The organism is Leptolyngbya subtilissima AS-A7, from assembly GCF_039962255.1.
Lineage (GTDB): Bacteria > Cyanobacteriota > Cyanobacteriia > Phormidesmidales > Phormidesmidaceae > Nodosilinea.
This window is the reverse complement of record NZ_JAMPKY010000010.1, coordinates 115,343-173,013: the sequence shown is the minus strand read 5'-3', so window position 1 is coordinate 173,013 and position 57,671 is coordinate 115,343. Positions and strand designations below refer to the sequence as shown.

Genomic DNA, 57,671 nt, shown 5'->3' with positions numbered 1-57,671 from the left:
CGCGATCGCTCCTTCAGTAGCGATCTAAAATTTCAACTCCGTCCACGAGCACTCACAGTACAAACACCCCAGAATGTACTGTACGCAGTCCACCTCAAGACTCTGTGCTTAAGGCTTTGTGAAGACTCCGAAGATATACCTAAAAAGCTATGAACTTCGTAGCCTAGCGCCACGTTTTGGAGTGACCTATGCCACCATCAGAACTATCCCAGGGAGAAAACGTGTGCCGGTTGCAACCTGCCGTCACGCAGCGATCGAAACAACATCTATCTGAAATTCGTCACTAAAACTCTGTTATTTAGCCATTGCCACCGTTATCCCGTGTTTTCTTCGACCCCAGCGGCGGGAACTCTCGGAACTCCATCGATGGTAATTGCGTGGCATTAGTCCACATCAGCTCTAGCAACAACACAAACACTTGTACCGTTCAATTTCCCAGGCCGATACGACAGGGCGAAGGGATGGTGCAGCTGTTTTCCCGTCATGCTTTGAGCTCTAAGTGGCCTGCCCAATAGGCTAGCTCGTTAGCCTCAATGGGTTGGCCATCAATGCTTACCGGCAGGCGCTGTTCGAGGGAACTATTCCCCCGGCGGCAACTGCTTTTTGATGCAAAGACTACCGTAAACCACTACTGGAAACTGTAGGTTAATATGACTGTCGCTAAAAATCGTACTAAGCAATCCGCCTCCTATCAAAACGTTGCGGCCCAGACAGCCCCTCAAAATCACTCTATAAATAAGCTAGATATTTCTGTAGAGAGCCCACCCTATTGTCGCGTGACCAATAACATCAAACCCCTGTTAGAAAAGGTTTATCCCTCGGACACAGCCGAGCGGTTGACCACCGAAATCTTTGCTCTGATTAAAGACACCCTGTGCCCCTCAGGCCGCGAAGATCTTAAAAAGTGGAACCACAACAATGTTCTGCTAATTACCTACGGCGATACTATCTGTGATGGCGATCGCCCCCCCCTATCGGTGCTGGCCGAGTTTCTCGAAACCCATCTCTACGACACCATCACTGGTGTCCACATTTTGCCCTTCTTCCCCTACAGCTCCGACGATGGCTTTGCCATCATCGACTATCTCCAAGTCAACCCCGAGCTGGGCAGTTGGGACGACATCAAGCGAATTGCTACCAATTTCAACCTGATGGCCGACCTGGTGATCAATCACATCTCCAGCCGGCACGAATGGTTTGAGCAGTTTAAGAAGAACGAACTGCCCGGCCGCAACTATTTCATCACCGCTGACCCCAGCGAAGACCTGTCTCAAGTAGTGCGACCCCGCAGTTCGCCACTGCTGACCCCGGTAGAGACCCCCACAGGGGAAAAGCACGTTTGGACTACCTTCAGTGCTGACCAGGTCGATGTCAACTTTGAGAACCCCGACGTGCTGATCGAGTACGTCAAAATTATCCTGGCCTACGTCGAGGCCGGGGCGCGCTACATTCGCCTCGATGCGGTGGGCTTTTTGTGGAAAAAGCACAGTACCAACTGCATGCACCTGTCCGAAACCCACGCCATCGTGCGCCTGTTCCGCGAGATCTTGCAGCTGGTTGACCCCGGTATTTCGCTGATCACCGAGACCAACGTGCCCAACCGCGAGAACCTCAGCTACTTCGGCAACCGCAACGAAGCCCACATGATCTATAACTTCAGCCTGCCGCCGCTGCTGCTGAATGCGCTCATGCAGGGCCGCGCCGACCACCTCAAAACCTGGATGATGAGCATGCCACCTGCCCCCATCGGCTGCGCCTACTTCAACTTCACCGCCTCCCACGACGGCATTGGCATGCGCCCCGCCGAAGGGCTGCTAACCGGCGACGAGTATGAGCAGCTAATTGCAGCCATGCGTAATTTTGGCGGCAAAATCAGCATGCGCAGTCGCCCCGACGGCACCGAGTCGCCCTACGAAATTAACATTTCACTATTTGATGCCCTCAAGGGCACCGTTAAAGGCGAGGACCAGTGGCAGGTAGAGCGGTTCCTCTGCTCCCAGACCATCATGATGGCGCTGGAGGGCATTCCCGCTTTCTACATCCATAGCCTGCTGGCCACCCACAACTACACCGAAGGCGTTGAAGAAACCGGCCACAACCGCACCATCAACCGCTACAAGTGGGATCTCAAGACGCTGGAAACTGCTCTGGCTGACCCCACCACCTCCCACGCCAAGGTGCTGGCAGAACTTAAGCGGCTGATCAAGATTCGTCGCCAGCAAACCTCGTTTCACCCCAACGCCACCCAGTACACGCTACACCCGATGAACCCGGCTCTGTTTGCCTTCTGGCGACAAAGCCTGACCCGCGACCAGAGCATCTTCTCAGTGCACAATTTGAGCGACCAGCCTCAAGACCTACAGCTGAGTGATCTCAACCTAGTCAGCACCGACGACTGGTACGACTTAATCAGCGGCCACCGGTTTACCGATGATCGCGCCATCTACAAACTGGCCCCCTATCAGTCGGTTTGGATTACCAACAAGCCCAACTCCGCCCACGACGACACCATGCCAACGCTGTTATAGGTTTAAAGATAAAGCGGCCTCAGTTAGCTGAGGCCGCTTTATCTTTGAGTTGAATTAATTACTCTAGGAAGTTGCGATCGTCGTCGAGGCAGGCATCCCAGCTGGCGGAGAGGGCATCAGCGACCATGGCCTCAAAGGCAGCAGTGTTAACCGATCGCGTAATGTGCTCGTGCATGGGGTTAGACAACGGGATCAGGCGCAGTCGTCGGTTGTCTTGCACCAAGTCAAAATGGTTCCCGTCAGCATCGGTTTTGCCAAGTTCTAAGCAATCAAAGCTGTAAACGTTGATATAGAGTGTATGATTAGCCACTAGCGTGGCCTGTTGCCCATCGGCAAACACTTCCATGACCAGTCCTTGGCCCTCAGAGAGGGTAATGCCGTCTTGAAAATGGCGGTACTGCACTTGTCCCAGATCTTGCAGTAGCCTGAGCATGTCGTTTTTGTTGACAACGACCCCGCTATCGATTAAACAAGGAGCGGGGATACTTAAATTGCTAGCACGCTCGTGATTCATGGGTTTTTAACCACGCTACGTTGGCGGGTGGAGCAAAGCCCGTGGCGATCGCTCCTGTGGGTCTATATCCACGATACTCGATATCGCTGGGAATGATCTGCCCAGCGATCGCTTAGCTCTGTGGAAAACCCTGAGACAATTCTGCCAAAGGCCCAATGGCTAGGCATTCCGCCAAAATGCTGAAGTCTCCGTAATTTTGCCGAAATGTTTCTCTACAGCGCAGAGGTGGATCCGTGACCCCATTGCCCCCCGCGCGACCCGGTGAGACCACCCCTCGTCCCGGCTGGTTTGCCCGTTTGGGAGGATCCATTTTGTTCTACACAAAGCTGCCGTTGCCTCCAGGTTGGCAGCCGCGCTTTGAGGGCATTGCCCCACTGGCTCCGGTGGTGGGCCTGGGCCTAGGCCTTAGTTTGGTCGCAGTCGATTTTGCCCTGGCTCAACTGGGTATGCCGACCCTAACCCGCAGTGCCCTGGTGATTGGTCTGGGGGTATGGCTAACTGGCGGCCTGCACCTCGACGGCGCCATGGATACTGCCGATGGCCTGGCGGTAATGGACCCTCAGCGGCGTCTGGCGGTGATGGCCGACAGCCACAGCGGAGCCTTTGGGGTGATGGCAGCGATCGCGATTCTCGGTCTCAAAACCCTAGCGCTGGCGGAGCTAGCCACCGGGCACGGCTGGGTACTGGTGGCAGCAATGGTGTGGGGTCGCTGGGGCCAGGTAGTGGCGATCGCTCGTTACCCCTACCTGCGTGCTGAGGGTAAAGGAGCGCTGCATCGGGAGCATTTGCGATCGCCCCAAGACTGGCTGTTAGGCCTATCGCTTGCTCTAGGAATACATGGTCTTTGGCTCTGGAGACAGCCCGAGCAAATTTTGCTCATCGGTATCAGCCTGGTGGGGGGATTGGTTGCCCCCCTTCTCATAGGAGCCTGGCTGGATTATCGCCTAGGAGGGCACACTGGCGACACCTACGGAGCCACAGTGGAATGGACCGAAACCCTGCTGCTGTGCCTAGCTACCCTGGCATAGGCCTGCCATACCCGCTTAGAGAGGCTGCAATTAAAACGGCTGAAGTCAACTGCACAATCAGCAAATTGCAGGCGAAGCTTCCGCTGGTTTAGATATTTGGATCGCGTTACAAAAACCGAATGTTTGAAGATACGGCTCTAGCTAAAGTGCATCGCAAGCTAGAAACCCGGTTTCTAGCCAAAGGCATCTAATCAAACGCGTAAATACTGGTTCGGAGCGCCCTTGGTCATCGAATTGCCCCTAGGGTATTCTTCCAGCTCAGCTCTTTACCCAGCACCATCAGCGCTCTTTGGTCGGCCCCGGTGAACAGACCACTGTCAACTAGCTCAGCTAGCACCTGCTGAGCCAGTTGAGCGGCAAACACGCCTCCCGACCTGAGCAAATGGCTGTAGTAGCTAAACTGCGTCTGCCCGTCTTCGTTGCAGTGGAAGCAGTGCACCTGCTCTGGCGTCAGGCCATAGACCGGCGTATTAGCGGGCACCACCACCCGAGGAATGCCGTGTTTTCCATAGCGCTGATTGCCCTCGCCCTCTAAGGTACCTACCAGCACCACCCCCAGCAGGGTGCGAGTCTCTTGCACTAAATCGGGGGTAAACAAAGGATCAGGCTCACTAGAAAGCCGTGGCCCGCTGTTAAAAAATAGCGGGTTAAACAGCTGCGAGTTGTATACCAGCCCCACTGCCCAGTGGCGGCTGTCGTTGTCAAAGCTGACAAACTGACCAAAGCCGCAGTCCTCAGGCGTTGGTGGCGAACAGACATCCTGGGCGTCGTCAACCTGCACCACATAGTCGCAGTGGGAGTTAGATTTCACCACTTTGCCGAGACGGCAGGGAGGCAGGGCCGTAGAGAACAGATCCATAAGGCGCTCTAGGGTGGAACATGGGTACTTATTGTAGACCGTTCCGCCATAGGTGAGCACTTTAGCTGCGGCTGTGCTTAGCAACTGCCACAATTCCGGCAGTTAAGCCAAGGCAAAACCTTCTGAACTCGTCTATAAACCAAACCCTTCATCAAAATCGCTGCGGGTCATGGGCTGACTGACCTCCAAGCCCTCACCCCCCAGCACCGTCAGGGGCTTGCCATCCACCGAAATCCACACTGGGGCGGCAGGGTCAAAGGCGGTGGCCGTATAGATCACCTGGCCGAGGCGACCCATCATTGCTGCGCTGCCGCCGCCGGTCTCAAAGTTGCTCGACAGATCGACATGGATCCCGTCTGCCTCCACTGAAGCCTCGATCAGCTGAGTCTGTTCGGGAATTGTGGTGAATGCCTGCTGGCTCGGATCGCCCGACTTGGAGAGCAGGTCGCTAAATGCGGCAGTGACCTTCTCTGAGGGGGAGGCATCGGCCGCGACGGTAATGGGCTGAGGCACCAGCGCAAAGCCTGTGCCCTCATCCTTGAGCCAGTAGACCTCGCCAGTAACTTCTGCCGGAGCGGGCTGGCTAACCGGTTCTTTTGGGATGGTTTCTTCGACCTTGGGCGGCGCGGCCGGGGTGGTGACCTCCGGCACAGTCATGATGGGTTCGGGGTCAATGCTGAGGTTAGGAAACTCCGCCACCGGGGGGGTGGGGTTGATAGCCCGCCAGGTAAACCATGCCACAGACCCGCCCGAGGCCACTACTAAAGTAGTTAATCCGGCCAAAATGCCGAGGGGAATACGCCTTAGCTTACTTCTGAGATCCATGGTGGGGGTCCAAATGGGGTCACAACCTTAGCCTAGGGTAGTCCAACTTGCCCTAGGGTGGGGTGGGTACAGCTTCTTGAGCTGGCTGCCGAGTCAAGAGCGGGGAGGTTGGCTCTATTTTGGCAAAGATAGCAACATCTAGCTCATTGTCTCGGACGTTCAGGTCGATCACGCGGGCTACCACGCCCAACGCCTCTAATCGCCGCAGGGTAAGGCGCTCCTGAGCGCCCTGCACAAACGATTCGAGCAGCTGGGGTGGGGTGTCTTCACCGTCAACAGTAATGGTGGGGTCAACCAGGGCAAACCGATGGCCGTTAAGGATGGTCAGTCCGAGCTCGACCTCGATCGCAATATTCTCTTGGGTCACCTGGTCTTGCAGGTCGACCACAACGCGAAAGCGATCGCCCTCCAAAAACTCCAGCGACGGATTGGCGAGGCCGTAGCGATTTCGCTCGCGCTGGCCTGCTGCCCCGGGCAGGGTAAATTCTAGGGTGTCGAGCCAGCCCTGTGCCAAGGGCGACTGCAAAAACGCGTTTAGATCGTCGTCGTTGAGACGCAGGCGCAAGGCGGTCTGGGCCGGTTCGTCGAGCACCAGCGCCCCCTGCTGCAAACGAGCAAGATCGACATCTACAGCGTCGGTTTCTATATCTATAGAGTCGATCCGCAGGCCGGGTATCTGCCGAGTTTCGACTCCTCGCGCGGCAATCCAAGTGTGCTCAATGCGGCCAGTGGCCAGCTGATAGTTGGGCACATTGTCGATGCGCACCTGCAATGTCTCGGCCTCGGCAAGCTGGTTGCGCAGGGCGGCCTCGGCCAGGGTGTCGACCACCACGCCGCCGCTACCCGCCACCCCTAGCAGGGCTGAGAGAATAATGGTGATCAGTTCCATGGTTCCTCCTGGGGAGTGGGTGGGGGCTGGCTCTAGCGGCTGGCCAGCAGTTCGTCGACAATCCAGCCCTTGATCAGGGCAACGACCTCGGCTAGGGCCACCTCCTGCACAATGCCTGTGGCCCGATCGACCACCTCCACTTTGCCATCCCCCAGGGCTCGCCCGGTGACAATGCGGTAGGGAATGCCAATTAGATCGGCGTCTTTGAACTTGACCCCAGCCCGCTCGTCGCGATCGTCGAGCAGGGCCTCGACCCCCACTGACAGCAGCTCTTTGTAGATCGCCTTGGCGGCTTCGACCTGCAAATCATCGCCCATGTTGGGAATCACCACGATCGCCTGGTAGGGCGCGATCGCCACCGGCCAGATAATGCCGTTTTTATCGTAGGACTGCTCCACCGCCGCCTGGGCCAGGCGCGACACACCAACCCCGTAGCAGCCCATCACCAGGGGCAGCTCAGCCCCGTTTTCGTCGGTGAAGGTGGCCCCCAGCGCCTGGGAATATTTAGTGCCCAGCTGAAAGATATGGCCAATCTCAATACCCCGGGCGGTTTGCAGGGTTTGACTGGGGTCGTGCAGGGCGCGATCGCCCGCCACCGCTTTGCGCACATCTACCACTTTTTGGGGCAGCGTGAATTCCTTGCCCCAGTTGCCGCCCACCACGTGGTAGCCCGCCTCGTTTGACCCGGTGACGAAGTTTTTTAAGTCGGTGGCGGTGCGATCGACCAGGCGCAGAAACTTGGGCTCCACCTCTTTGCCGCCGTTAATATAGTCATTGCCCAAGTCGGGAGCCATGTAGCCCAGGGGCAGAGGTTTGGTGGCCCACTGGCGCTGGGCGTCTTCGTCGGGCACCCCTAGGGAAATCACGGCGGTACCGCCGTAGTCAACAGCCAGCTTAGTCAGCTCGTTGGTGAGCTTCACGTCGTTAACATCCTGGTCGCCGCGCAGACTGACCAGCACCAGCACTACCCGACCGTTGTCAAACACTGCCTGATACAGCACGTTCTTGACGATCTGGGTGGGCGAGCACTTGAGAAACTTTGCCAGCGATTCAATCGTGGGCGTGTTCGGGGTTTCCAGCTTCTCAAACTTGGTAAAGGTTGAGGGCACCGCCTCCACCGGGCGCGACACGGCCTTCTCGACGTTGGCAGCGTACTTGCCGTCTTCGGTATAGAGCACCTCGTCTTCGCCCGCCTCGGCCAGCACCATGAACTCAGTGGAGCCCGACCCGCCGATCGCCCCAGAATCCGCATCCACCGCTCGAAACTCCAGCCCGCAGCGGCGCAGAATGTTGCTGTAGGCCTGGTACATATCCTGATAGGTTTCCTTCAGACTGCTCTCGCTAGTGTGAAATGAGTAGCCGTCTTTCATAATGAACTCGCGTCCGCGCATGAGGCCGAAGCGAGGCCGAATCTCATCGCGAAACTTGGTCTGAATCTGGTAGAGGTGCAGGGGCAGCTGCCGGTAGGAGCGAACCATGTCGCGAGCGATGGCGGTAATCACCTCCTCGTGGGTGGGGCCAAGGCCAACCTCCTGCTGGCGGCGATCGATCAGCGAGAACATAATGCCCTCAGCCTTGGTGTAGGTATCCCACCGGCCCGACTCGCGCCACAGCTCAGCCGGTTGCAGCTGCGGCAGTAGGCACTCCTGCGCCCCTGTAATATTCATCTCGTCGCGCACAATATCTGAGATCTTGTTGAGCACTCGCCACAGCAGGGGCAGGTAGGCGTAAACCCCGCTGGCAACACGACGCATGTACCCCGCCCGCAGCAGCAGTTTGTGGCTAGGAATCTCGGCCTCTGCCGGATCTTCTCGTAGGGTGACAAACAGCATTTGGGATAGACGCATGGGGGTCTCCAACGGTGACTGGGGAGGGCTCATAGGCCATAGTAAACGAGGACGGGCAGCCCTTCCATCACCTGACCGGTGCAGCCGGAACTGTTTACTGCTCGATTACCTGCTGGTGCCCATCGGGAATGGTAGAGAAATCCGCTACAGTGTCTAAGCAGCCGTTCTAGAATTGGCGCTGGGCGTTGGCCTCTGGCCGGTCTTCGACCATTGCCCTTAGCTCAACCAGAATTGCTGCATTGCAAGGGAAGCGGCATCTGCCCATCGTTCCTGGAAATAGCCTCGCCGAGAGACTGACGCTGCAATATCCTGCATCCTCAAGGTCTGGGTTAGGCGTACCGTCTCAACTATTGCTCATCTATGAAAAAAGTTTTCGTCCTCGACACCAACGTATTGCTTCACGATCCGATGGCAATGTTCAGGTTTGAGGACAACGATGTGGTGTTACCCATCACCATTATCGAAGAACTCGATCGCTTCAAAAAAGGCACCGCCGACACCGGCCGCAACGCCCGCTACGTGTCGCGCACTCTAGATGAACTGCGCCAGCAGGGCTCATTGGTGCAAGGCATTCCTTTAGAAAAGGGCGGCACCCTCAAAGTGGCTCTGTGCCACCGCGATACCCTACGACAGCTGCCCGCCGAGCTAGAGGGCGACCAGGGCGACAACGCTATTCTCGCCGTGGCGATGGAGTATAAGCACCACCACGATATGCCCGTGGTGCTGGTCAGCAAAGATACCAACTTGCGCATTAAAGCCAATGCCGTCGGGCTGGTGGCTGAAGACTACGAAACTGACAAGATTGACTACGACGACCTCTACACCGGCACCCTGGAGGTGATGACCTCCGCCGAGGCTATGAGCCAGCTGTTTGGCAACGGCCACCTAAAGCTCGATGTGCCCCTCCACCCTAACCAGGCCGTGACCCTGGTCGATGAGTCAAACCCGAACCACACGGCACTAGCTATGGTGCAGGGCAGCAGCGGCAAGCTGGTGCCCCTCAGCAAACTACCCCACGCTGGGGTATCGCGGGTGCTGCCCCGCAACCGCGAGCAGCGGTTTGCCTTTGAGCTGCTGCTGCAAGACTCGATCTCAATGGTGACCCTAGTAGGCAAGGCGGGCACGGGGAAAACGCTGTTGGCGATCGCCGCCGGGGTGCAAAAAGTCGCCGACGAGCGCCTCTACTCGCGCCTGCTGATCGCTCGCCCCATCGTGCCCCTGGGCCGTGACATCGGCTACCTGCCCGGCGACATGCGCGAAAAGCTCAACCCCTGGATGCAGCCCCTCTATGACAACTTCGACCTCATCTTTGGCACCCAGGACATGCGGGGTCGCCCTGAACACTGGCGGCGCGGCCACGAAGAAATGATCGACCAAGGGCTATTGCAGATTGAGGCGCTGACCTACATTCGGGGGCGATCGATTCCCAAGCAGTTCTTGATTGTCGATGAAGCCCAAAACCTCACCCCCCACGAGGTCAAAACTATTCTCACCCGCGCTGGGGAAGGCACTAAAATCGTTCTGACCGGCGACCCCGATCAGATCGACAACCCCTACGTTGACGCCTCTAGCAATGGCCTAACCTACGTCGTCGAGCGTTTTAAGGATGAAGCCCTAGCTGGGCACATAACGCTCAATAAAGGGGAGCGATCGGGCCTAGCCGAGCGGGCGGCGATGCTACTGTAGAGCTTACCGATTTACCGTTGCCAAACCAAGGCCGCTCACTGGCGATCGCCTGGTTTGGGCGAGTTTAAACATTCTATTGTTCAGCTCTGAGCCATTGAACCTGAATCATTGGGCAAGTTAGCCTGGCGATCGAACTCTATCGATCAGCGACAGGCAATCTTTATGAATAAGCTTCATATTCATTCATTAAACACTACTTAAATCAACGCTAAACGGCATTAACGGTAACAGAAATGCCCTCAAATTATTGGCATTTCCTGACCATTCTCCAGAAGAAGTTAACCTTTACATTTACGCCCCATAGGGTCTTTTTAACTTGTTAGGATGCCACCAAATCTAGCAACGGGAGATTCTTTATGACTCGCTTCCTTGTAGCCGTAGTAGATGGTGCCAAAGCTAAGTTTTTGACCCTTGAGCCCGTAGCAGTGCCAGAGGTAGAATCTGGCCCCGATTTGATCGAACGTTGCCAACTGCTAAATTCGGCAGCAGAAATTCCCAATCAAGACCTGGGGGCTAACACTAAAGCCAGTCGCAACCGGGGCAGCGGCAGCCGTGGCCACAGCTACGACGATCGCCGAGACAACTATCTCGTTGAGTTTGAGCGCCGCTTTGCCCAAGCTATTGGGGCGCAGATGGAAGCGTTAATTAATACTTATAATCTCAACACTCTGGTGCTAGTGGCCGAGCCGCAGATTTTAGGCACATTGCGCAACTGTTTAGCGGGGGTGAGCGGTCGATTGCAGGTGCAAGAATTGGCCAAAGATCTGTGCAGAATGAAGCCCCGACAGTTGCAAGATTACCTGGCCCAAAAGGGTGTGTTGCCAACTCGACAGGTGGCGCTGGCAACGGGGCGATCGCGCTACAGTAACAGCTAGCGAATCTAACTCAAGTTTACTGATTTAGCAGAGCCAGGGCCTCATTGAGCGGCAAGGGACGGCTGAATAAAAAGCCCTGGCCAATGTCGCAGCCCATCGATTTTAGAGCCGCCATCTGGGCGGGGGTTTCAATGCCCTCAGCCACGGTGGGCAGACCCAGTTGGCGAGCAATATCGATAATCGAGCCGACTAAAATTTTGGCGCGATCGCTGCTGCACAACTTTTGAATAAACGACTGATCAATTTTCAAACAGTCGATCTCGCAGCGCTCTAGATAATTGAGACTAGAGTAGCCGGTGCCGAAGTCGTCGAGGGAAACCTCAAATCCGGCGGCGCGACACTTGCCGATGGAGTTAATCGCCTCAGCCTCATTCAAAAAGATCCGCTCCGTCACCTCTAGCTTAATTTGCTGGGCGTCAACACCATGACGCTGGGTACAAGCAATTAACCGCTCAAAAAAATCGGGCTGTTGAAACTGACGCACCGAAATGTTGATGCTAATAAAAAAGTCAGCACGGCTCAGACCTTGGCTCTCTAAGTGCCTCTGAAAACGGCACAGATCGGCACAGGAGTGATCCAAAATCCAGTCACCCATGGGCAAAATTAGCGAGGTTTCTTCAGCCAGGGTAATAAACCGGTGAGGAGTCACTGAGCCCCGCTGGGGGCACTGCCACCGCAGCAGCGCCTCGAAGCCCACAATAGTGCCTGTGGTTAGGTTTAAAAGGGGCTGATAGACCAGCGATAGCTCATCGTTACGGACGGCATTTTGCAGGTCAGACTCTAGCTTAATGTCGTCTAAAATTTGCTGGTGTTGCTGACTTCTTGCGTAGGCTTTCTCAGTTATGGCGGGGCTAGGCAGACCGATGTGAGGGTTTGCTAGAGCCTTGATATAGGTATTGTAGGCTCGGTTGCGGTGCAGCGACATCGAGATAAACAGCCGCACCATCGGCGACGACGACTCGATGCGCTCAGCGATCTGAGCAGCTGATACTACAATGCAGCGGCAGGGGCTAAGGGCTTTAGCCGAGGCCGATCGGGGCGAGGCGTCAATAATACCCATTTCTCCAAAAATATCCCCTGGCCCCAGCACATTGAGCTGAATTGAATCGTGGCCAGAACCCACAAAAATCTCGACATAGCCCGACTCAATAATATAGGCTTTATCGGCGGCGCTGCCCTCAGTAAAAATCGTTTCGCTCTCTGCAAATAGTCGAATGTTGCAGTTAGAGGCGATCGCCATATCGGCCGCCAGACTAATGCTATCGCCGTCTTCGGGGGCAGGTTCTATAGGAGGCAATGGACCGAGGGATATAGGGCAAGACAAAGCAGGAAAGATTTTCATGACAAGCACGATTTTTCAGGGGGTTGCTCTAGCATCTCCTATTTTTAGAAGGGGGTTCATAACCTCAGTGTGAAGTGTCGGTGAGCGTTTCTAAAAAACCTAGCCAATCACAGCTTCATCATGTATCTGTCACCCATCGCTATGATCTAAATCACAACAATTGCAGGATAAATTAACTAGCATCCGCCAGAATATGGACGGTGCCTTAGGTCTACGGAGGTTATCCTCAAGCTGAGAACACCGCAAGGGGCCTCAGCCCCACACCGATCCTTCGCTGCGTTGACGCCATGACTGCCTTTTCTACCCCCTCTGCTTGCGGTTCGGTTGGCCAGGTTACTGTAGTGGGGGCGGGTAACGTGGGCAGCACCCTGGCCCAGCGCCTGTTAGAGCGCAACCTGGCCAACGTGGTGCTGGTCGATATTGTTGAGGGGCGCCCCCAAGGGGTTGCCCTCGACCTGTCCCAAGCAGCGGGCTGCGAAGGGCACAACCGCACCATTGTCGGCACCAACGATTACCACGACACCGCCAACTCAGACATCGTGGTGATTACTGCGGGGCTGCCCCGCCGCCCCGGCATGACCCGCGACGACCTCACCCAGGTCAACGGCAAGATTGTGATCGACACGCTGCGCCAGGCCCTAGCCGTATCACCCCAGGCCAGCGTGATTGTGGTCACCAACCCGCTCGATGTCATGACCTACCTGGCTTGGAAAGCCAGCGATCTCCCCCCTCAGCGGGTGATGGGCATGGCCGGAGTACTCGACTCGGCACGATTTCAAACCTTTATTGCCTGGGAGCTGGGCGTGCCCCCGCAGGATGTGACGGCCATGGTGCTGGGAGGCCATGGCGACCTCATGGTGCCACTGCCCAGCTATACTACCGTCAACGGCATTCCGGTAGCCGAGCTGATGCCCACTCCCCGGCTGCAAGCGCTGATTGATCGCACCCGCAACGGCGGTGCCGAAATTGTGCAGTTGCTCAAGCAGGGAGGTGCTTACTACGCTCCGGCCTCCTCGGCTTGCGTCATGGTGGAGTCAATGCTGCTCAACCAGCGGCGCATCTTGCCCATAGCTGCCCACCTAACGGGCCAGTATGGCTTGGATGGTCTCTATCTGGGAGTGCCCTGCCGCCTAGGTCAGGGGGGCATTGAAGAAGTGCTAGAACTGTCGCTTACCTCGGCCGAGCAGGCAGCCCTCGAGCAGTCGGCGGCCTCGGTAAAGGAGCAGATACCGCTGGCCCTGGCACTGTTAGATCAGTAAATCCTTGAGGAAATTTTGTCTGTCGAATTCCTCAGTTCACAAGAGTGTAGCGGGCTGTGCACTTTGAGGGGTTTGGGGCTGTGCATGAGGGCCGCTAACCTTGTTTTGGCGTGAACTCTCTCTGGTGTATCTAGCGCTGTCCCGTCAGGCTAGTAGAATCACTAGCAGCAGAAAACCAAAAACAGAAGCGCCAGACTGCCAGAAAATTTTAGAAGCTGTGTTATCAACCATGGCGTTTACCTTACAGGTTAAGGATAGAAACACTGTTTGCTCTAAGTTTTCCCAAATCTAACTTTAGAATTTTGAGGCTTAGACTTTCAGGCTCTAGTCTCACTGTAGGTTGGTGGGGTTAAAACCGCCGTGATAAAGGCTCTATACCTCAGTGATGTCGAAGCCCTGCGGCGGTGATCTCGATCAGCTGTTTAGTCGAATACTATGAATTCAACTGCCTTGCCCCAGTTTTTACAGCAGGCTCCGGCCCACTACTGGTTAGAAAATGCTCGGCTGCCCCTAGCCTGCGTCGACGGGTCGGTGACCTGGAATGCGATCGCATCCCTCGCCGCCCCGCCAATATCAGAAGAATTAGTCGCCGCCCATCTAGAAATTCAGGACGGGCAGATTGCGGCGATTATCCCCGCCAGCCAGCCCCTTGACACCGACCAACCTCGCTGGGATCTGCGCCAGGGTTTGGTGTGGCCCTGTTTCGCCGACTGCCACACCCATCTAGACAAAGGCCAGACCTGGTTTCGCAATCCCAACCCCGATGGCACCTTTGCCTCGGCCCTCAAGGCACTCGAAACCGACCACAGCCACTGGAGCGCCGCAGATCTCTACCCCCGTATGAGCTTTGGCCTGCGGTGCAGCTATGCCCACGGCACCCAGGCCGTCAGAACCCATCTGGATTGTTTGAATGGGCAGGAGGAAATTAGCTTTGCGATCTTCGATCAGCTGCGGCAGGAGTGGGCGGGCAAGATCGCGCTCCAGGCTGTGTGCCTGGTGTCGATGGACTACTACGATCGCCCCGAAGCTGAAGGTCTGGCCGATACCGTTGCCCGATATGGCGGCGTTTTAGGTGGAGTAATCTATCCCCAGCCCGGTCTGGAAGCTCAGATCGATCGCGCCTTTGAGCTGGCCGAGGTCCGGGGCCTCGACCTCGATTTTCACGCCGATGAGAGTCTTGACCCCAAGGCCGAAGGCTTGCGGGTGGTAGCCGAGACCAAACTGCGGCGGGGTTTTACCGGCCGGGTCAACTGCGGCCACTGCTGTAGTTTGTCGGTGCAGGCGGGCGATCGCGCCAAAGACACCTTAGCTTTGCTCAAGCAAGCAGGCATCAGCGTTGTCAGCCTGCCGATGTGCAACCTCTACCTACAAGATCGTCAGCCGGGTCGCATGCCTCGCTATCGCGGCGTCACCCTGCTGCCCGAGCTGCGCCAGTTTGAGGTGGCGGTGGCCCTAGCCAGCGACAACTGCCGCGACGCCTTCTTTGCCTATGGCGACCACGACATGGTGGAGGTGTTTACCCAGGCGGTGCGCATTGGCCAACTCGATCGCCCGATTGGCGACTGGCCCCAGGCAATCACCCGCGTCCCGGCTCAAATTATGGGTTTAGATGCGGGGCTGATTGGGACCGGTCGCTCGGCGGATCTAGTGGTGTTTAAGGCTCGCAGCTTCAGCGAGCTGCTGTCGCGACCCCAGGGCGATCGCGTCGTTTTGCGCCAGGGTAGCCCTATCGACACCACCCTGCCCGATTACGCCGAACTCGATGCAGTGGTGGGAGTTGCCTAATTTGCTCCGCCCCAACCTGGAAAACCGAACTTTCCTTAGGCGTGGGGTTTGCTACGCTAAATCCAGAGGTAGACATGGGTCTGGCGGAAGCGGCAATGGCCCTCCCCATCCCAAAGCTGACTACAGACAATAGTCACCACTGAGCGCGGGTTTTTAGGAGGATAGGAATGGCTGCTACGGGCTTTAAAGACTACTACGCGGTGCTGGGGGTCAATCGCACGGCAAGTGCCGACGAGATCAAGCAGTCTTTTCGCAAGCTGGCCCGCAAGTACCACCCCGACGTTAACCCCAATGACAAAGCCGCCGAGGCCAAGTTTAAAGAGGTGAGCGAAGCCTACGAGGTGCTCTCCGACGCCGACAAGCGTAAAAAGTATGACCAGTACGGTCAATACTGGCAGCAAGCCAGCCGCGCCGGTGCCGGTGCCCCCTACGGCAACCCCGGCGACATGGGCGGCTTTGACTTTAGCAATTACGGCAGCTTTGACGAGTTCATCAACGAGCTGTTGGGTCGTTTTGCCACCCCAGGCGGCGGCAGTGCCCGCTCCTATCCCTACGGGACGCCCGGCGGTGGGGCAGCCGGGCCTGGGTTTGGATACGAAACCGCCCCAAACCAATCCTTCGACCAAGAGGCCAACATTCGCCTCACCTTTAGCGAAGCTTTCCACGGTGCCCAAAAGCGCCTGCGCATCGGCAACGACAATGTGGAAGTGCGCATTCCGCCCGGGGCCAAGCAGGGCAGCAAAATTCGCCTCAAGGGCAAGGGGCCGATCAACCCCTACACTAAGCAGCCTGCCGATATTTATTTGGTGGTGCAGCTAGAGGGGCACGGCTTCTTTACCCTAGAGGGCGACAGCCTCACGGCTGAGGTGCCCATTACCCCAGATGAGGCGGTGTTGGGCGGAAAGATTGATGTGCCGACCCCCGATGGCAGCGTGACCATGAACCTACCTGGGGGTACCCGCTCGGGTCAAACTCTGCGTCTACGGGGCAAGGGCTGGCCTCGCCCCAAGGGCGATCGCGGCGATCTACTGATCAAAGTCGTGATTACACCTCCAGTAAGCCTCAGCGACGCCGAGCGCCAGCTGTACGAAAAAATCCGCGACAGCCGCACGACGAACCCACGTCAGAGCCTGACCAATACGCGTTTGTGAACCTGATGCTTTAGACAGAGCGCAATCAAAAGCCCCCCAGTTCTGCGATATTCAGAACCGGGGGGCTTTTTAGACAGAGATTAACCTACAGTTCTTCAGCGCGGCTGAGGTCTCCATAGAGCAGGCTGAGCAGCGCACCGCAGCCCAGCAGCTTGACAGCTTCTAAGGCAAAGTACAGCCCGTGCATCTGGTTCATAGCACCGGGCACTTCAACGGTGGCGGCAAAGGGGTCGAGGGAAGCACCCAGGGCAGCCATGGCGGGGGCGATCGCATAGGTCAGCACCAGAGTAAGGGCTAACAGGCCTAGCCCAAGCTCTACAGCCCAACGGCTGCGCAGGCCGCTAGCGACTACAGGACGCTGGGGGCGCGACTGGCGGGCTGCCAATAGACCAGTCAAAATGACGCCAGCGCACAGCAGCTCGAGACGGTTAAACACCCAAAACATGGCGTAGCCCGCCGAGCCAAAATCGGGCTGGCTCATCATACCGCCAACAAATAGCCCGGGCATGATGACAAAGTCCATCAGCAGGCTGCTGCTGAACCAAAACATGAGGGCGAACAAAACCGCCCCGACCCAGGGAGTGGGCTTAGCGATGGGGTGAGATAGCGAATTCATGAATATATGCCTAATTAAGGATGACGGGTGAAGCGCGGGGTCAGAAACTCGGAGTTTTACGGCTGAGTTCCTTATTTATCAATGTTTTCAGCCTAGCGAACTTTATTGGCTGCCGGTGTGAATTATTCTTTCGGTAATGCTGTTATTGCACCGCCTTTACGTTGTGACACAAAGATGAAAGGCTCTACAGTCGTAGCTTTGGGGCGATCGCACGACTCTAACAACGGCTACCGGCGAGAAAAAACGTTACCACCTGTTACAGACGGTAACGTCTTAATCACCATAAATGGCCTCACAAATATTTAGCCAAGACACCCTCTAAACCCTGACCCCGAGCACTGTCCCAAGAGCACAGCCCGGTAAAGTAAGTCTGGGCAATTTTCAGCGGAGCAACAACGATGGCCATTACGCACATTGTGTTTGATATGGGTGGGGTGCTGATAGAGCTACAGTGGCTCGACCGGGTCAAAGACCTGCTGGGTCGTCCCCTCACCATTGAGGAAATTCACCGCCTCTGGGTCAGCGCCCCCTCTGTCGTCGATTTTGAGAGCGGCCGTACTGACTTCGATGCCTTTGCCGCCGCCTTTGTGCAAGATTTTGGTCTGGCGATCGCCCCCGCAGTCGTCAAGCACGAGTTTTTAGAAATCGTGCGGGCGCCACTGCCCCAGTGCAACGAAATGCTCGCGGCTCTCAAGCCCCGCTACCACCTGTCGCTGCTGTCGAACACTAACCCTGCCCACTACGAGCGATTGCGCGATCGCTACAACTTTTTTGACTACTTCGACCAGCTATTTTTGTCCTACAAGATTGGTTTGATTAAGCCCAGTACGGCCGTCTTTGAGCATGTGCTATCGGCGCTCGATGCCCCCGCCGACAGCGTAGCCTTCTTCGACGACGGGTCCCGCAATGTTGAGGCGGCCCGCACCCTCGGCATTCACGCCTACCGAGTCGACTCGCCTGCCGAAGTCATGGCCATGGTGGAAAGCTTCTCCTAGCTCCCTCCTCAGGGCAGCCGGCAGACGACCTGACCCACCAGCCCTGCCCAAGGCACCAAGCCAAATTTGCGGCTGTCGGTGCTCTCCATCGCATTCAGCCCCTGCAAAAAACAGCCGTCGGCATCGACATAGACCACCCACTTAATCAGCAGCAGTCCCGGCTGCCGAGGATGATCGGCCACCACCAGGTCGCCCGGCTGCGGTCGCTGCTGACGATAGGCGGAAGGATCGATCAATACCTCCACACCCGGCTCTAACAGGGGCAGCATCGAGGCTCCCACAACGCGAAACCGCCGTCGCTGGCGCAACAGCCAGAGCACCAGATCGGTGAACTGACTATGGCGCAACTGCGACGGCGGCTGTGGGAAATTGCTGAGGTTGTTTTCCACCAGACTCAATTCAAGGGTGAGGGGATGAGGAAGATAAGGAGATGGGGAAGATGAGGAGCCTTCGCCCTGCTCATCTTATCCACCTCACTTTCCTTATCTCCCTCATGTCCCTCTAGCTAGCGGTGTACCAAGACACATCACGGTTCTTGGTTGCCCAGAAAATGCCGTGGATTTTCTGCACGGCTTCCATCAGCTCGTTGGCGTGCTGCACGCTGACTTCGACCTTGCAGGCAGAGCAAAGTTTGGCGGCTTTCCAGAAGGTGTCATGCAGGTCGGGGAACTGCTCTAGGTGGATGGGCTTAAAGTAGTCAGTCCACAGCACCAGCAGCTCATCTTTGGTGATTTGAGCCTGCTCTTCTTTGATGGCGGTATAGCGAGCGAAGGTGTTGTGGTAGGCAACAGAAGCGGCCTTATCACCACCGGCGGGCACCTCAAGGTCCACCAGCTTTTTGGTCATCGACAGCACAGCTTCGGCGGCAATGCGAGCCGAGGAGGGATCGTAAACGCCGCAGGGGCCATCGCAGTGCGCGTGGACGGCAGCGGCGGGGAACCATGCCTGTAGCTTGGCAATTGCTTGGTTGAGCATAATCATCCTGGTAATAAATAGAAATACGGGCAAAAAACGAGAATTTTCTTGCGCCTGGCCCGAGCGGCAACCCCGCACCCGATGGGGTGAAACATCCCTATGCTAGGCAGGGGAATAAGCCAGGCCACGTTTCACATTGTTAACGCTATTGAGTCCTTCCGCAACCTCCGCCCCTGCCGTTGGCAATAGATTCGGCCAGAATCGGCAAGGCAGATCGTCGCACTCGGGCGCAACTTCAGTACATTTGTATGAATGTTTTCAAGAGGATGACCGTTCAACCATGGGTCGATTGGCAATGACATTTTCTCGGCTGCGTCCCTGGAACCAATTGTTGCTTGTGGCCCTGGCGCTAGGGCTGACTGGCTGTGGAAACCTGCTGTCGATGATCAACTGGGTTGCCCCTGTGGATGTATCAACCCTGCCTCCCTGTGTCGATGACGACTGCAACTGTGGCGACTTCGCTAGCCAACCTCGGGCTCAAGCGGTACTTGATGCTTTTGGGGGCGACCCCTACAGTCTTGACGGTGATGGCAACGGTCGAGCCTGCGAACTGCTGCCTGCTGAAACACCGGCTGCCGATCCACCCGCCCCGGCCTCTAGCAACCCCCACTTAGCGCTGGGCAATCCCAGCCAGGCGGCAACCACCAACCCCAACAACTATTTAATTCAGCGTGATCAGTATGTACTCAGCTACAGCCGCGATCGCAACGGGCTTAACTGGGCCAGTTGGGAAGTAGATGCCGCCTGGCTGGGCTCCACCGATCGCCAAGACAACTTTCGCCCCGACGGGGCGCTGCCCGCTGGGTTTTACCAGGTTACCCCCAACGACTATCGGGGCAGCGGCTACGATCGCGGCCATGTAGTGCCCTCCGGCGATCGCACCAGCAGCGTGAGCAACAATGCTGCCACCTTTTTGATGACCAACATCATTCCCCAAGCCCCTGACAACAACCGTGGCACCTGGCGGGAACTGGAAGAATACGGGCGATCGCTGGTTTACCAGTACGACCACAGCCTGCACGTGTTTGCTGGAGCCTACGGCAGCCAGGGCAACATCGGCAACCGAGCCATTGCTATACCTTCCCGCCTATGGAAAATTATTGTGGTGTACGATCGCCTCCCCAATGGGGACTTAGGCATTGGCAGTGACAGTCAAATAATTGCCGTTGATCTGCCCAACAGCAACCAGGTCAGCCCTGACTGGCGTCGCTACCAAACCTCGGTTCAGCGCATTGAAATAGCCACTGGCCATAGCTTCTTTGGAAATCTACCCGCCGAGCTTCAGGCCGTTCTCAAGGCCCGCACCAGCGATGCACCCCCGTGAGTGGGGCCCCTGATTCCAGATCAGGGATTGGCAGTATACTATAGTTAAAAGATAAAGTTAATTTTAGGTTTAGTTCAATATGATATTGAGTTTGGTTATTAAAACTGCGTCATAGTGATTCTTCGGGTGTAGCTAGTTCAGTAAGGCAGTGTGTCTTTAATACAACTGCTAGAGATAAGGTAGATATTTGCTTTATTTTTCCAGATTTACAGCATCAATTTGACAAAGTGCGTTTACTTCAGATGCAAATAGTAGAGCCACTCATTTTTAGGGCTGAAAATCAGGGCTGCGGTGCAGTCTAAGCTATTGAATTCATTCAATTTTGATTTAAATGGCTGTAAGGTTAACCCCTAAAATTTTGTGGGATTTGACAGCGTAAACTAGCTGATCTATTTCCTACCCATTGAGATTTTCTACCTTTAAGCCTAACTAATCTCTAGATTTTTTTGGTAGAAGCGGCTACACTCTTAGCCTTGTTCTCTATACGAACGCTTTGGATAGGCCTAGTTTTCTTGAGTCAAACCTCACTATCGATTGAGTGTTTAGTCTACTAAGTTAACTAGAATCAGCATTTACACTGCTTATAAGATAGATGACTCGTTAAGTTAATTATTATTCATATTTATGGCAAATAGATACGGCTTGAAGCGTTTGTCGATTTTCGTAGACGGCAATAATATGTTCTACGCCCAGCAAAAGAATGGCTGGTTTTTCGATCCGAAGCGGGTACTTGAATATTTTCTTAGCCTTGACGGTGGGGCTACCTTAGTCAACGCCTTTTGGTACACCGGGCTGAAAGACCCCCAAGATCAGCGCGGTTTTCGGGATGCGCTGATCAGCCTCGGCTACACTGTGCGAACCAAAATTCTCAAGGAGTATTACGACGATACCTCTGGGCGCTACTCCCAAAAAGCCAATCTCGATATTGAGATTGCCATCGACATGTTCAACACCGTAGATCAATACGATGAGGTCGTTCTCTTTAGCGGCGACGGCGACTTTGAGCGGGCCATTGAGTTGCTGCGCTCAAAAAACACTCACATAACTGTTGTCTCGACGGAGGGGATGATTGCCCGCGAACTGCGCAACGCCACCGATCGCTACATCGACCTCAACAGTGTTCGTAAGTATATTGAGAAAGACTAAGGCGTCAGACTAACCCCAGGGCTGTGCTGCTTTGCCTAGCCTCACTGCCCTGGGAAACGACTCGATCGCGTATCGCCGACCCTGTTATACTAGCTAACTGTAAATATCCATGCCGATGTGGCTCAGTGGTAGAGCACTCGATTCGTAATCGAGCGGTCGCGGGTTCAAATCCCGCCATCGGCTTTTAGTGAATACCGTCCCTGTGTGGATATGGGTCTAAGCATCGTCTTCTGCGCCAGCAACTTCCCTGGCTCATGAACGCGCTCGCATCCCCACTGAACCATCGTCGCCATCTCTCGGCGCTTAGCCTTGCTAGCTCACTGCTCAGACAACCCTAGATTCCATCATCTCAGCAACCGCTTGGGTCAACTAAGTCGGTAGCACAGGCTGTATCTGTATTTAAATGAATGACAAGCATCACCCACTCGATGAAGAACGGATTCTCTCACCAGTGAAGTGCTACTGACTCGCCTTGACGAATCAGTGTCTAGTTATCGATCTCCACAGTCTCATTGCAAGACAGCCTCCCCGGTATTTTTGGAGGTGCCATGAGGAATTCAATCTAGGTTATAGAGTTAAATAACTGCGAGAATAGAGGTAATTAAGGAGTGCTAAGAGGGCATCCTTAGCACAACAGTTTGAACACAGGCAGTTTGGTTAGACATCCCCATGAATTTCTTCGGTAAATGTCTTGAAGAAGAATATCCCTGCGACTTAACCCCCAGCCTTCAGGCGCAGGCAAGCTCAGGATACCCCCGTCCTCAGCTACAGCGTTCTCAGTGGACTTCCCTGGATGGCACCTGGAAGTTTACCTACGATGATGAGGGGCACTTTGCACGACCCAGTGATGTTACATCGTGGGGTCAGAATATCGAAGTTCCGTTCGCTCCCGAATCTATCCGGAGTGGTATTCACGACACGGGGTTTCATCCAAATTGCTGGTATGAGCGAGAGTTTGAGGTGTCGGCAGAAGGCGATCGCGTCCTGCTCCACTTTGGAGCTGTCGATTATCGGGCGCGGGTGTGGGTAAACGGCCAGTTCATGGTTGACCACGAGGGCGGGCACACCCCCTTCTCGATGGATATTACTTCTGTATTGCGCCCAGATGGTAAGCAGACAGTAACCGTATGGGCAGAGGACGACCCCTACGACTTGGCAAAACCACGGGGTAAGCAGGACTGGCAGCGGGAACCCCATAGCATTTGGTATCCCCGGACTAGCGGCATCTGGCAGACGGTGTGGTTGGAAAAAGTTCCTGCCACCTATATCGATCGCATTAAATGGACACCCCATTTTGAGCGCTGGGAAATCGGCTTTGAAGGGTTTGTCTCCGGCGACCTGCAAAGGGAAATGCACCTGAAGGTGCGGTTGACAGTGGGCAAGCAACTCCTAGTCAACGACATGTATGAGGTGTTGAATGGCGAAATTCACCGCCGTATTGCCCTGTCGGACCCCGGGATTGATGACTATCGCAACACATTGCTGTGGAGTCCTGAGAAGCCGACGCTGATTGATGCTCAGATTCAACTCTGGTGTCAGGGGCAGTTGGTGGATGAGGTGACCTCCTATACCGCCATGCGGACGGTGAATATCCAGCGCGATCGCTTCATGCTCAACGGGCATCCCTACTACCTGCGATTGGTGCTCGATCAGGGCTATTGGGAAGACACGCTGATGACGGCCCCTTCCAATGAAGCCCTGCGCCGGGACGTGGAACTGGTCAAGCAAATGGGCTTCAACGGTGTGCGTAAGCACCAGAAGATTGAGGATCCCCGCTTCCTTTACTGGGCCGACGTGCTGGGGCTGCTGGTGTGGGAAGAAATGCCCAGTGCCTACCGCTTTAGCCCCAAGGCGGTAGAACGGTTGACGAAGGAGTGGACGGAGGTGATCGAACGCGATGCCAGCCATCCCTGTGTTGTGGTCTGGGTACCCTTCAACGAGTCCTGGGGCGTGCCCGACTTGACCGCAACTCCGGCCCACCGTCACTGTGTCCAGGCGTTGTATCACCTGACTAAAACCCTCGATCCGACCCGTCCGGTGATCGGGAATGATGGTTGGGAAAGTACGGCCACGGACATTTTGGCGATCCACGACTACGACACTCAATCCCATAGTTTGGCAAAACGCTATGGGCCCGAGGTGAAGTTGGCGGATCTGTTCGATCGCCAGCGTCCTGGCGGTCGGGTGCTGACCCTAGACGGCTACCCTCACCAAGGACAGCCGATCATGCTGACGGAGTTTGGCGGCATTGCCTGCACTAAACCTGAAGAGCAGAGCAGCACCTGGGGCTATGCGCGCTCGGATAATGCACTGGAGTTTCAGCGACAGTATGCGGAGCTGCTGCAAACGGTGAATCAGGTGGAAATGTTCAGCGGTTTCTGCTACACCCAGCTGACAGATACCTTCCAGGAGGCAAACGGGCTGTTATATATCGATCGCACGCCAAAGTTCCCCATTTGGGCGATCGCATCTGCCACTTTAGGTAGGGGGATGGGAGAGGATGCCCCGTCTATGCTGCAAGAGCCTGTAAAAGTAGCCCAGGCCCACATAGAACATGCACTCTCAGACGCTCTTGAAGCCAGATGGGCGCAACCTCACCCTGTACAGCCGGTCACCCATTGCGGCGGGAATAACTGCGCCTAGTCCGAGCAGTGATCCTGTCCAGGCTAATCCACACCTCCGCTGGCATCCGCTGCGGGGGGAGTGGGTGGCCTATGCGAGCCATCGCCAGGGGCGGACATTCATGCCGCCCCCAGAATACAATCCACTGGCCCCGACCAAAAACCCGCAATTTCCCACCGAGTTACCCGAGGGCAACTACGACATTGCGGTTTTTGAAAACCGCTTTCCGTCGCTGATTCCGTCAGCGGCGGATTCTCCGCGTGAAATTGTGGATACGGTGCCCGCCAACGGTGCCTGCGAGGTGGTGGTGTTTACTCAAGATCCGCAGGCGGCGCTGAGTTCGCTACCGCTGGATCATATTGAGCTGCTGTTTCAAGTGTGGGGCGATCGCACCCAGGCTATTAGCCAGCACTCCCAAATTCAATACGTCCTGCCTTTTGAGAACAAAGGGGTCGAGGTGGGGGTGACGCTACACCACCCTCACGGCCAAATTTATGCCTATCCTTTTGTGCCACCGGTTCCGGCTCGGATGGGAGACTGCCAGCGGGAGCATTATCAGCAGCACCAGCGAGGGTTGCTGGAGGATCTGATTCAGGCGGAAATTGAGGACAATCAGCGGATTTTGTATCGGGATGAGTGGGCGATCGCCTTCGTTCCCGTGTGCGCTCGCTATGCCTATGAAGTGTGGATTGCTCCGATTCAACCTGTGGCCACGTTCCTGGATCTAACCTCTGAGCAGCGGGCGAGCTTAGCCAGGGCGCTAAAGACCGTGACCCTGAAGTACGACGGATTGTGGCAGCGTCCATTTCCTTACTTGATGGCCTGGTTTCAAGCTCCTGTGAATGGGGAAGCGCATCCAGAGTGGCACCTTCATGCCCAGTTTTATCCTCCCTATCGCACCTCAGACCGGCTGAAGTATTTAGCCGGAACGGAACTGGCAGCGGGGATGTTTGCCAATGATGCGCTGCCCGAAGAAAAAGCTAAGGAATTACAGGCCGTTAACGTCGAGCTTGAACAAGTTACTCACGTTTAAGTCTGTAGTTGTCATTGACCACTGAGTAGGGCAAGTTATGCCATGAATCGATCAGAAGAAATTTCTGAAAAATTAGCCGTTCTGCGGAATACGCTTCAGGAAACCGACGCCGCCGGAATCCGTCTGCGAGGAACCGATTGGTTTGCCTGGGCAACGGCTGGGGGTTCTAACACAGTGCTGCTAGCCGCTGAAGCTGGGGTGGCTGAGGTGCTAGTAACCCCCACCGATGCCTGGGTGCTGACGGATGAAATTGAGGCTCAGCGGTTGAAGGATGAGGAACTGCCAGAGGGTTCTCCTTACAAACTTCAGGTTAATCCATGGGCACAAGGTTCTGAGCGACAAGCTTTTGTAGAAGAAGCAACCCAGGGCGGCCAGGTATTGAGCGATAAACCATCGGGAGCCCCGACTGAAGCGGCCTTGCCTGCATCTCTCATTCAGCATCGATGGGTAATGTTGCCCAGCGAACTGGATCGTTACCGCCAAGTGGGGCGGCTGGCCAGCGAAGCGATGACCGAGGTTTTGACTCAAGCCCAGCCGACCTGGACGGAGCATCAATTGGCTGGAGCCGGGGCAGAAGCCATGTGGTCTAGGGGGCTACATCCGGCGTTGACCTTGGCAGCGGGCGATCGCCGCCTTCCTCTCTACCGCCATCCCCTGCCCAGCGGTGAAGCTTTGGGACGACAGGCGATGCTGGTGTTTTGCGCGCGCGGTCACGGGCTGATTGTCAGTCTGACTCGCTTTGTTTTCTTTGAAAAATTGTCGGAATCGGACCGGCAACGCCATCGCACCATTGCTGAGATTGAAGCTGTTGCGCTCGATCACTCTCAGGTGGATACGCCGCTGAATGCCATTTATCACGCGTTGGCAACAGCCTACGAACAGCACGGGTTTCCTAACGCGATTCGAGAACATCACCAGGGGGGAACCGCTGGGTATGGGGCGCGGGAGGTGGTGGCTACGGCAGAGACGGGCGATCGCCTCGCAGCCCCCATGATCTTGGCCTGGAACCCTAGTATTCCAGGGGCAAAAATTGAGGACACTTTTGTTTTGCACCCGGATAACAGTTTGGAGAACCTGAGTTTTGACCCTCAGTTTCCTCACCAGGAGATTGCCGGACGGCTGCGATCGATTCCCCTGGAGCGTTAATCATGGATTACAGGCAAATTTTCAACACCGCCCCCGACGTTGAAGCCCGTGCCCCCGGGAGGGTGAATCTATTGGGTGAACACACTGACTACAACGATGGGTTTGTGCTGCCGACCGCCATTCCCCAACACACCACCGTTGCCATCGGCTTCAGCCCCGATGATTGCCACCACTTCTATTCCGCCGAATTAGAGGAGCAGGTCGACCTCGACCCCGCTGGGGCCAATCCCGAGGGCTTTGCCAGCTACGTTAATGGCTGCATTCGCGTTTTAGAAACGGCTGGACACAAAATTCCGCCTTTAAACATATTCGTCACGTCGTCCGTTCCAATCGGTTCTGGGTTATCCAGCAGTGCAGCACTAGAAGTGGCCACCTTGCGAGGGCTGCGATCGCTCCTTCAGCTGCCGTTGGACGATGTGAAGATCGCCCAGTTTGGCCAGCAGGCTGAAATCCAGTATGCCGGGGTTAGCTGCGGCATTCTCGACCAGATGGCCTCTAGCCTGGCCGACACCGATCACATGCTGTTTCTTGATACCCGCACCCTCGATCGCCAAATTCTGCCCTTCCCCACGGGTGCAGAGATTGTGGTGATCGACAGTGGCGTGGCGCGATCGCTGGCCACCAGCGGCTATAACCAGCGCCGCACCGAGTGCGAAGCCGCCGCCGAGCAACTGGGCGTCAAAGCCCTGCGCGACATCACCGATCCCCAGCAGGCCGAGCAGTTACCTGAGCCGCTCCGCCAGCGGGCTCGGCATGTGATCACCGAAAACAATCGAGTTTTGAAGGCCCTAGAGAGCATCACCCCCGAAGCCTTTGGAGAACTGATGAACGCCTCCCATACCAGCCTGCGAGACGACTACGAAGTTTCCGTCCCCGCCCTCGATGCCCTGGTAGACATTCTTCAAACTACCCCCGATGTCTTTGGTGCCCGCCTCACCGGTGCCGGATTTGGCGGTGCTTGCGTTGCCCTAGTCGCCAAAGGCCAAGGAAACGCGATCGCCCACTCAACCCTCGAACGCTACAATCACGCCGGACACAACGGCCGTCTTCTCGTTAGTTAAAGCCCATGAGCAACAAACCATCCCAAAATCGCCTGGAAACCAGAGATCAGTTGATCGAAGGAGCCATTGAAGAGGCTATCGAAGCAGCTGACCTGTTCCTCACGTCCTTGGAAGAGCAAATCAAACAGGGGAGCTTCCTGGCTTCAGCCAAAACCGAAATCGCACCATCTGATGAGCAACCCTTGCCCCTCGAAGACGACACCTTCCTGACCGATTGGTTCTAACTACATCAACCCTTTAATCACCGACCGCGAGGACCACCATGGCAACTGTTCACGGCAATCTTCAAGGGATTAAATCTAGCCATATTAAACAGTTAGAGAAGCTTTACGATCAGCGATTGCCGGGCGATCGCTTGCTCACCCCCGAGATTGCTGAGCAACTCGCCACCCTCAGTCAGACCATTCACCATCCCATCAGCGGCTACGTCAACCGTCGCGGACAAATCATTCGGGTGGGAGTCGGCACTCCCCTGCAGACACAGCTTGCTGAAACCGATCTGCCTCGTCGCAGCGGCGATCGCCTCAGCGGCATCCGCTGCATAACGGTCCAGTTTCAGCCTCCCGACCCCAGCGCTTTCATCGCTCTGATACGCCAACGGCTAGATGCCCTGGTGGTGCTAATCGTGGCCGACCCCAAAGGCAACAAACACCGCAAAGACAAAGCCGATGCTTCCATCCAACAGATGCACCTAGCCCACATCGTTCCCGACCCAGAACAGCCGTGGACCGTAGAAGCGATCGCCCCCAACACCCTGTTCGAAGAAGACTTTGACGAGCGCATTCACGAATGGGAACGCGATATCCAGGCTGCGGGATTTGATCTATCCGACGCGCCAACCGGGCAAGCCGATCGCGATCGCGTTTTGCTGGTGGGTGTGATGGCCGAGGGCATGACCGAGCAACAGTTTGAAGACAGCATTGGCGAACTTGTGCGTTTGGTGGAAAGCGCCCAGGGAGAAGTGGTCGGCATGGTGCAGCAAAAGCGATCGCGCCCCGACTCGCAAACGGTGATTGGCCAGGGCAAAGTGGAAGAGGTGACCTTAGAAGCCCAGCGTTCTAGAGCCAATTTGGTGGTCTTTAATCGAGATATCTCGGCCACCCAGGCGCGCAACCTGGAAGAACAGATTGGGTTGCTCGTCGTCGATCGCACCGAGGTGATTTTAGACATCTTCGCTCAGCGGGCGCGATCGCAGGCGGGCAAGCTCCAGGTAGAACTGGCCCAGTTGGAATACATGCTGCCCCGGCTGCGGGGGCGCGGACAGGCTATGTCGCGCCTAGGGGCGGGTATCGGCACTCGTGGCCCCGGGGAAACAAAATTGGAAACCGAACGGCGCACCATTCAACGGCGCATCAACCAGCTCCAGCAAGAAGTTGACCAGCTGCAAGCCCACCGTGCCCGCCTGCGCCACCAGCGAGAAAATCAGGATATGCCTGCGATCGCCCTCGTCGGCTACACCAACGCCGGCAAATCTACCCTGCTCAACACCCTCACCCAAGCCGACATCTACACCGCCGACCAGCTCTTTGCCACCCTCGACCCCACTACCCGCCGTCTGACTGTTATGGATCCCGACACGGGCGATCGCCGCGATCTGCTCCTTACCGACACCGTGGGCTTCATCCACCACCTGCCCCCCGCACTGATGGATGCCTTCCGCGCCACATTAGAAGAAGTCACCGAAGCCGACGCCCTCCTGCACGTCGTCGATTTGTCTCACCCCGCTTGGGAACGCCACATTCAATCCGTCCAAGAAGTGCTCGACGAATTGCCCTCATCCCCCGGCGATGTGCTGCTCGTCTTCAACAAAGTCGATCGCACCGACAGCGAAACCCTGACCCTGGCCCAACAAACCTACCCCAACGCCCTCTTCATCTCTGCCACCGAGCGCCTGGGCCTAGAAACCCTTCGACAGCGCCTTGTCCAGTTCATCGATGCCCACGGCATGACGCCGCCTGAAATTATCCCATCCAAATAAATGTCCTTTTGAGGTCACTCGGCCCGTTGGGCCTGTGGCCATAAAAATCTTCGATAGGTATTTAGCTAGAACACCCTAAACCCAACTCCTTAACTAACCAGAGGAAAAGCTTATGCGCATTCATCACCTCAACTGTGGCTGCATGTGTCCCCTTGGCGGCTCTCTCTTTGATGGCTTCAGTCGTGGCCTCAACGCCCATCTCGTCTGCCACTGTCTACTGATAGAAACCAATCGCGAACTGGTGCTCATTGACACTGGCTTTGGGCTGCAAGATGTCGAGGCTCCCTACTCGCGACTCAGCCCCTTTTTCATCCATTTCAACAACATTCAGTTCGATCGCAAATACACCGCTATTGAGCAAATTCAGCGCCTCGGATTTTCCCCCAGCGATGTCCGCCACATTGTCTTGACCCACCTCGATTTTGACCATGCCGGTGGCCTAGAAGATTTTCCCGAGGCGACCGTTCACATCATGCAAAGCGAGATAGAAACAGCCCGCGATCGTCAGGGGTTTATCGCTAGTCGGCGCTATCGCCCCAACCAGTGGGATCAGGTCAAGCACTGGCAATACTACACAGCGGCAGGCGAACCCTGGTTTGGCTTTGAAGCCGTTCGCGATCTGGCCGGGCTGCCCCCAGAAATTTTGCTCATTCCCCTGGTGGGGCACACCCACGGCCACGCGGGGATCGCCGTTCAAACCGCTGAGGGCTGGTTGTTGCACGCCGGCGACGCCTATTTTTATCGGGACGAGATGAACCCATCGCAGCGCCACTGCACCCCAGGGCTACGCGCCTATCAATGGATGATGGAAGCCGATCGCACAGCCCGGTTACAAAATCAGGATCGATTGTGGCAGTTGTCGTGCGATCGCCCCAACGACGTACGCCTTTTCTGCAGCCATGATGCCGTTGAACTGGATACCTTCGTTAAATCTTCGTCCCCAGAATCTTCGTTGCGGTAGGGACATTGCAGTCGGGTATATCCCACTTTTCTAACCCACCCTACGGAACGCCTCGCGAACGGGAAGCAAGCTACGCCCTAAATCCCTCTCCTAGATCGGGAGAGGGATTTTGAATCCGACCCCCCTTCTCCCAAGATGGGAGAAGGGGTTGGGGGATGTAGCTTGCTTCCCGCAGGGTGGATCAATTTGCAAAACTAGGATGTCCTCTTGCAGTCACTCTCTCCGCCGTGAGAATCGCAGGTGATAGAGGTTCGCATGAAATAAATTGAGATTTTTGAAGAATCGTCAGAATCACAGGCATTCCGCTTCTACCAATGGGGAGAATAGAAATACGTCGAGGGTTACATTTTGCTCTGCCTATCGATCTTTAGCGGCACGATGTCACTCTAACGCCCCCATTTAGCGGATTGCGCAATGATTCAGAGCATTCAAAAAACAACGTTTAGCCCAGCCGATTTAGATCAACTTGCAGAAGACTTAAACCGAGATGGAATATGCATCATTCGCGGGCTATTCGATCGCGCCCTGATTGACGAATGGAAAGCCGCCTTCGACGCCTTATTTCAGAAGCGGCAGCAACAACCGGGTGGCGTCGCCCCTAGGGGCACTGCGCGCGGCTATGTGACTCTGCCCTGGGTTGCCCCCTTTGCCAACCCTGAAGTCTTTGCTAACTCAACCATTCTGGGCATCCTCGATCGCGTTTTTTACCAGGAATACAAGCTGGTACAGCTGGCCGCCGATATTCCCATGCAGGGGTCTGAATATCAGGACATTCACCGCGACTTTCGCCCCCTATTTTCTGACCAGATTGTGACACCGCTGTATGCACTGGCGGTCAACTTTCCCCTGGTCGAAGTCACCGCCGACAACGGCCCCTTTGAGATGGCCCGGGGTACCCATGTGATGTCTCGCGAAGAAGGGCTGGTCAAACTTCGAGCGGGCGAAATTGAGATGGAGCAATTTCATATGCAGCTGGGAGATGTGATGGTGCGATCGCCCCTAGCTCTCCACCGCGGCACTCCCAACATTACTCCCGAACCCCGCCCCATGATAGTGATGGGCTACGTCATGCACTGGCTTCACACCCATAAGGTAGATTTAACCCTGGAGCAGGGCTATTACAATGAGTTGTCACCGCAACAGCAGCAGTTGCTCCGGTGCAACACCGTAGAACAGTTAGCCGACAACGCCACGGAAACCTACGTAAAGTTCGAATATTAGTCACGGGAGGCGCGAGTTTAGCGACCGCAGGAGGCAGCGCTCGACAACCTCCTGCGATCGCTAAACCCTAGCCCCGGTTCAACAATGGCTCCGCAAACCTACACCAATCCGGTCTATCCAGAGTATTTTGCCGACCCGTTTGTTTGGCAATATCAGGGGATTTATTATGCGATCGGTACGGGGCCAGCGGAAGCGGCTGGAGAAGTGGATGAGCTGCACAAGCTGCGGGTCTTTCCACTACTGACATCCGAGGATTTGATACAGTGGCAGCCTGCCGGAAATGCTCTGCTGCGGCCTGATCCCGCCTTGGGAGATAACTTTTGGGCACCGGAAGTGGCTTACCACGAAGGCATCTTCTATCTTTATTACTCCGTAGGGCATGGGGATAAAAATCATCAGCTACGGGTCGCCACCAGCATTGACCCTCTCGGGCCTTTTCAGGATGTCGGCGAGTCGTTAATTGATCCCCATGCCTGTGCCTTTGCCATTGATCCCAGCCCCTTCCAGGATGACGATGGGCAGTGGTATCTCTTCTATGCTCAGGATTTTTTAGATACGGAAGCAGGGGTGCGGGCGGGCACGGCCCTAGTGGTCGATCGCCTCTCAACCATGACTACCCTCGCCGGAGACCCCAAAGTCGTTCTGCGGGCGCGGCACGACTGGCAACGGTTTTTGGCCGATCGCCCCATGTATGGCGGCACCTACGATTGGCATACCTTAGAGGGCCCCTGCGTGCGTAAGCATGGCGATCGCTACTACTGTTTCTACAGCGGTGGCCGGTGGGAAACTGAGAGCTATGGCGTTGACTATGGCGTGGCCGATCACGTTCTGGGTCCCTATTCAGATGCGGGGAATGAGCAGGGGCCACGGGTGTTGCGATCGCATCCCAACTCTGTTTTAGGTCCGGGACATAACTCGATTGCCCTACATCCTGATAACTCCACTGAATACGTGGTTTATCATGCCTGGGATCCGGCGATGACGGCACGGCGAATGTGCATCGATCGGCTGCTTTGGACAGCAGAAGGACCTCGCTGTCACGGTCCAACCTGGACACCACAAGACATTTAAGAAATTGGGTTTAAGCAGGGTATTGAAATGCTATCAAACGTAACTACAGGTAACGCCTACAGCGATGGGGAAGAAAAGCGAGGGTGGTTTGTTGGCTCGTTTGTCACCCCATCTATCAGCCCCCGCGCAACCTCGGCAGTGGAAGTGAAATGGGGCGTTCATAAGGCGGGCGACTGCCGCCCCGAGTGGACAGACCCGGCTGAAACCACCACCCTCTCCGTTCTGATTAGCGGTCGGTTTTGTCTACAGTTTCCCGATGGTGAAACCGTGCTGGCCACACAGGGAGATTATGCTCTCTGGCTGCCCGGCATTGCTCACTTTTGGCGGGCAGAAGAAGACTCTGTGGTGCTGACCGTTCGATGGTAAACGGACGGGCCAGAGGCCCATCCCACAAATAGATGGTCATCGAGGCCCAAGGATCTGTAGGGAAGCTCTTGTGGGATAGCCGTCTCGGCTGTCTACTCTCCAACAATTCAAGTCTTACCGCAGCCCTCACCCCCCTCTAAAGCCCTCTAAGGATTGGGCTACTACGGAGACAATTAGGGGCGATCGCTACCATGCCGCTTCTGGTGCCATTGCCACGCGTGGGTCAGAATTGTGTCGAGATCAGCATACTGGGGTTGCCATTCTAAAACACTGCGAGCCTTATCGCTGCTGCCAACCAAAGTGGGGGGATCACCAGGGCGGCGATGGCGCTCTACCACCTGAATCTCCCGTTGCGTTACCCGACGAGCTGCTTCAATCACTTCACGAACAGAGAAACCGCTGCCGTTGCCTAAATTAAACACATCACTGTTGCCGCCGTTTAGCAGATACTGCAAACCCAAAACGTGAGCCTGGGCCAAATCCGCAACATGAATATAGTCGCGAACGCAGGTGCCATCGGGGGTTGGATAATCTGTGCCGAAGATAGCAATGCTTTCTAGCTTGCCTAGCGCTGCCAACAGCACCAGCGGAATGAGGTGGGTTTCCGGCGCATGGTCTTCGCCCAATCGTCCATCGGGATCGGCTCCTGCCGCATTGAAGTAGCGAAAGCGAACCGACTTTAACCCATAGGCTGCATCAAAATCTGCCAGCATCCGCTCCACCATTTGTTTGCTGGTGGCGTAGGGACTCATGGGCTCTTGGGGATGGTCTTCGGTGATGGGCACAAATTTGGGAGTGCCATACAGCGCGCAGGTAGACGAAAATACCAATTGCTTCACCGAAGCCGCAACCATTGCCTCTAAAAGCGTTAATGTTCCAGCCACATTATTGCGATAGTACTTGCCGGGATCAGTGACCGATTCTCCTACGGCAATGTAAGCGGCGAAGTGCATTACAGCGGCAATCGGGTAAGTGGAAAAGAGGTGATCGAGGAAGGGGCGATCGCTAATGTCGCCTACCACTACTTTTACCTGCAATTCCTGCTCCACAAGCTCCTGATGGCCATTCGATAAGTTATCCAGCACCAACAGGTCATACCCTGCCTGCTGCAAAGCTAGGGCTGCATGGGAGCCAATATATCCCGCCCCTCCCGTCACTAAAATCATCGATTTTTCAGGCATGGTGTTCCCCGTTTTTAAATGACGTTTTCAACCGTCTTTTATAGATTTTATAATCCAAAAAATCTGCTCGCTGCAACCGAAGTTAATTTAAGCTTAAGAAGAGCCAGCGTCAAAAATAGCAATTAACACGCAAATTTTTGCGCTCATCCTTTGTTTATCCAAAGTAAGCTAGAGAAATTGACAAAGCCTCTAGAGAACAAACAGGCCTTTAACTAACTTTGACAATCCACCATTGCCGTAAAGGTTATTGATAAACTCCTAGACCTAGCTCAATATAATAATAAAAAGCAGCCGCGTATTCCTCTAACTCTAGAAGTAATTGCTCAATTCAGTAGCCAATCGATTTGAGGTGAGGTAAGGGCACGACATATGGCATCAAAGGTGAAGCTTCTTCGCCGTTTTGACAAGCGATCGCACCTAGGCGAACTAGTTTGGGTCCCATCGAGAGCGAAAATTCATGGTCACTTTTCAGTGAATCACATTCCAACAACTGCTGCAACCGTTAATAAATCAGCGCATTGTTGCAGCGGAAATGGAGCTACCAACCTTTCCGCAGATAACGACTCTCGTTAACCTAGTAGAGCAATTACCTCTATAAGTGAAAGTCTATACAGCAGAGATACATTACTTTTGGTTCTTTAAACTTCTACCCAAAGAGATGTTCCCACTAGAAACAAACCCCCTACTCTGAAGGTGTCAGCTCCCACTGGAGATCTTTGGCGATGCTTAAAGTGGTGGCTAAGAGCAAATATCTTGCGAAATTGAGAAATTGATTGTTTGCAATGGATAGCTGTGCAAGCTATGGGATTTCAGCGGAAATTTCGCCTGTATTAGCTCCAAGAGTAGAGCACGATTTGGAAACATTAGATTGTTAACCCTGCAAATTGGGAGGTAAGATGTCGACCCACTATATTTCAGAGAGCTATTTTAATAGAAAGCTATCCGACAAAAAATCGATAGAAGATCAGCTCAGTTTAGAGCAAAGCGCTGCATCCCTCGGCTTACGGTGGCCTGAAGGTACGGAACTAGAACCCTCAGCGCCTGGAGCACCAGATTTAATTTGCTTCTCTCATCTGCGGTGGGATTTTGTATATCAGCGGCCCCAACATCTGCTCAACCGTTGTGCTCAGACTCGCCGCGTTTTTATCGTGGAGGAGCCGATCGCCGTTTCTGAAGAGACTTCCTATCTCGACATTAGCAAGCGTGATTGTGGGGTCTGGATTGTTGTTCCCCATCTTTCCGAAAGCCTGAGCGACGAAGAATTTACGCTTTCCCTACAGCAGCTGCTGAATACCCTGTTCGCGGAAGCTCAAATTCAACAGCCGATCCTCTGGTATTACACACCGATGGCGGTGCCTTTTACCCATCATTTGCCCGCGTCCGCTGTGGTGTACGACTGCATGGACGAGCTTTCCGCTTTCAAAGGCGCCCATCCCCAACTGCAAGCCTGGGAAGCCCGTCTGTTTGAGATGGCCGACCTCGTATTCACCGGTGGACATAGCCTTTACGAAGCTAAGCAGCACCAACATTCAAGTGTTCATGCCTTCCCCAGCAGCATTGATGCCGCTCACTTTGCTCAAGCTCGACAGCCCCTGCCCGAGCCACACGATCAGGCAGAGATTCCCCATCCCCGTATGGGATTTTATGGGGTGATCGATGAACGGCTGGATCTGGAGTTGTTGGATGGGATCGCCCAGGCTCGGCCTGACTGGCATTTGGTCATGGTTGGCCCAGTTGTCAAAATTGACTCGGCTTCTCTTCCCCAACGGCCCAACATCCATTATTTAGGGGGCAAATCTTATCAAGAGTTGCCTCACTATTTAGCCGGTTGGGATGTGGCTCTGCTGCTTTTTGCCCGCAACGAATCGACCCGTTTCATCAGCCCGACCAAAACGCCGGAATACCTGGCTGGTGGAAAACCTGTGGTATCGACCTCGATTCGAGATGTGGTGCGGCCCTACGGCGACGAGAACCTGGTTCACATTGCTGATACGGTGCCGGAGTTTGTGGAGGCGATCGCCGCTGCTCTGGCTCAGAGCCAAGCCCCATCCGACTGGCTCGATCGGGTTGATGCCCGACTGGCTCAAACCTCTTGGGATTTGACCTGGCAGGCCATGAATGACCGGATTGAGGAGGCGATCGCCGCCAACGCCCGCAAGACCACCCCGTCCGAGACCACCTCGGTCAAGACCAAATATCCAACGGCGATCGCCGCCAACGTTGACCAGGTAGCGATCTAATTTTCACTGCAAGGAGTAGCCCCATGTTTGACTATTTAATTGTTGGTGCTGGATTTGCCGGCAGTGTTTTAGCAGAGCGCTTAGCAACTCAGCAAAATAAAAAAATTCTGATTGTAGATACTCGCAACCACATTGGTGGCAATGCCTACGATCACTACAATGAAGACGGGATTTTGGTCCACAAATATGGCCCCCACATCTTCCACACCAACTCCCGCGATGTGTTTGAATATTTGTCCCTCTTCACCGAGTGGCGACGCTATGAGCACCGAGTTTTAGCCAGCGTGGATGGTCAGTTAGTCCCGATTCCCATCAATCTGGACACCATCAACAAGCTGTATGGACTGAAGCTGACCGCTTTTGAGGTTGAGGAATTCTTAGCCTCCCTCGCTGAAACTAAAGACTACATTCGCACCTCTGAAGATGTGGTGGTGAGCAAAGTGGGGCGAGAGCTCTACGAAAAGTTCTTCCGCAACTACACCCGCAAACAGTGGGGCGTTGATCCCTCCGAATTGGATAAATCTGTTACCGCTCGCGTTCCCACCCGCACCAACCGGGACGATCGCTACTTCACCGATACTTATCAGGCCATGCCGCTCCACGGCTACACCCGCATGTTTGAGCAAATGTTGGCGCATCCCAACATCAAAATCATGCTCAACACCGATTACCGGGAAATTCAGGATGTCATTCCCTACAAGGAAATGATTTACACCGGTCCGGTAGATGGCTTCTTTGATTACTGCTACGGCAAGCTGCCCTACCGCTCCCTCGAATTCAAACATGAAACGCTGAACGAGGAAGTGCATCAGCCCCAGGCCGTCATCAACTATCCCAACGAGCACCTCTACACCCGGGTCACCGAGTTCAAATACTTGACTGGGCAAGAACATCTCAAAACCAGTATTGTCTACGAATATCCCCAGGCCGAGGGCGATCCGTACTATCCTGTACCACGCCCCGAAAATGCCGAACTTTACAAGCAGTACAAAGCTTTAGCCGATGCCGAACCGGGGGTTCACTTTGTGGGACGGCTCGCCACCTACAAGTACTACAACATGGATCAGGTGGTGGCTCAGGCCTTAGCACTCCATGCCCAGCTGTCTAATCGCTCTAGCTGGCACCCCAGGGAAGAGAGCCTACCGGCAAAGCAGCCTGTTGTCCCAATGTCGAATGGCAACGGCAACAGTAACGGCAACGGTAATGGCAATGGATCCTTCAAGGCTGTTTCCAGCAATGGCTCTAGCCGTTCTGCTACCCCTGTGGCGGCAGGCAAAGCCGAAACAAATGGTAAATCTCGTTGAGCAATAGTGAGCGTGTGATGAGTGCAGACCAGATGTTACCCAAGCTGGAACTTTGGGGTGGCGTTGAATGTACTGTGAACCGGGTAGGCGATCGCTATTTTGATCAGCTCCAGCGCAATGGTCACGATACCCGCATTGAAGACCTCGACTGCTTTGCCAATCTGGGCATCCAGGCTATCCGCTATCCCATCCTTTGGGAACGTACAGCCCCCAATGGCCCAGAGCAGGCCGACTGGAGCTGGGCAGACCAGCGATTAGCGTACTTGGATGATATCGGGATTCGTCCCATTGTTGGCCTGGTACACCACGGCAGCGGTCCGCCTCACACTAGCTTGCTAGACCCGGAGTTCGCCAACGGCCTGGCTGAGTTTGCCCAGGCCGTTGCCACCCGCTATCCCTGGCTGGAATATTACACCCCAGTCAATGAGCCCCTGACCACCGCCCGCTTCAGCGGGCTGTATGGCCACTGGTATCCCCATGCCCAGGACGATCAGAGCTTTATTCGAGCTTTGATCAACCAGTGCCGTGGGGTTGCCCTGTCCATGGAGGCCATTCGTCGCATCAACCCGGCGGCGAAACTGGTGCAGACCGAAGATCTGGGCAAGACGTTCGGCACGCCGCTGTTGAGCTATCAAATTGCCTTCGAAAATGAGCGGCGATGGCTATCCTTTGATCTACTCTGCGGCCGGGTAGATCGGAGCCACGAGCTATGGGACTATTTGCGGCAGAGCGGAGCTGAGGAATCGGACTTAGACTGGTTTCTCGATCATCCCTGCTCGCCCGATATTTTTGGCATTAATCGCTATTTGACCAGCGATCGCTTCCTCGATGAACGGCTCGATCGCTACCCGCCCCACACCCACGGCGGCAACGGCAAGCATCAATATGCTGATGTGGAAGCGGTGCGGGTCTGCGAGGAAGGCATTTGTCCCCCCGATGTCTTGCTGAAAGAGGTCTGGGAACGCTACCACCAGCCCATCGCCGTCACCGAGGTTCACCTGGGCTGCACTCGAGAAGAGCAACTGCGCTGGCTTAAGGAAATTTGGGATGCCGCCCAACACCTGCGCCAGGAGGGGGTAGACCTGCGGGCCGTCACCGCCTGGTCACTTCTGGGTGCCTACGACTGGAACAGCCTCGTTACCCGCGACGAGTGCTTTTACGAGCCGGGCGTCTTTGACGTGCGTCCCCCATGCAGCGGCGTTATGTCATCGCCTCCGCCCCGCCCCACAGCGATCGCCACCGTGCTCCGCCATTTTTCCCAAGGTGAGCCCTACCATCACCCCCTCCTAGAAGTCCCCGGCTGGTGGAAACGGAGCGATCGCCTGCTCTATCCCCCCGTTTCCTGCGGCCATACTTCAAAAGAAACCGAATCAGTGGAGTTAGGGCAGATGGCAGATGGCAGATGGCAGAAGGAAACCCATCCACTCATCCACCCATCCACCCATCCACCCCTGCACCCATCTCCCCTGCTCATCACTGGAGCGACCGGCACGCTCGGTCAGGCCTTTGCGCGCATCTGTGCCCTGCGGGGCATTCCCCACCGCCTGCTGAGCCGCCAGGAGATGGATATCACCAATCCAGTCATGGTTGAGCAGGTGCTGGCGGAAATGCAGCCGTGGGCCGTAATCAATGCGGCGGGCTATGTGCGCGTCGATGATGCGGAGCGGGAGTCTCACCTGTGCTGCAGCATTAATGCAGATGGGGCCGCTATTCTGGCGGAGAGTTGTGCGCAGCGCAATATTGGGCTGATCACTTTTTCTTCGGATCTGGTGTTTGACGGCGATCGCCAACAGCCTTATCTAGAAAGCGATCCGGTTGCGCCACTAAATGTCTACGGCCACAGCAAAGCCCAGGCAGAACAGCGGGTGCTACATTACCATCGGGAATCTTTAGTCATTCGCACCAGTGCTTTCTTTGGCCCCTGGGATGATCACAACTTCCTGACTATTGCCCTTCGCACCCTGCAGGCAGGAGAGCCTTTCCTAGCGGCGGAAGATGCGATCGTGTCTCCCACCTATGTGCCCGATCTGGTTCATGCCAGCCTCGACTTGCTGATTGATGGAGAGCACGGTATCTGGCACCTGGCCAATCCAGGGGCGATCGCCTGGGCTGACCTCGCTCGCCAGACGGCGCAACTCGCTGGGTTGGATGCCTCTTTCATTCGATCCTGCTCCACCGAAAGCTTTGGCTATGCGGCATCTCGCCCCGCCTATAGTGTGCTCAGCAGCGAGCGTGGGATTTTGCTGCCAGATCTGGACCGGGCGATCGCTCAGTACTTGAACGAGTGCGATCGGGTTCAGGCTTAGGGATCTCGGCTTCGTCTCTTGATAGACCAGTGCTCCAGCGTCTCAGTATCAACTTGCTGAGACGCTAGAGCATGGTAAACATGGGTCGCAGCTACTTTCGCCAGGGCGCTGCGGTTTGACGTCGTCTTGCTCTGAAGAAACCACGTGGGCGTTGGTGATTAGGTCTCCGGCTTGAGTGCCGATCGGGCTGTCTCGGCCCAGGAGTAATTTACCCAGCAACAGACGGTCGGGCTTTCTGCCAAAAAGAGAAAAACAGCGATTCTCAATGGCTCTAGGACGCTCAGGCGATCGCTGCCATCCCTTCAGGTTGTCGTTGCCATCAGCGCCCGACTAACCTGAAACCTTGCGATCGCAGCTCCTCGCCCCACTGCATCTCTGGAGTATCGTCTATGCGCCTTGCCAAAAAGCCATTGCCGTCCCTCTGGATTGGCGTAGCGATTTACTTCTACGCCTTTATTGCCATTGGCATCGCCGAAGCAGGGTTAGGGGTTTTGCTGCCCTCTATCTTGACGGCCTATAGCCTGACCCCGGCCACCGTAACGCTGCTCTTTGTCAGCCAAATCACCGGTTACATTACGGCAGCCCTCACTAGCAGCCTCGTCAGTCATCGGTTAGGGCTGGGGCGCATGCTCTTGGGGGCGGCCAGCTTGCTGACATTAGCCCTGCTCACCTATGCCCTGGCTCCCTTCTGGCTGTTAATGGTGGCGGCGGGCACCCTGCTGGGATTAGGCATTGGGTTTATCGATGCCGGAATCAACACGGCCATGGTGCAAGATGCCCGTAGCGCCCACCTGATTGGGGCCCTGCACGGCTTCTACGGAATTGGGGCATGCTCCGGCCCAGCCATCGCCACTACGCTATTGGCGGTAGGCCTCAGCTGGCGGCAGGTCTATGGCGTGCTGGCCAGTCTCACCAGCCTGTTGATGGTGGGCGTGTTTGCCGCCCTGGTTTGCCGTTACCCTGCCATGGTGGAACGACCTGCTGAACAAGATTCACTGGCGGGGACGCACTTAAAGCGAGCGCTGCGCACCCCGATCGTCTTTCTGTTTGGAGCATTTCTGTTTGTCTATGTGGGCGTTGAGGCGTCCTTGAGCAACTGGGCCTACAGCGTGCAGGTGCTCGCTCGCTCGACGCCGCCGTTGCTGGCGGGCTACAGCGTTAGCGCCTACTGGCTGGGGCTGACGGTGGGGCGCTTTGGGCTAAGCTATCTGCTGCGATCGCTAGGCGCTATCCGTACTATCACCCTGTCCCTGGGGTTGCTCCTGATCGGGCTGCTGTGCTGGTGGCAACTGTCCAACCCATTGGTTAGCTTACCCCTGGTTGGATTTGCCCTGGCGGCCATCTTTCCCACCATTATTTGGCTGATTCCCAAGCGCTTGCCAGAGGCCTTAGTTCCCGCTGCCGTGAGCTTTGCCACCAGTGCCGCCAGCGTCGGGGCCGCGCTGATTCCTGCCGGGCTGGGCTGGGTGGCCAGCCGGTCAGACCTGGGGGTGATTCCCCCGCTGATGCTGCCTTTGGCGATCGCCATGGGTGGTTTACACTACTGGCTCATCCGATCCCCCAGGAAGTAGCAGAACGACCTTGAGACTGGAGCTAGGGCTAGTCTCAAGGCCGATTCAGGGGGATACAGTTCGATCTTCTGCTACTAGCTAGAACAGGCTACCCATAGCGCGCAGCATATTCTGCGGCTGCATGGCCGCTTCTGCTGCCGTCGGCTCGTAGCCGCAGTGCACCATGCAGTCGGCGCACTCGGGGTTGCCGCTCTTGTGGCCGTACTTCTCCCAGTCGGTGTTGTCGAGAAGTTCTTGGAAGGTTTCGTAGTGCCCCTCATTCAGCAAGTAGCAGGGTTTTTGCCAACCCAGCACGCTGTAGCTGGGGCTGCCCCAGGGGGTGCAGTCGTAGTCTTTTTGCCCCGTCAAGAAGTCCAAAAAGAGCGGGTTGTGGTTAAATTCCCACTTTTTTTTGCCCGCCGTAAACGGGGCCAAAATTTCTCGAAACAGCGCTTTGGTCTGATCGCGCTTGAGGAAGTGCTCTTGGTTAGGGGCCCAATCATAGCTATAGCCCGGCGACACCATCATGCCGTCTACTTTCAGCTCGGTCAGGTAATCAAACAGAGACTGAATTTCCTGGGGATCAGTGCCCTCAAACACGGTGGTGTTGGTGGTGACCCGGAAGCCCCGCGCCTTGGCCGCCCGGATGGCGCTGATGGCGATATCGAAGACGCCATTGCGATCGACGCAGCGATCGTGCAGGTCCTTCATGCCGTCTAGGTGAACGCTAAACGAGAGGTAGGGCGAGGGCGTAAACTTGTCGAGACTTTTTTCGAGCAGCAGGCCGTTGGTGCAGAGGTAGACAAACTTTTTGCGCGCTACTAGGCCCTGCACAATCTCGTCAATCTGGGGGTGCAGCAGCGGTTCCCCACCGGGGATCGAAACCACCGGGGCACCGCATTCTTCTGCCGCCGCAAAGCAGTCTTCGGGCGACAGGTTCTGCTTCAAAATTTCTTTGGGATGCTGAATTTTGCCGCAGCCCGAGCAGGCCAAATTGCAGCGAAACAGCGGCTCTAGCATCAACACCAGGGGATACTGCTTACGCCCTTTGAGGCGCTGAGTGACAAGATATTGCCCCACGCCTAGGGCCTGCTGCAGACTGATTGCCATTTCTCTTCACTCCTCGAATTGGGAGAATTCGTCAGCATCATCGTTAAACCGGGCGGCTTGCCTAGGTCACGGCGATTGTAGATGCTTCGAACCCTGATGGTGATTACCCAACTACCGTAATTCATTTTGGCAAAAACGGTTGTCTCTGCCCCCATTCTGTGTGCGCCTAGACCCCGATCGCTGTTGGGAGTTTTAGCCCAGGGCACGCCGCTGGGGCTGACGGTGTAATATGCGGTTAAACTTTGCCCGTGGCCAAGTAGCCGACTACAGGTACCCTAGATGCTTAAGTAGCCCCAGATACCGTCCATTCGAGTTGATTCATCGTTAATGCTCTGTTAAAGCTTACAGAATCAAAGTCAACCAGTATGGTTGAAAGCCAAAGCAACGTGAGGAGAGCGCTCAATGCCGTCGATTAAATCTGCGTTGGACTTGCTAAAAGAGACCAGCCGAACATTTTTCATCCCGATCAGCTTACTCCCTCCTGGGCTTCAGGAAGCGGTGGCATCTGCGTACCTGTGCATGCGGGCGATCGACCAGATTGAAGACCATCCGACCCTAGACGGCGGCATTAAGACCAGCCTGCTGCGCCAAATTAGCCTCAATCTACAGGCGGGCACAGAATCCTCAGCGGTAGCTGACTTTGCGGCGGGGCTAGAGGACTACAGCGAACAGCTCGAAGAGGTGACCCTACGCATTGGCGAATGGGCCTTGCTGGCCCCCGACACCATCGCCCCTCGGATCTGGGATGCCACTGCCGCCATGGCCGATCGCATGGCCTACTGGGCCGAGCAAAACTGGCAGATCAAAACCGAAGCCGATCTCGATCGCTACACCTTTAGCGTGGCCGGGGCCGTCGGGCTGATGCTGTCTGACCTCTGGGCCTGGTATGACGGCACCGAAACCAGCCGGATGGAGGCGATCGGCTTTGGGCGCGGCCTGCAATCGGTCAACATTTTGCGCAATCATCTAGAAGATAAAGATCGCGGCGTCGACTTTTTCCCGGAGGGCTGGACGGCGGATGACATGCAGCGCTACGCTCGCCGCAACCTCAGAATGGCCGACGCCTATACCCAAGCTCTGCCCAAGGGACCAGCTCTGCTGTTTTGCCGCATTCCCCTTGCCCTGGCCACCGCCACCATTGATGCCCTGGCCCAGGGACGAGAAAAGCTCACCCGAGCCGATGTGATGGCGATCGTGACGCCGCTGCTCGGCGTTGGCAAATCGATCGAACTTATGACTAAAGTCTAGTTAGATCGCCTACTGCCCCTCTCTACCCCCCTAGTGCATGAACATTCTCGATCGCATCGCCGAGCGGCAGCGAGACAATTTCTCGCTGCACTCCCAGTACCTCAACCCGCAGATGGTCAACGTACTCAAAACGATCGGGTTCGATCGCCACTACGTGCGCGCGGAGGGGCCCTATCTATTTGACGACCAGGGCGATCGCTACCTCGACCTGCTCAGCGGCTTTGGCGTCTTTGCCCTAGGGCGCAACCATCCCAAAGTCGTGCAGGCCCTACAGGATGTGCTAACGGCAGAACTGCCCAACCTGGTGCAGATGGATGTCTCGATTTTGTCGGGGCTTTTAGCGGAAAAGCTCCAGCAGATCACGCCGCCGGGGTTAGACCGCATCTTTTTTGCCAACTCCGGCACCGAAAGCGTCGAGGCGGCGATCAAGTTCAGCCGCCACGCCACCGGGCGCAGCAAGATTGTCTATTGCTCTGGCGGCTACCACGGTCTGACCATGGGCTCTCTGTCGGCCACGGGCGATCCCCACTTCAGGGCAGGCTTTGGCCCCTTTTTGCCCGACTTCATCGAAATTCCCTTCGGCGACCTAGCTGCCCTAGACCAAGCGCTTTCCCGCAAAGACGTGGCCGCCTTTATCACCGAGCCTATCCAAGGCCATGGGGTATGGATTCCAGAGGCCAGCTACCTACCAGGGGCGGCGGCGCTCTGCCGCAAATACGGCAGCCTGTTCATCGCCGATGAGGTGCAGACCGGGCTAGGTCGTACGGGCAAGTGGTGGGCGGTCGAGCACTTTGGTGTCGAGCCCGATTTGCTCTGTATGGCCAAGGCCCTGTCGGGTGGGTTCGTGCCGGTAGGGGCCGTGGCCTGTCGGTCGTGGATCTTCGACAAAGTGTTTAACCGCATGGATCGCGCCGTGGTTCACGGCAGCACCTTTGGCAAAAACAATTTGGCTATGGCGGCAGGGCTGGCCACCCTCGACGTACTCGAAACCGACGGCTGGATTGACCATGCCGCCCAGATGGGCCGGCAGATTGTGGCCGATTTGCAGCCTTTGGTGGGCCAGTACGAGTGCCTGAAAGCCGTGCGGGGCCTGGGTATGATGATGGCGCTAGAGTTTGGCGAGCCCAAGAGCTTGACCCTAAAAATGTCGTGGAAGATGCTCGAAACCGCCAACCGGGGCCTGTTTTCTCAGATCATCACGGTGCCGCTGTTTACCCGCCACCGAATTCTGTCTCAGGTGGCAGGCTACGGCATGAATGTGGTCAAGTTTATTCCCCCCCTGACCCTGCAGGAGAGCGATCGCCGCTGGATTGTCGAGGCTGTTACCGACGTGGTGGCCGATGCCCACCGGGTGCCGGGAGCCGCCTGGGAGTTTGGCAAAACCCTGGCCACTCAGGCAATGAAAACCAAAGCCGGAGCCCGGTAGCCCCAACCATGGCCAGCCTGTTTCATCCGCTGTGCGGCAGCAACCCACCCACCCTGCTCAAGCTGCTGCTCAAAAATGGATTCCCCGCAGCTAACCGTTGCCCCCAGGTGGCTCTGGCCCTGGCGGTGTCTCTGGCCCGCTGGCCCTTTTCGACCGCAGAACAGGTGGCGTTTGCCCTGTCCCCCCAGCAGCCGATGCCCGACCCCGTCTTTATTGTCGGCTACTGGCGATCGGGCACCACCCACCTGCACAACGTCATGGCTCAGTGCCCAGCGTTTGGCTACATTACCCCGCTGGCAACGGGAATGCCGTGGGATGTTTTGGGCATTGTGCGATCGCTAGAGCCGCTGCTAGAGCAGGCTCTGCCCCAAGATCGCTACGTCGACAATGTAGCGGTCACGCCTACCTCGCCCCAGGAAGATTCCATTCCCCTGGCGACGATGGGGGCAGCTTCGTACTACCACGGTATGTACTTTCCTCAGCACTTTGAAACTCACTTTCGGCGAGATGTGTTTGGCGGTGCGATCGCCGATGTGGAGCGGTGGAAACGCCTGCATCGCCATCTGCTGCGGAAGGTTTCGGTGCACCAGGGGCACCGCCCGCTGCTGATTAAAAACCCAATCTATACCGGCTACATTCGCCATCTGCGGGAGCTGTGGCCGGGGGCCAAGTTCATTCACATCTACCGCAACCCCTACCGGGTGTTTCCCTCGGCGCGACACTACTTTACGCGGCTGCTGCCCGAATTGGCCCTGCAAGACTACGGCGATTTACCGATTGAATCGCTGGTTTTGGAGAGCTACCCGTTTCTGTTAGAGGCTCTCAAAACCGATACGGCCGATCTGCCCCCCGAACAGTTTGCAGAGGTGCGTTTTGAGGATTTGCAGACCGAGCCACTGCTGGTGCTAAAAAAGCTATTTGAGCAGCTAGAACTGCCCAGTTTTGAGGCAGCGCGCCCCTGTTTTGAAACCTATCTAGCGAGTCTAGGAGACTACCAGCAAAACCAGTATTCTCTAGAGCCCGAAACGATTACTAAGGTTGAACACCACTGGCAAACTTACCTTCAGCGTTGGGGCTATGACTTAAAGGATGCAGGGCTCTGCTCAAACTCGATCTGACCATAGTCGAGCTTGAGGATGCGATCGCCCACATAGAAATAATGGTCGTCATGGCTGATCACGAAGACCGTCTTTCCCTGGGCCTTGAGGTCAGGCAAAAACTGGGTGTAAAACACCTGCTTAAAGGCCGGATCCTGATCGGCAGCCCATTCGTCAAATAAATATATAGGTCGATTTTCCATGTAGGCGCTGAGCAGAGCCAGGCGTTTGCGCTGCCCCTGAGATAGATTCACCGTCGAAAATCGGCCCTGGTCAATGCGCACCTTGTGGCTGAGCTGTAGCTTTTTTAGATAGTCTTGGGCTTTGCTGTCGTCGGCCTCGCTACTCAATCCCAACAGCCGCTCAAACAGGTAGAAATCGGCAAACACCACCGAAAAATGCTGCCGATACCACTCCTGATTTTGCTCATCAATGGGCTGCTGATCGAGCCAAATTGTCCCTGTTTGGGGGCGATAGAGCCCCGTGAGCACCTTCGCCAAGGTCGATTTGCCGCTGCCGTTGCCGCCAATAATAAAAATCAGCTCGCCGGGGTGCACAGTTAGATTCACCGGCCCTAGGGTGAATTCGGTGCCCTCTTGGTCGGTGCGGTAGCTGTGGGTGACCCCTTTTAGCTCTAGCCGCTGCCAGCTTGGGTCGATGGGCGGCACGGCGGCAGAGGCGATCGGGGCATTGATGCTCAGACCCAGGGCTTTGAGCTTGTCGAGGGCCACGCTGGCCTGACCCAGCAGGGGTAGCTTGTTCACCAGGTTCTCCATCGGCCCCAGCAGGTAGGTAAAGGTCAGCACGTAGGCTACCCGGGTGTTGGGGCTAATGCCGACCCAATTGGGCAGGGCAAACAGCACCAGCCCGACCGCAAAAAAGTAGATAAACTTGCCCCAGCTGTCGAGCACGGCAAACAGGCTCAACCCCTGCTGGTTGTAGTGCTTAACCTGAAGCGCGGTGGGCTGAAGGTCGAGCGCGAAGAAGTCTTGGCGGCCCAGACGGTGCAGTTTTAGCTCCTTGATGCCGTCGATCAGGCTACGGAAATGCTGAAACAGCCGCTCTTGGTGGTCGCGGGCGGCAGCTAGACCGCGCCGGCCCGCGACCAGAAACCAGCGGCAGCTAAACGAAGCTACCAGGGTAATCAGCAGCACCAGGGCCAGCACCTGCCACGACAGCCACGACACATAGACCATGCAGCCGACGGTGCCCGCAATATTGATCATCAAAACGGGCAAGACCCCAGCAGCGGCGGCGATCGCCTGAATATCCTCAGTTAGTAGCACCAGCAGGCTGGGCAAACCGAGGCTTTCTAAGGACTTCAGCTCAGCCGCTAAAATTTGGCGACAGAGCTGAAGCTGAAGCTCCACCACCGCCGCCTGAGAAAACCGCACCAGCAAAATGCGCGACACCATCGCCGTGGTCAGGGCGATCGCCCCCAACCCCACAAACGCTGCCGCCACTACCCCCCCAGTCACCCCCTGGGCAATGGTGTAGCTAATCAGCGCAATCAGAGCGGCACTACAGCCGCCGCTCACTAGGCCGGTGACCAAGGCAATCCCCAGGGCTGGCCCAGAGGTCTGCAAGAGAAATAAAACTAAGCTCATGGCAGTCTCGCAAATGGTGGTGCACCCAAAGTTTGGGAGCCTGGATGGCGATCGGCGCTGGCGGTGACAGGCCCAAGCCCAGTCTGATCAACCGGTTGAACAAGCTATGATATCTGCGTTTCTCTCCTACTAAAGCGATGCCCCGCCTTAACCTCAACCAGCTGCGAGAACGATTAAATCTCTCTCGATTTGCCCTGCGCAACCGTGGGTTGGCGATCTTCTGCTGGATTGTGATTGGGGTGGCTGGGCTGCTAGCGTTTAGCTCTTTGAAGTATGCCTTGTTTCCCGACATCACCTTTCCGGTGGTGCTCGTCAACGCCACCGCCCCCATTGAGACGGCAGCTGAAACAGAGGCCGAGCTTACCGTGCCATTGGAGGCCCAGCTGCAACCTCTGGCCGGGTTATCTCGCCTCGACTCAACCACCTCGCCGGGGCGGGCGATTCTGCGGCTAAATTTTGAGGTGAATGCCGCGCTAGAGGAAACCACGGCTGCAGTCGAGCAGGCTATTGACCAGACTGATCTGGCAGCCGGGTTTGACTATGAGATCATTCCGCTCAACTTGAACGAGGCGACAGCAATTAGCTATGCCCTAACCAGCGAGGAGCTGCCCCCGACTGAGCTGACGGCACTGGTTGAAGCTGAAATCTTGCCGACGCTGCGCGACATTCCTGGGGTGCTGCGGGTAGATCTGCGCGGCACTGGCAGCCGAGCCGCCGCCAGCGGTGAGGGCAGTTTCTTAGCGGAGCTACAAAACCCGCCGACGCTAATTCGGTTTAACGGGGAAGCGGCACTGGCGGTGCAGGTGGTGAAGCAGGGCGAGGCCAACACCCTGGAGGTGGTCGATCGCGTCGAGGCGGCGATCGCACAGATCCGCGAGGAGCAGCCCCAGGTCGAGATTGCCCTGGCCGCCACCCAGGCCGAGTTCATTCGCGCGTCAACCGAGGCCACCATCGATGCGCTGGTGGAGGCGATCGTGTTGGCGGTGCTGGTAATTTTGGCCTTTTTGCGCAGCTGGCGAGCCACGGTGATTACGGCGCTGTCGATTCCGCTGTCACTGCTGGGCACGGCGATCGTCATGGCCATCTATGGCTTTAACCTGGAGACCATTACGCTGCTGGCGCTGGCGATCGTGATTGGCATCATTGTCGACGATGCGATCGTTGAGGTTGAAAACATCATGCGCCATCTGGAAGCGGGGGCGACTCCGCAACAGGCGGTTCTGCGGGCAACGGACGAAATTGCCCTGACGGTGACAGTCTCGACGCTGACCATTGTGGCCGTATTTTTGCCCGTGGCGCTGATGGGCGGCACCGTAGGACAGTTTTTTAAGCCCTTTGGCCTGACGGTGTCGGCGGCAGTGCTGTTCTCGCTCCTAGTGGCCCGCACCCTAAACCCAGTGCTGGCGGTGTATTGGCTAAAGGCCTCTGGCTCGCCCCGGGCCGCTGCCCCAGTTAACTCTGACCCCGCTGCCCTCGAACCGCCCGACCCCGCGGCCACTGCGCTGCTGGCGGAGACGGTGGGGAGCACCTGGCTAGAGCGACAGTACAGCCACCTGCTTGCCTGGTCACTGCGCCATCCCTGGATGGTGGTGGGGCTGGCAATCGCCAGTCTGGTTGCGGGCATTGCCATCATTCCGCTGATTCCCCAGGGGTTTATTCCCCAGCTTGACCAGGGGCAGTTTTTGCTGAACTACCGGGTGCCCCTACCCCAGCGCCCCGGTGGAGCCCAGCTACCGCAGTCTGGACAGCTACCGACAGCCGGACAGCTACCGACGGGTCTAAGTGCACCACAGGCAGCGGCAGCAGCAGAGGCGGCAGCGGCAGCAGGGCGATCGCAGCTCTTGCAGCGGACTCTTCAGCAGGCCGGCGACCTGGAGGCGGCGGTGGCTCAGCTGCCCGAGGTCGAGTCGGTGTTGACCACCGTGGGCGGCCGGGGGCGACCCAATGAAGGCAGTCTATATATCCAGCTGCGGGAGGAGCGCGATCGCAACACCGCCGCCGTGCAGGCCCAGCTCCGCCAGGATTTGCCTACACGGGCGGGCTTAGAAACCAGCGTTGAGGACCTTCAGTTTGTCGATACCGGCGGCGAAAAACCCCTCCAGGTGGCCCTAGTAGGCGACGATCTGACAGCGCTGCAAGCCGCCGCTGCTGAGATTCAGACCCAAGTGAAAGCGCTGCCCGGTTTTGCCGATGTGCGTATTTCGGGAGCCGAGAACACCGCCGATGCGATCGTAGAGATCAGCCGCCAGAACGGTGAACGGGTCGCCATCGTCAGCGCCAACCTGAGTGACGGCAATGCCCTGGGCGACGCCACCGCTCAGGTGGTAGAAATTGCAGAATCGGTGGTCCCCCCCGGTGTCCGCATTGACCTGGCGGGCGACTCGGCTAGGGCCGGAGAGGTGCTGGGCAGTTTTGGTCGCATTCTAATTTTGGCCGTGATCTGCATGCTGCTGGTGCTGCTAGTACCCTTTGGGCGACTGCTAGAACCAGCGGTGGTGGGTCTATCGCTGCCGCTCTCGGTGGTTGGGGCGACGCTGGCCCTATGGATTACCCGCAGCGACTTTGGCATTGTCTCGCTGCTGGGCCTGCTGTTTCTGCTGGGATTGCTCAGCAAAAACGCGATTTTGCTACTGGATTACATCAACCAGCTGCGCCGGGCCGGGCTTGAGCGCACTGACGCCATCAAAAAAACGGGCTTGGTGCGGCTACGCCCCATTCTGATGACCACCGCTTCGTCAGTGCTGGGCATGGTGCCGATCGCCCTCGGTTTTGGGGCGGGGGCCGAGCTGCGACAGCCCATGGCCGTGGCTATTATTGGCGGACTGCTAACCTCAACCCTGCTGAGTCTGGTGGTGGTGCCGGTGCTCTACATCCTGCTCGAAGATGGCTGGCTCAAGCTCACCAAGCGGTCGGCCTAATGCCAATTCAAGTGATTCTCGTACCGGCAGGGGCCGAATATCAAGCGGTGGTTCGGGGCCTGAAGACGATTCCCCATGCGCCCCCGGTGGTTGCTGTTCCAGCGGGGCCAGCAGCGTTTCGAGCATTCTTAGAAACCTGGGAAGATCGATCGCGCTTTGAAGACCAGGGAATTCTGTTTATCGGCCTGAGTGGCAGTCTATCGCCCCAGCATTCGGTGGGAGACGCGCTACTGCTTGAGCAGGTTTGGGATGCTGCTGGGGGCGATAGTGCAAAAGGCTATCAGTGCGATCGCACCTTCACCGACGAGTTGGCCCAACGCCTCGGGGTTCCCGTGGAGACTGGGTTAACGTGCGATCGCGTCATCACGACGGTGACAGAAAAGCGGCAGATGGGCGATCGCTACCAAGCAGCTGTAGTCGATATGGAAAGTGCCGTACTGCTGGCGACCATGCCCCAGGCTAGAGTCGCTATTCTGCGGGTGATCAGTGACGACTGTGGCCACGACTTGCCGGATATTGCAGGGGCGATCGGCCCAGACGGTAGCCTCCGCGCCGATACTCTCGCTCGCAGCTTCTTGAAACGCCCGGTTGCAGCTCTAAAATTCATTAGCGGCTCACTCCAAGCACTCAAAACTCTGGAGCAGGTCACGTTTGCTCTTTTCAAATCAGATTAATAACATCCCTCTCAAACAATTGATCAAGTGTTTGTTTGGGCCAGGAGCTTTTTAACGGAGATGGCTACATTGTTAAAAGCCAGCGGCGTGATGTTGCCGTCTTGCACGGTTATTTGCTGTCTGTATTGTCCTGCCACTGGTTGCTGAAAGATTGTGATCTGTATCGTTACTAAATTCACAACCCAGTATTCTGGAATCCCAGCGGTGGCATAAACAGCCGCTTTTATGTCCAAATCTTGCTTGAGACTGGTATTGGCGACTTCGATCAGCCAAAAAATATCCTCAGGGTGGGGATGGCGATCGCGGTAGGTCGATTCAGGCAGGCGAACAATGGCAATATCGGGCTCTGGCTCAGAATCTCCTAAGGTAACAGGTCCGTTGAAGCGAACCTCGGCCTTTCCTGTCAGCAGCGTTTCTAGGTATTTGGCCCCCTGCTTTGCGGTTGTGTAGTGAATTGGGGTTTCTGGACTTGTCTCAACAATCTCTCCTTTCAGCAACTCGACGCGACGGGCCTGGAGAATGCCTGCCTGAATCATCTGGTGATAGTCGTCTACAGACCATTTAGCAAGGGTTTTCATGGAAAGCTCACCTTAGACCGCCCCATCGTTATGAGTATAAAGGTGCTGTCGGGCAGAACACCTACCCTAGATCGCTATAAACCCGTCCTTTCCAGGCACCGCCCTGCCCGGCCCAGTGCCGCCGCGCCGAATCTAAGGTCATCATCGTGTAGAGCAAGGCAATCAACGGCAGCGCCAGCGCCAGCGATCGCTGGCCGCCGTAGAGCTTCAGCGTTGGCCAGTAGGCTAGAGCCATCAGCAGCCAGCCCGCTAGCCCCATCAGCGCCAGGGCGGGGTCGCCCCAAATCAATCCCAAAACTACCCCTAGGGGAGCGACCAGATAGACCAGCAGCATGCCAAAGACCGTACCGATCAGCAACCACGGCGAGTAGTTGAGCTGGGTGTAAGCGCTACGGGTGATCATGGTCCAGATGCTATGCAGATTGGGGTAGGGGCGCAGGCTGTGGATAGTGGTGCTGAGGCCGAGCCAGATCGGGCCGTTGGCTTTGACCGCCGCCCCCAGAGCACAGTCGTCAATCAGCGCTTGGCGAATGGCCTGTAGCCCGTTGATGCGCTGAAGGGCGCTGAAGCGGATCAGGGCGCAACCTCCCGCTGCCGCGGCCGTCTGTTTTTTAGGATTATTCACCCAGGGGAAAGGGTAGAGCAGCTGAAAAAAGAAGATAAACGCCGGAATCAGCAGCCGTTCCCAAAAGCTCTCACAGCGGAGCTGCACCATCAGTGACACCAGGTCGAGCCGATCGCACTCGGCCTTTGTCACCAGCTGTTGCAAGCTGGAGGCATCATGCTCAATATCGGCATCGGTAAACAGCACGTAGTCGGGCGGGGTAGGCTGCGATGACAGGTAGCGAAAGCCTTGCTCCATCGCCCAGAGCTTGCCCGTCCAGCCAGCGGGGAGGGCTGCGCCTGAGAGCACTGTGAGGCGATCGCACTGGTTTACCGCAGTCGCACTTTCCCGCGCCACCGCCGCCGTGCCATCCGTGCTCTGGTCATCTACCAGCACGACTTGCAGGTTGCCGGGATAGGTTTGGCTGAGATGCGATCGCACTGCTACCCCGATCAGATCCGCCTCGTTGCGGGCTGGAATTACCACCGCGACCTGGGGCCAAGTCGCCAGTGGCGCTAGACTCTCGGCATCAAGCCGCTGGTCAGCCCGCCAAAACTGGCCCCAAAACAACAGCATCCCAATCCAGATTAGGAGCGCTAGACTTGTCAGGCTCAACGCTAAGATTGCCATCGGCTTTGTGTACACTGATTGGTCTTTCGCATCATAAATCAGTTGCTAAATGCGAACCCACTGCCGAATACGGTCAGAATCTATGCCGTCCACCTCAGCTATCTTTCCTTGATGGAAGCATTTGCATTATGCTGCCCCAGTGACCATAGCGTTTTGACCGTAAGGGGTGCCCATGCAGACGCAAGAACCGCAGCAGCTAACTGGGATTGATTCAGCGATTGCCGCTGCGCAAAATTACCTGCTAGCCCTACAGCATCCTGACGGCTATTGGTGGGCAGAGCTGGAGTCCAATGTCACCATCACCGCCGAAATCGTTCTGCTGCACAAGATTTGGGGCACCGATAGCGCTCGCCCCCTAGCTAAGGCAGAACACTATTTGCGATCGCACCAGCGCGACCACGGCGGGTGGGAACTGTTCTATGGCGACAGCGGCGACCTGAGCACCTCCGTCGAAGCCTACATGGCGCTACGGGTGCTGGGGGTGCCCGCCAGCGATCCGGCTCTGCTAAAGGCGAAAGACTTTATTCTCAAGCGCGGCGGCATCAGCAAAACCCGCATCTTCACCAAGCTGCACCTGGCCCTAATCGGCTGCTACGATTGGCGCGGCCTGCCCTCGCTACCCGCCTGGGTGATGCTGCTAGAGTCACCCTCGCCCTTCACCATCTACGAACTGTCGAGTTGGGCCAGGGGCAGCACAGTGCCGCTGCTAGTTGTCTTTGACCAAAAGCCGGTCTACAAAATTGAGCCCGCCATCAACTTAGATGAACTCTACGCCGAGGGCATCGCCAACGTGCGTTGGGAACTACCCAAGGCTGGGGACTGGAGCGACATTTTTATCTGGCTCGACGGCGCATTTAAGTTTGCCGAGTCGATTAATTTCACCCCGTTTCGCGACGAGGGCCTGCGCAAAGCCGAGCAGTGGATCTTGGAGCGACAGGAGGCAACCGGCGACTGGGGCGGCATTATCCCCGCCATGCTGAACTCGATGCTGGCCCTGCGCTGCTTGGGCTACGACGTGAACGATCCGGTGGTGCGACGCGGCCTGCGGGCGATCGACAACTTCGCCGTTGAGACCGACGACACCTACTGGGTGCAGGCCTGCGTCTCCCCGGTCTGGGACACGGCGCTGGGAATGCGATCGCTCACCGACTCGGGCCTGGCCCCCAACCATCCCAGCCTGGTGCGGGCAGGCGAATGGCTGCTGGAAAAGCAAATTCTCGACTACGGCGACTGGATCGTCAAAAATCCTCAGGGCAAACCGGGGGGCTGGGCCTTTGAGTTTGAGAACCGCTTTTACCCCGACGTTGACGACACGGCAGTGGTCGCAATGGCCCTACAAGATGTCACCCTGCCCGATGAGGCGCTGAAGCGCGAGGCGATCGCTCGGGCCGTGCGCTGGGTGGCCACCATGCAGTGCAAAACCGGGGGCTGGGCCGCCTTCGACATCAACAACGATCAGGATTGGATCAACGCCGTTCCCTACGGCGATCTCAAGGCCATGATCGATCCCAGCACCGCCGACATCACCGCCCGAGTGCTGGAGATGCACGGTCGCCTCTGCCGCGAACCCGGCCTCGCGGCCCGCTACGCCAGCGACCTCAGCGCCCAACGACTGGAACGGGGCCTCACCTTTCTGCTCAATGAACAGGAGGCCGACGGCAGCTGGTTTGGCCGCTGGGGCGTCAACTACCTCTACGGTACCAGCGGCGCGCTGTCGGCCCTGGCTTTGACCGCGCCAGAACGCTGTCAGGGGGCGATCGCCCGCGGAGCAAACTGGCTCATCAGCTGCCAAAACCCCGACGGTGGCTGGGGCGAAACCTGCCGCAGCTACGACGACCCCACCCTCAAAGGCCAGGGGCCGAGCACACCGTCTCAAACCGCCTGGGCGCTGCTGGGGCTGCTCGACGCCGGTAGTTCTAGTGCTGCTGCCGAGTCGGCGATCGAGAAAGGCATTCACTATCTGGTTGAGACTCAGACTCCTGAGGGTACGTGGGACGAGCAGGAGTTTACCGGCACCGGCTTCCCGCGCCACTTTTATATTCGCTATCACCTTTACCGCCACCATTTTCCGCTGATGGCGTTGGGTCGCTATCAGCTCAGCTATGTCCCTGGGGCTTAACTAAGCTGATTGTGATAGGCGCTAGCGGCCTAGGGTCTAGGGTTTAAGGTGTCGGGTTCAAGGCAGGTCATGAACTTGGATATCAATACCGCATCCTAATTTGGTTACAACCGCGTTGTAGGACCATTGCAGTGCAATGCCCCTACGAGAGCCCTGATTTGAACCGGGGTTTCTCAAGGCGGATTTCGTACAAATCCTTCTTGGCTACCTCGATTGAACAAGACAAATGCCATAAAGCCTCTGGCTCGGCTACGCCTGCACCCCTACCGGTTTAGCCTTCAGGGAATCGGGTTCTGTAATTCGGATTTGGTATGAGACCTAAACCTTGAACCACCAACCGTTCACCTTTGGCTTGGCAGATTACTCTCCCTTTACCGGGTGCAGCCACTGCGCAGCGGCCTCTATGACCAGGGGCGGGGCAAACCAATAGCCCTGGCCAGATTCACACCCCAGAGCTTTGAGAATGTCGAGTTCGGTGGCGGTTTCAATGCCTTCGGCAACCACGTCTATATTTAGGCTTTGGGCCAGGGTGAGAATCATCTGCACCGTCTCTAGGGAAGTTTGGGCGTCTGACCCGGTAGGGCTGAGGCGCTGCACAAAGGAGCGGTCAATTTTGAGGGTGTCGATGGGAAACTCGTGCAGGCGGCTGAGGGACGAATAGCCCGTGCCGAAGTCGTCGATGCAGAGCCGCACGCCCAGGGCCTTCAGCCGCTTGAGTGACTGAGCTTCGCAGGTGAAGGTGTCGAGGATGCAGCTTTCGGTAATCTCTAGTTTGAGACACTGCCGGGGAATTTGGGTGGTCTGGAGCACCACCTCTAGCCGCTCGATCAGTTCAGGCTGCTTTAGCTGCATGGCGGACAGGTTGACATTCATGGTCAGCAGCACCCCGGGGGAGGCCGCCTGCCAATGCATGAGCTGTTGACAGGCGGTTTCGAGCACCCACCAGCCGATCGGGCCAATCAGCCCAGTTTCTTCGGCCACCGGAATAAACTCTAGGGGAGAAATTAGCCCGCGAGTGGGGTGTTGCCAGCGCACTAGGGCTTCAAAGCCACGTACCTGGCCGGTAGCTAGAGAAACTATCGGCTGGTAGTAGAGACAAAATTCTTGGGCCTCAATGGCGCGCCGCAGGTCGCTCTCCAGCTGGAGCCGCTGGGTGATCTGGGTTTGCATGGCGGGGTCAAACACCACGTACTGATTTCTGCCCTTGGCTTTGGCCTGGTAGAGGGCAATGTCGGCATCGCGCAGCACGTGGGTGGCCACCCGATAGTTAAGGGTGCTGTAGGTAATGCCGGTGCTGGCGGTAGAAAAGACTTCGTAATCGCTCACCTGAAAGGCTAGCGAAAATTGGTCTTGAATGCGCTGGGCGATCGCCAGGGCATCGTCAGGGTGCACCAAGTTTTCGAGCAAGATGGCAAATTCGTCGCCGCCAAACCGCGCTACAACGGCGGCGGCACCGACGCAGTGTTGCAGCCGTTGGCTGGCCAACTTGAGAAACTCGTCGCCGACCAAATGGCCCAGACTGTCGTTGATGTTTTTGAACCGATCGAGATCCATAAACAGCACCGCGTAAAGGCGCTCAGGGTATTGGACGCTGATTTGAATGGCGTGCTTGAGCAGATTGAGGAAACAGGCGCGATTGGGCAGGTTGGTAAGGCCGTCGTAGAGGGCGTCGTGCTGGAGCTTATCGGTGGCTTGGATCAGCTGCGTTTGGGTTTTTTGCAGATTCTCTAGCGACTGCTGCAGCGTTCGGTTGCTCAGTTCCAGATTTTGGTAGAGATTGGCATTTTCAAAGGAAATAGCAGCCTGGGCGCAGAGAATGTCTAACACCTGGATGCGATCGCGGGTGAACGCTCCCGTGGTCAGAGTGTTCTCCAGGTAGAGCACACCCATCGCCTGGTTTTTTTGAATTAACGGCAGCCCCAGCACCGATTTGGGCGAGTGTTGCACCAGGTAAGGGTCAGCGGCAAAGCGCGGCT

45 protein-coding genes and 1 tRNA gene (1 of these 46 cut by a window edge) are annotated in these 57,671 nt (G+C 56.4%); 31 read left to right on the top strand and 15 right to left on the bottom strand.

The window, feature by feature from the left end; translation table 11 throughout:
- The first annotated feature begins 776 nt into the window (after positions 1-776).
- The gene (locus tag NC979_RS20660; RefSeq protein WP_190521232.1) at positions 777-2,528 is read left to right on the top strand and encodes an alpha-amylase family glycosyl hydrolase; all 1,752 of its coding nucleotides are present in this window, start codon (positions 777-779) and stop codon (positions 2,526-2,528) included.
- 58 nt (positions 2,529-2,586) lie between these two features.
- On the opposite strand, the gene NC979_RS20655 is transcribed toward NC979_RS20660, so the two are convergent.
- Positions 2,587-3,042, bottom strand: a complete 456-nt coding sequence (locus NC979_RS20655; protein ID WP_190521225.1) for a hypothetical protein — start codon at positions 3,040-3,042, stop codon at positions 2,587-2,589.
- 233 nt (positions 3,043-3,275) lie between these two features.
- Here NC979_RS20655 and cobS point away from each other — a divergent pair, with 233 nt between their 5' ends.
- Positions 3,276-4,070, top strand: a complete 795-nt coding sequence (gene cobS / locus NC979_RS20650; RefSeq protein ID WP_347403955.1) for an adenosylcobinamide-GDP ribazoletransferase — start codon at positions 3,276-3,278, stop codon at positions 4,068-4,070.
- A 226-nt stretch (positions 4,071-4,296) separates the two neighbouring features.
- On the opposite strand, the gene NC979_RS20645 is transcribed toward cobS, so the two are convergent.
- The 4 genes from NC979_RS20645 to NC979_RS20630 form a co-directional block, all read right to left on the bottom strand.
- Entirely contained in the window at positions 4,297-4,929 is a 633-nt protein-coding gene (locus tag NC979_RS20645) for a DUF8166 family protein (RefSeq protein WP_190521223.1), read from the bottom strand.
- Positions 4,930-5,061: 132 nt separating this feature from the next.
- Complete coding sequence (locus NC979_RS20640; RefSeq protein WP_190521221.1) at positions 5,062-5,754, bottom strand: GerMN domain-containing protein; 693 nt, start codon at positions 5,752-5,754, stop codon at positions 5,062-5,064.
- Positions 5,755-5,806: 52 nt separating this feature from the next.
- The gene (locus NC979_RS20635) at positions 5,807-6,643 is read right to left on the bottom strand and encodes an LmeA family phospholipid-binding protein (protein WP_190521219.1); all 837 of its coding nucleotides are present in this window, start codon (positions 6,641-6,643) and stop codon (positions 5,807-5,809) included.
- A 32-nt stretch (positions 6,644-6,675) separates the two neighbouring features.
- Positions 6,676-8,490 (bottom strand): proline--tRNA ligase, encoded by a 1,815-nt coding sequence (locus tag NC979_RS20630; RefSeq protein ID WP_190521217.1) that lies wholly within the window; start codon positions 8,488-8,490, stop codon positions 6,676-6,678.
- 360 nt (positions 8,491-8,850) lie between these two features.
- Between NC979_RS20630 and NC979_RS20625 the strand changes: the two genes are divergently transcribed.
- Positions 8,851-10,176 (top strand): PhoH family protein, encoded by a 1,326-nt coding sequence (locus NC979_RS20625; protein ID WP_190521215.1) that lies wholly within the window; start codon positions 8,851-8,853, stop codon positions 10,174-10,176.
- Between the two features lie 356 nt (positions 10,177-10,532).
- Positions 10,533-11,051, top strand: a complete 519-nt coding sequence (locus tag NC979_RS20620; protein WP_190521213.1) for a host attachment protein — start codon at positions 10,533-10,535, stop codon at positions 11,049-11,051.
- A gap of 16 nt (positions 11,052-11,067) precedes the next feature.
- Here NC979_RS20620 and NC979_RS20615 read toward each other — a convergent pair whose 3' ends face one another.
- Positions 11,068-12,348, bottom strand: a complete 1,281-nt coding sequence (locus NC979_RS20615) for an EAL domain-containing protein (protein ID WP_206755266.1) — start codon at positions 12,346-12,348, stop codon at positions 11,068-11,070.
- Between the two features lie 332 nt (positions 12,349-12,680).
- On the opposite strand from NC979_RS20615, the gene mdh reads away from it, so the two are divergent.
- The 3 genes from mdh to NC979_RS20600 all read left to right on the top strand — a co-directional run bounded on the left by mdh (position 12,681) and on the right by NC979_RS20600 (position 16,588).
- Positions 12,681-13,652 carry a malate dehydrogenase gene (gene mdh, locus NC979_RS20610; RefSeq protein WP_190521209.1) on the top strand — a complete coding sequence of 324 codons (972 nt, stop codon included), beginning with the start codon at positions 12,681-12,683 and terminating at the stop codon, positions 13,650-13,652.
- A 435-nt stretch (positions 13,653-14,087) separates the two neighbouring features.
- Entirely contained in the window at positions 14,088-15,437 is a 1,350-nt protein-coding gene (locus NC979_RS20605; RefSeq protein ID WP_190521207.1) for a cytosine deaminase, read from the top strand.
- Between the two features lie 167 nt (positions 15,438-15,604).
- Positions 15,605-16,588 (top strand): DnaJ C-terminal domain-containing protein, encoded by a 984-nt coding sequence (locus NC979_RS20600; protein WP_190521206.1) that lies wholly within the window; start codon positions 15,605-15,607, stop codon positions 16,586-16,588.
- 85 nt (positions 16,589-16,673) lie between these two features.
- Here NC979_RS20600 and NC979_RS20595 read toward each other — a convergent pair whose 3' ends face one another.
- Positions 16,674-17,204 carry a DUF4149 domain-containing protein gene (locus NC979_RS20595; RefSeq protein ID WP_190521204.1) on the bottom strand — a complete coding sequence of 177 codons (531 nt, stop codon included), beginning with the start codon at positions 17,202-17,204 and terminating at the stop codon, positions 16,674-16,676.
- 398 nt (positions 17,205-17,602) lie between these two features.
- Between NC979_RS20595 and NC979_RS20590 the strand changes: the two genes are divergently transcribed.
- On the top strand, positions 17,603-18,199 hold the full coding sequence (locus tag NC979_RS20590; protein ID WP_190521202.1) for an HAD family hydrolase: 597 nt from the start codon (positions 17,603-17,605) through the stop codon (positions 18,197-18,199).
- Positions 18,200-18,207: 8 nt separating this feature from the next.
- Here NC979_RS20590 and sodX read toward each other — a convergent pair whose 3' ends face one another.
- Entirely contained in the window at positions 18,208-18,588 is a 381-nt protein-coding gene (sodX, locus tag NC979_RS20585) for a nickel-type superoxide dismutase maturation protease (RefSeq protein WP_347403957.1), read from the bottom strand.
- A gap of 112 nt (positions 18,589-18,700) precedes the next feature.
- Positions 18,701-19,174, bottom strand: coding sequence for a superoxide dismutase, Ni (gene sodN / locus NC979_RS20580; protein ID WP_190521200.1), 474 nt, complete (start codon positions 19,172-19,174; stop codon positions 18,701-18,703).
- A 295-nt stretch (positions 19,175-19,469) separates the two neighbouring features.
- On the opposite strand from sodN, the gene NC979_RS20575 reads away from it, so the two are divergent.
- The 13 genes from NC979_RS20575 (at position 19,470) to NC979_RS20515 (ending at position 33,103) form a co-directional block, all read left to right on the top strand.
- Positions 19,470-20,498, top strand: a complete 1,029-nt coding sequence (locus NC979_RS20575; RefSeq protein WP_190521198.1) for a DNA/RNA non-specific endonuclease — start codon at positions 19,470-19,472, stop codon at positions 20,496-20,498.
- A gap of 624 nt (positions 20,499-21,122) precedes the next feature.
- Entirely contained in the window at positions 21,123-21,644 is a 522-nt protein-coding gene (locus tag NC979_RS20570) for a LabA-like NYN domain-containing protein (RefSeq protein WP_073611208.1), read from the top strand.
- Positions 21,645-21,755: 111 nt separating this feature from the next.
- Positions 21,756-21,827: transfer RNA gene (locus NC979_RS20565), tRNA-Thr, on the top strand.
- 486 nt (positions 21,828-22,313) lie between these two features.
- Positions 22,314-24,287, top strand: a complete 1,974-nt coding sequence (locus NC979_RS20560) for a glycoside hydrolase family 2 protein (RefSeq protein ID WP_190521196.1) — start codon at positions 22,314-22,316, stop codon at positions 24,285-24,287.
- Positions 24,199-25,299 (top strand): galactose-1-phosphate uridylyltransferase, encoded by a 1,101-nt coding sequence (galT, locus tag NC979_RS20555; protein ID WP_190521195.1) that lies wholly within the window; start codon positions 24,199-24,201, stop codon positions 25,297-25,299. Before NC979_RS20560 ends, galT begins: the two co-directional genes overlap by 89 nt.
- Before the next feature lie 42 nt (positions 25,300-25,341).
- A complete protein-coding gene (locus NC979_RS20550) occupies positions 25,342-26,445 on the top strand; it encodes a M24 family metallopeptidase (protein WP_190521193.1) in 1,104 nt (367 codons plus the stop codon).
- A 2-nt stretch (positions 26,446-26,447) separates the two neighbouring features.
- A complete protein-coding gene (gene galK, locus NC979_RS20545; RefSeq protein WP_190521191.1) occupies positions 26,448-27,506 on the top strand; it encodes a galactokinase in 1,059 nt (352 codons plus the stop codon).
- 5 nt (positions 27,507-27,511) lie between these two features.
- Positions 27,512-27,730, top strand: a complete 219-nt coding sequence (locus NC979_RS20540) for a hypothetical protein (RefSeq protein ID WP_190521189.1) — start codon at positions 27,512-27,514, stop codon at positions 27,728-27,730.
- A gap of 38 nt (positions 27,731-27,768) precedes the next feature.
- Positions 27,769-29,484 (top strand): GTPase HflX, encoded by a 1,716-nt coding sequence (gene hflX / locus NC979_RS20535; RefSeq protein WP_190521187.1) that lies wholly within the window; start codon positions 27,769-27,771, stop codon positions 29,482-29,484.
- Between the two features lie 112 nt (positions 29,485-29,596).
- Positions 29,597-30,445 carry an MBL fold metallo-hydrolase gene (locus NC979_RS20530; protein ID WP_190521185.1) on the top strand — a complete coding sequence of 283 codons (849 nt, stop codon included), beginning with the start codon at positions 29,597-29,599 and terminating at the stop codon, positions 30,443-30,445.
- A 414-nt stretch (positions 30,446-30,859) separates the two neighbouring features.
- A complete protein-coding gene (locus NC979_RS20525) occupies positions 30,860-31,666 on the top strand; it encodes a phytanoyl-CoA dioxygenase family protein (RefSeq protein ID WP_190521183.1) in 807 nt (268 codons plus the stop codon).
- 84 nt (positions 31,667-31,750) lie between these two features.
- The gene (locus NC979_RS20520) at positions 31,751-32,737 is read left to right on the top strand and encodes a glycoside hydrolase family 43 protein (RefSeq protein WP_190521181.1); all 987 of its coding nucleotides are present in this window, start codon (positions 31,751-31,753) and stop codon (positions 32,735-32,737) included.
- Between the two features lie 27 nt (positions 32,738-32,764).
- The gene (locus NC979_RS20515; RefSeq protein WP_190521179.1) at positions 32,765-33,103 is read left to right on the top strand and encodes a signal peptidase I; all 339 of its coding nucleotides are present in this window, start codon (positions 32,765-32,767) and stop codon (positions 33,101-33,103) included.
- Positions 33,104-33,276: 173 nt separating this feature from the next.
- Here NC979_RS20515 and galE read toward each other — a convergent pair whose 3' ends face one another.
- Positions 33,277-34,284 (bottom strand): UDP-glucose 4-epimerase GalE, encoded by a 1,008-nt coding sequence (gene galE / locus NC979_RS20510; RefSeq protein WP_190521177.1) that lies wholly within the window; start codon positions 34,282-34,284, stop codon positions 33,277-33,279.
- Between the two features lie 896 nt (positions 34,285-35,180).
- Here galE and NC979_RS20505 point away from each other — a divergent pair.
- From NC979_RS20505 to NC979_RS20490, 4 genes are all read left to right on the top strand, one after another.
- Positions 35,181-36,524: a glycosyltransferase family 1 protein gene (locus tag NC979_RS20505; RefSeq protein WP_190521175.1), complete on the top strand. Its 1,344-nt coding sequence runs from the start codon at positions 35,181-35,183 to the stop codon at positions 36,522-36,524.
- A gap of 23 nt (positions 36,525-36,547) precedes the next feature.
- Positions 36,548-37,828: a UDP-galactopyranose mutase gene (gene glf / locus NC979_RS20500; protein WP_190521173.1), complete on the top strand. Its 1,281-nt coding sequence runs from the start codon at positions 36,548-36,550 to the stop codon at positions 37,826-37,828.
- A 32-nt stretch (positions 37,829-37,860) separates the two neighbouring features.
- Positions 37,861-40,134, top strand: coding sequence for a family 1 glycosylhydrolase (locus NC979_RS20495; protein WP_199308922.1), 2,274 nt, complete (start codon positions 37,861-37,863; stop codon positions 40,132-40,134).
- Positions 40,135-40,523: 389 nt separating this feature from the next.
- Entirely contained in the window at positions 40,524-41,705 is a 1,182-nt protein-coding gene (locus NC979_RS20490; RefSeq protein WP_190521169.1) for an MFS transporter, read from the top strand.
- A 78-nt stretch (positions 41,706-41,783) separates the two neighbouring features.
- Here NC979_RS20490 and hpnH read toward each other — a convergent pair whose 3' ends face one another.
- Positions 41,784-42,794: an adenosyl-hopene transferase HpnH gene (gene hpnH, locus NC979_RS20485; protein WP_190521168.1), complete on the bottom strand. Its 1,011-nt coding sequence runs from the start codon at positions 42,792-42,794 to the stop codon at positions 41,784-41,786.
- A gap of 402 nt (positions 42,795-43,196) precedes the next feature.
- On the opposite strand from hpnH, the gene NC979_RS20480 reads away from it, so the two are divergent.
- Genes NC979_RS20480 through NC979_RS20470 form a run of 3 tightly spaced genes read left to right on the top strand, consistent with a single transcriptional unit; the run spans position 43,197 to position 46,586 of the window.
- On the top strand, positions 43,197-44,042 hold the full coding sequence (locus tag NC979_RS20480; protein ID WP_190521166.1) for a squalene/phytoene synthase family protein: 846 nt from the start codon (positions 43,197-43,199) through the stop codon (positions 44,040-44,042).
- Between the two features lie 37 nt (positions 44,043-44,079).
- On the top strand, positions 44,080-45,468 hold the full coding sequence (locus NC979_RS20475; RefSeq protein WP_190521164.1) for an aspartate aminotransferase family protein: 1,389 nt from the start codon (positions 44,080-44,082) through the stop codon (positions 45,466-45,468).
- Positions 45,469-45,476: 8 nt separating this feature from the next.
- A complete protein-coding gene (locus NC979_RS20470) occupies positions 45,477-46,586 on the top strand; it encodes a sulfotransferase family protein (protein WP_190521162.1) in 1,110 nt (369 codons plus the stop codon).
- Here the strand turns inward: NC979_RS20470 and NC979_RS20465 are convergent.
- Complete coding sequence (locus tag NC979_RS20465) at positions 46,544-48,172, bottom strand: cyclic peptide export ABC transporter (protein ID WP_190521160.1); 1,629 nt, start codon at positions 48,170-48,172, stop codon at positions 46,544-46,546. The genes NC979_RS20470 and NC979_RS20465 overlap by 43 nt on opposite strands.
- Positions 48,173-48,309: 137 nt before the next feature.
- Here NC979_RS20465 and NC979_RS20460 point away from each other — a divergent pair, with 137 nt between their 5' ends.
- Complete coding sequence (locus NC979_RS20460; RefSeq protein ID WP_190521159.1) at positions 48,310-51,090, top strand: efflux RND transporter permease subunit; 2,781 nt, start codon at positions 48,310-48,312, stop codon at positions 51,088-51,090.
- The gene (locus tag NC979_RS20455; protein ID WP_190521157.1) at positions 51,090-51,764 is read left to right on the top strand and encodes a phosphorylase family protein; all 675 of its coding nucleotides are present in this window, start codon (positions 51,090-51,092) and stop codon (positions 51,762-51,764) included. Before NC979_RS20460 ends, NC979_RS20455 begins: the two co-directional genes overlap by 1 nt.
- Positions 51,765-51,787: 23 nt before the next feature.
- Here NC979_RS20455 and NC979_RS20450 read toward each other — a convergent pair whose 3' ends face one another.
- Together NC979_RS20450 and NC979_RS20445 are read right to left on the bottom strand one after the other, a co-directional pair.
- Entirely contained in the window at positions 51,788-52,342 is a 555-nt protein-coding gene (locus tag NC979_RS20450) for a Uma2 family endonuclease (RefSeq protein WP_190521155.1), read from the bottom strand.
- A 61-nt stretch (positions 52,343-52,403) separates the two neighbouring features.
- Positions 52,404-53,576, bottom strand: a complete 1,173-nt coding sequence (locus NC979_RS20445) for a glycosyltransferase (RefSeq protein WP_190521153.1) — start codon at positions 53,574-53,576, stop codon at positions 52,404-52,406.
- Between the two features lie 172 nt (positions 53,577-53,748).
- On the opposite strand from NC979_RS20445, the gene shc reads away from it, so the two are divergent.
- Positions 53,749-55,695 (top strand): squalene--hopene cyclase, encoded by a 1,947-nt coding sequence (gene shc, locus NC979_RS20440; RefSeq protein WP_190521151.1) that lies wholly within the window; start codon positions 53,749-53,751, stop codon positions 55,693-55,695.
- Between the two features lie 360 nt (positions 55,696-56,055).
- On the opposite strand, the gene NC979_RS20435 is transcribed toward shc, so the two are convergent.
- Positions 56,056-57,671 carry the 3' end of an EAL domain-containing protein gene (locus NC979_RS20435; protein ID WP_206755265.1) on the bottom strand. It continues 4,288 nt past the right edge of the window, so the window shows 1,616 of its 5,904 coding nt (coding positions 4,289-5,904); the start codon falls outside the window, past its right edge; it ends in the stop codon at positions 56,056-56,058.

Bases quoted from the DNA above. Each gene is read 5' to 3' on its own strand.
- NC979_RS20655 (WP_190521225.1), bottom strand. From the start codon at position 3,042: ATGAATCACGAGCGTGCTAGCAATTTAAGTATCCCCGCTCCTTGTTTA.
- NC979_RS20645 (WP_190521223.1), bottom strand. From the start codon at position 4,929: ATGGATCTGTTCTCTACGGCCCTGCCTCCCTGCCGTCTCGGCAAAGTG.
- NC979_RS20640 (WP_190521221.1), bottom strand. From the start codon at position 5,754: ATGGATCTCAGAAGTAAGCTAAGGCGTATTCCCCTCGGCATTTTGGCC.
- NC979_RS20635 (WP_190521219.1), bottom strand. From the start codon at position 6,643: ATGGAACTGATCACCATTATTCTCTCAGCCCTGCTAGGGGTGGCGGGT.
- NC979_RS20630 (WP_190521217.1), bottom strand. From the start codon at position 8,490: ATGCGTCTATCCCAAATGCTGTTTGTCACCCTACGAGAAGATCCGGCA.
- NC979_RS20625 (WP_190521215.1), top strand. From the start codon at position 8,851: ATGAAAAAAGTTTTCGTCCTCGACACCAACGTATTGCTTCACGATCCG.
- NC979_RS20620 (WP_190521213.1), top strand. From the start codon at position 10,533: ATGACTCGCTTCCTTGTAGCCGTAGTAGATGGTGCCAAAGCTAAGTTT.
- mdh (WP_190521209.1), top strand. From the start codon at position 12,681: ATGACTGCCTTTTCTACCCCCTCTGCTTGCGGTTCGGTTGGCCAGGTT.
- NC979_RS20605 (WP_190521207.1), top strand. From the start codon at position 14,088: ATGAATTCAACTGCCTTGCCCCAGTTTTTACAGCAGGCTCCGGCCCAC.
- NC979_RS20600 (WP_190521206.1), top strand. From the start codon at position 15,605: ATGGCTGCTACGGGCTTTAAAGACTACTACGCGGTGCTGGGGGTCAAT.
- NC979_RS20595 (WP_190521204.1), bottom strand. From the start codon at position 17,204: ATGAATTCGCTATCTCACCCCATCGCTAAGCCCACTCCCTGGGTCGGG.
- NC979_RS20590 (WP_190521202.1), top strand. From the start codon at position 17,603: ATGGCCATTACGCACATTGTGTTTGATATGGGTGGGGTGCTGATAGAG.
- sodN (WP_190521200.1), bottom strand. From the start codon at position 19,174: ATGCTCAACCAAGCAATTGCCAAGCTACAGGCATGGTTCCCCGCCGCT.
- NC979_RS20575 (WP_190521198.1), top strand. From the start codon at position 19,470: ATGACATTTTCTCGGCTGCGTCCCTGGAACCAATTGTTGCTTGTGGCC.
- NC979_RS20570 (WP_073611208.1), top strand. From the start codon at position 21,123: ATGGCAAATAGATACGGCTTGAAGCGTTTGTCGATTTTCGTAGACGGC.
- NC979_RS20560 (WP_190521196.1), top strand. From the start codon at position 22,314: ATGAATTTCTTCGGTAAATGTCTTGAAGAAGAATATCCCTGCGACTTA.
- galT (WP_190521195.1), top strand. From the start codon at position 24,199: ATGCACTCTCAGACGCTCTTGAAGCCAGATGGGCGCAACCTCACCCTG.
- NC979_RS20550 (WP_190521193.1), top strand. From the start codon at position 25,342: ATGAATCGATCAGAAGAAATTTCTGAAAAATTAGCCGTTCTGCGGAAT.
- galK (WP_190521191.1), top strand. From the start codon at position 26,448: ATGGATTACAGGCAAATTTTCAACACCGCCCCCGACGTTGAAGCCCGT.
- NC979_RS20540 (WP_190521189.1), top strand. From the start codon at position 27,512: ATGAGCAACAAACCATCCCAAAATCGCCTGGAAACCAGAGATCAGTTG.
- hflX (WP_190521187.1), top strand. From the start codon at position 27,769: ATGGCAACTGTTCACGGCAATCTTCAAGGGATTAAATCTAGCCATATT.
- NC979_RS20530 (WP_190521185.1), top strand. From the start codon at position 29,597: ATGCGCATTCATCACCTCAACTGTGGCTGCATGTGTCCCCTTGGCGGC.
- NC979_RS20525 (WP_190521183.1), top strand. From the start codon at position 30,860: ATGATTCAGAGCATTCAAAAAACAACGTTTAGCCCAGCCGATTTAGAT.
- NC979_RS20520 (WP_190521181.1), top strand. From the start codon at position 31,751: ATGGCTCCGCAAACCTACACCAATCCGGTCTATCCAGAGTATTTTGCC.
- NC979_RS20515 (WP_190521179.1), top strand. From the start codon at position 32,765: ATGCTATCAAACGTAACTACAGGTAACGCCTACAGCGATGGGGAAGAA.
- galE (WP_190521177.1), bottom strand. From the start codon at position 34,284: ATGCCTGAAAAATCGATGATTTTAGTGACGGGAGGGGCGGGATATATT.
- NC979_RS20505 (WP_190521175.1), top strand. From the start codon at position 35,181: ATGTCGACCCACTATATTTCAGAGAGCTATTTTAATAGAAAGCTATCC.
- glf (WP_190521173.1), top strand. From the start codon at position 36,548: ATGTTTGACTATTTAATTGTTGGTGCTGGATTTGCCGGCAGTGTTTTA.
- NC979_RS20495 (WP_199308922.1), top strand. From the start codon at position 37,861: ATGTTACCCAAGCTGGAACTTTGGGGTGGCGTTGAATGTACTGTGAAC.
- NC979_RS20490 (WP_190521169.1), top strand. From the start codon at position 40,524: ATGCGCCTTGCCAAAAAGCCATTGCCGTCCCTCTGGATTGGCGTAGCG.
- hpnH (WP_190521168.1), bottom strand. From the start codon at position 42,794: ATGGCAATCAGTCTGCAGCAGGCCCTAGGCGTGGGGCAATATCTTGTC.
- NC979_RS20480 (WP_190521166.1), top strand. From the start codon at position 43,197: ATGCCGTCGATTAAATCTGCGTTGGACTTGCTAAAAGAGACCAGCCGA.
- NC979_RS20475 (WP_190521164.1), top strand. From the start codon at position 44,080: ATGAACATTCTCGATCGCATCGCCGAGCGGCAGCGAGACAATTTCTCG.
- NC979_RS20470 (WP_190521162.1), top strand. From the start codon at position 45,477: ATGGCCAGCCTGTTTCATCCGCTGTGCGGCAGCAACCCACCCACCCTG.
- NC979_RS20465 (WP_190521160.1), bottom strand. From the start codon at position 48,172: ATGAGCTTAGTTTTATTTCTCTTGCAGACCTCTGGGCCAGCCCTGGGG.
- NC979_RS20460 (WP_190521159.1), top strand. From the start codon at position 48,310: ATGCCCCGCCTTAACCTCAACCAGCTGCGAGAACGATTAAATCTCTCT.
- NC979_RS20455 (WP_190521157.1), top strand. From the start codon at position 51,090: ATGCCAATTCAAGTGATTCTCGTACCGGCAGGGGCCGAATATCAAGCG.
- NC979_RS20450 (WP_190521155.1), bottom strand. From the start codon at position 52,342: ATGAAAACCCTTGCTAAATGGTCTGTAGACGACTATCACCAGATGATT.
- NC979_RS20445 (WP_190521153.1), bottom strand. From the start codon at position 53,576: ATGGCAATCTTAGCGTTGAGCCTGACAAGTCTAGCGCTCCTAATCTGG.
- shc (WP_190521151.1), top strand. From the start codon at position 53,749: ATGCAGACGCAAGAACCGCAGCAGCTAACTGGGATTGATTCAGCGATT.